We start from the raw sequence: 57,671 nt of genomic DNA, 5'->3' as shown, positions 1-57,671 counted from the left end.
TGACCAACTGAAGCACTTTGTCACCGATTCGATATTTTACATCACCGAAAGTAATTTCTTTACGCGAACCATCCGGGTTTGGATTAAAGATTTCCTGCAGTAAAACATTTAAGCGGTCAATCCCTGCGGGTCCGCGGTACATCGGTGCCAACACCTGGATATCCTTTGCCGAATATCCTTTGTTTTTTGCATTTAATGCGACTTTTTCCACAACCTGCGCAACCTGTGCGGTTGAACAGCGGATAAAAGAGCGATCAGGTTGTTTGACTGTTACATTAGCCGGTAATAACCCCTTTTTAATATCGTGGGCAAGTTCAATGATAGAAGACCCTTCTGCCTGACGATAGATATCGGTTAATCTAACCGTCGGAATTCTTTCTGAATTCAATAGATCTTTTAAAACCTGCCCTGGTCCGACAGATGGCAATTGATCTTCATCTCCGACTAAAATGACTTGTATATGCTCCGGAAGTGCCTTAAACAACTGATTTGCCAGCCAAATATCGAGCATGGACGTTTCATCTACGATAATAATTTTTCCTTCAAGCGGTGTTGTTTCATCACGGTCAAAACCTTCTGTTCCATTAAAACCAAGTAAACGGTGAATTGTAACGGCAGGAAGACCTGTCGACTCGCTCATCCTTTTCGCGGCTCTGCCCGTTGGTGCGGCAAGTAAAAAAGGAAAGGGTTCGTCTTTCTTTTGATAATCCTTTGGTTCTAAGGAGCAGCCATGAAGTTCGGCATAAAGCTCGACAATCCCTTTGATGACGGTCGTCTTACCAGTGCCGGGACCGCCTGTTAAAATTAGCATCGGGGACATTAAGGCCGTTTGGATTGCTTCTTTTTGCGAGGGAGCATATTCCACGCCGAGTCTTTCTTCAAGGCTTCCAAGTGCAAGTAAAAACTCTGATTCTGGAAATTGTTCTTTGTACTCGGATTGCTCTAAGATTCGATCAATATTGGTCACGAGGCCCTTTTCAGCAAAATATAATGAGGGAAGATAGACACGCTGCTCTTCGCCAATTATTTTCCCCTCTTCTTCAAGCTTAATTACTTCATTCGAGATATCCAAAAATTCAATTTGATCTCGTTTGTTTTCTTCGAGAAGGTTTTTTACTTTTTCTAATAAGTCTTTTGCAGGTATGTATACATGTCCTGTCTGCATGCTTTCATTTTCAAGCGTGTAAAGGCAAGCTGCTTTGATTCGGTCTGGATGATTTCCAGAAATGCCAAGCTGATATCCTAGCTCGTCTGCCCGGCCAAAGCCGATTCCTTCAATATCTTCGACCAGCTTATAAGGATTTTTTTGAATAATCCCGAGGGTTTCCTCCTTATAAGCTTGATATATTCTCATCGAAAGCTGCGGACCAAAGCCATATTGATTTAAGGCGACCATGACTTGTTCAAGTCCCTGATGTTCCATTAACGTATCATAAAGCATTTTCGCCTTATCAGGAGGCAGCTTTGGAATAGAGTCGAGCAATGACGGCTGATTAAGGATTTTTGAAATTGCATTTTCCCCTAATACTTTAACAATATTCTCCGCCGTCTTTTTGCCAATCCCTTTAAACATTTCACTTGATAAATAAGTAATAACACCTTGTTCAGTTTGAGGAATATCTTTTCGGAAATGATTGGTGTGAAATTGAAGACCAAATTTCGGATGTTCCTTAAATTCACCGTAAAAAATATACGTTTCCTGTTCGTGAATTTTCGGAAAATAACCCGTTACCACTGCCTCTTTGTCCTCATATTGGTCATTGGTTTCTTCCACTCGAATTCTCAGGACGGTGTATAGATTTTGCTCATTATGAAAAATCGTTACAAGATGCTTCCCCTTCACGAACTTTCCTTGTTCGGCAAATAAATCAAGTGAGTCCTGCTTTTCCATTACACTCCCTCCTTCCATGGCCTTGAGACATAAGGATTAATGCTTATTTTTCATTCTCTATTAGTTTTTTTCCGTAGCCGGCAAGCAAATGGTCCGGCTGAATTTCAAGTGCTTTATCAAACATTTCTGCTGCTTTTTCTGGATTTTCTTTAAAGCCATAGGCAACGCCTAAATTATAACAGGCATCTGCATGCTGGGGATCAAGCTCTAAACATTTTTCCAATTGGACGATTGACTCATCAATGAATTGTAATTGAGCGAGACACAATCCATATTGAAAGCGTGCCTCAGCATCTTCTTCATTTAATTCCACACTTCTTTGTAAATAAGGCAGGGCAAATTTCCCTTGATCGAGCTGAATAAGGGTAATTCCGAGCATAAATAAGTTATCACTAGATTCGAGCCCTTTTTTCAACGCCATTTCAAACATTTTTTTCGCCTGCTCAAAATGTTCCTTACTAAAATAGAGGTTTCCCGCACTATAATAAGCTGCTGCTGCATTCTCATCAAGCTCAATCGCCTTCTCATAAAACTTCAAAGCCTTCTCATCATCCCCAACAGCAGAAAGCACATTTCCAAAATTAATATAAGCAACCGGATCCTGCGGGCTCTCCGAAATTGCCTCATTAAAAGCCCTCGCCGCTTCCTCCCAATTACCTTCCTGCATATATTTAACACCCAATTGGTTCTTATCCAAACTAGTCAACTCCATTCTATTGAGAGTATACCATATTTTTTTCTGTGGTTAGTTCATTCGACAAAATTCGGGCGGCGCCAGGCACCGCCCGAATTTTGTCGAAAAAATCCCTGATTCCGCAGTGGAATCAGGGATTTTTTAGCCGACGTAGGTCAGGCGCTCGTTATTTTTGTAGACTTCGTCGATGGTTCCGCCGCCGAGGCATTCGTCGCCGTTGTAGAAGACGACGGCTTGTCCTGGGGTGACGGCACGGATTGGCTCTTTAAAGACAACTTTTGCTTTGTTGTCTTCGAGAAGATGGACGGTTACTTGATGGTCTTCCTGCCGGTAACGGAATTTTGCAGTGCATTCAAATTCGGCTGGTTTTTCTTGATTGGAAACCCAGCTGACGGCATCGGCAATAATGGAATCGGAATAAAGCATTTCATTATGAAAGCCTTGTCCAACATAAAGCACATTGCGCTTTAAATCTTTTCCAATCGCAAACCATGGTTCGCCTGCCCCGCCAATTCCGAGTCCATGACGCTGACCGATGGTGTGATACATAAGGCCCTCATGCCTTCCCATTACTTTGCCGTCGAAGGTTTCCATATTCCCCGGCTGGGCAGGCAAGTATTGACCTAGGAAATCCTTAAAATTCCTCTCCCCAATAAAGCAAATTCCAGTGCTATCCTTCTTCGTTGCAGTCGCAAGATTAGCTTCCTTGGCAATTTCCCTTACCCTTGATTTCTCAAGATTACCAATCGGGAACATGACCTTGCTAAGCTGATCCTGTGTCAATTGGTTTAAGAAGTAGGTTTGGTCCTTGTTTTCGTCCCGGCCACGGAGCATTTTATATTCTCCATCCCGGTACTCAACCTGTGCATAATGGCCTGTTGCCAGATAATCAGCACCGAGGTTCACCGCATGCTCAAGAAAAGCCTTAAACTTAATTTCTTTATTGCACATAACATCCGGATTCGGGGTTCGGCCTGCCTTATATTCTTCTAAAAAGTAGGTAAATACCTTATCCCAATATTGTTTTTCAAAATTAACGGCATAATATGGAATGCCAATCTGGTTACAAACACGGATTACATCATCATAGTCCTCTGTCGCTGTACACACGCCAAATTCATCCGTATCATCCCAGTTTTTCATAAAAATCCCGATAACATCATAACCTTGCTGTTTTAAAAGTAAAGCTGCAACCGACGAATCAACCCCGCCGGACATGCCCACAACCACTCGGATATCTTTTGGCTCTCTGATCTCCATTCATATTCACCTCTCTATCTATAAGAAATTATTCGTACATCTATTTTGTTAAGCGCGTCACAATTCTGGCTGTCTCTTCAGCCGCTCTCACTATTTGCCCTGTAGTCGTATCATAACCAAAGCTAAAGCGAATCGAATTAATTAACCGCTCAGATCCTTTTCCAAACATAGCAACCAGTACATGAGAAGGTTCAATCGAACCCGCTGTACATGCTGAACCGCTGGAGACCGCTATTCCCGCTAAATCGAGGTTCACAAGCATTTGCTCGACATTTGTCCCAGGAAAGCTTAAGTTTAATACATGTGGCAGCGAATGTTCAAGTGTTCCGTTTAGTGCAAAATCGATTCTGTGCTCTCGGAGTTTTTGAATAAACGTTTCCTTAAACCCCGTGTACCTATTCCTTTTATCAGACAGTTCTTCCGCTGAAATTAAAACAGCTTCATGAAAACCGACTATTGAGGCAACATTTTCGGTACCGGCTCGTCTTTTTCGCTCTTGCTCTCCGCCAAATTGACGCGGCGCTAGTTTAACATTTTCGCGTGCATATAAAAAGCCGATACCTTTCGGGCCATTGATTTTATGAGCTGTAACGGACAACAAGTCAATATTACATTTGTTCACATCTATTTTTTCAACACCGTAGGCTTGTACCGCATCAGTATGAAATTTGGCTTGATGGTCTTTCAGGACCTCCCCAATTTCAGCAATTGGCTGAAGCGTCCCTACCTCATTGTTCCCGTACATGATTGAGACGAGAATAGTATCTTCTCTTAATGCATTTTTTAATTCGGCCACAGACACCCTGCCAGTTTCATCCACAGGCAAATAGGTAACCTCATACCCCATCTTTTCTAATTTATGACAGGCGTGAAGGACTGCATGGTGCTCAATTTGTGAGGTTATAATATGCTTCCCATTCGCTTGATAACTTTCAGCAACCCCAAATAGGGCCATGTTATCTGCTTCAGTTCCGCCGCTTGTAAAAATAATCTCTACCTCTTTTGCACCGATACTTTTTGCCAAGTTTTCACGTGCGAGATCAATTTTGTGCCGAGCTTCTCTTCCAAAAGAATGGATACTCGAAGGATTCCCGAAGGTTTCATTCATGGCTTCAAGCATTTTCTCCATAACTCTTGGATGCATCGGTGTTGTAGCGGCATGGTCGAGATAGATTCGTTCCATAATTCCACCTTCATTCAAATGAAATCTATATAATTAATTTTGACATCAAATATAAAACATATAAGCTTCTGACTCACCATCATCGCTATGGTTCGCTAAATCTTCCAATGTTGTATTATCCAATACATCCTTAATCGCATCGCGAATACGAATCCAAAGCTCTCGTTTAGCCGGTTCTTCATCCTCGATACCCTCTACCGGTGTAATTGGTCCTTCAAGAACACGAATCACATCACCGGATGTGATTTTTGAAGGATCATCAGCTAGAATGTAACCACCATATGCTCCACGAATACTTTTTACCAATCCGGCATTGCGAAGCGGTGAAATTAATTGTTCTAAGTAATGTTCCGATAAATCATTTGCTTGGGCAATTGTTTTTAACGAAATCGGACCTTCACCGTATTTTTTAGCCAGTTCAATCATAATGGTCAGACCATATCTGCCCTTTGTCGATATTTTCATTTAAAGGCACCTCATTTCAACTTTTTCTATTTTAAAATTATTTTTTATAATGTCAATAGGAATCAAATCCTTAGTATCTTGATAGGCATTTATTCATTATACCATATTGTTCTTTAATATGCTTTTGATAGAAAAAATGATATCTTAATAAGAAAGAACTGTATTTATTTGGAGAGATGATTATGCAGCAAAAGCCTCTAGCATTTCGGATGCGTCCCAGAACCATTGAAGAGGTTGTCGGACAGCAGCATCTTGTTGCCGATGGAAAAATTATTGCCAGAATGGTAAAAGCTAAACAGCTGATGTCGATGATTTTATATGGACCGCCTGGAATTGGCAAAACCTCGATTGCAAGTGCGATTGCCGGAAGTACTAAATATGCTTTCCGAACCCTAAATGCTGTAACCAATAATAAAAAAGACATGGAGATTGTCGTTGCTGAAGCAAAAATGTCCGGAAAGGTAATTCTTCTATTGGATGAGGTCCATCGCCTCGATAAAGCGAAACAGGATTTTTTGCTACCTTATTTAGAAAATGGATTAATTACTTTAATAGGGGCAACGACGAGCAATCCCTACCACGCGATTAATCCGGCGATCCGCAGCCGCTGCCAAATTTTTGAGTTAAAGCCGCCTGAGCCGGAAGAAGTAAAAATAGCATTGACCAGAGCTTTAGAAGATGCGGAAAGAGGCTTTGGAAACGTAAAGGTTATCCTGACCGATGAAGCTTTAAATCATTTTGCAATCGGATCAAATGGGGATGTTAGAAGTTCCTTAAATGCTCTGGAATTAGCTGTTCTTTCGAGCGACAAGGACGAGGACGGCGCTATTCATATTGACTTGGCAACAGCAGAAGAATGCTTACAAAAGAAAAGCTTTGCTGCTGACAAGGATGGAGACGGCCATTATGATGTTCTTTCCGCCTTCCAAAAGTCAATTCGCGGCAGTGACGTAGATGCTGCACTTCATTATCTTGGCAGGTTAATTGAAGCAGGTGACCTAATCAGCATTAGCAGACGGTTGCTTGTTATCGCTTATGAAGATGTCGGTCTTGCCAGTCCCCAAGCAGGGGCACGGACCCTGGCTGCGATTGAAACAGCAGAACGAATCGGTTTCCCGGAAGCAAGAATTCCGCTTGCTAACGCTGTGATTGAATTATGTTTATCACCGAAATCCAATTCAGCAGTGCTGGCGATTCAATCCGCGCTTGAGGATATTCAAAAAGGCAATGTCGGCGAAGTTCCTGACCATCTGCGTGATGCCCATTATAAAGGAGCAAAAGAGCTGGGCAGGGGTATTGACTATAAATACCCGCACGACTTTGAAAATGGATGGGTTCCGCAGCAATATTTACCGAATCGCTTAAAAAATAAACAATACTATGTACCGAAAAAGACTGGTAAGTTTGAACAAGCATTGGCCACGGTCTATGCAAAACTATCAGGCAGAAAAAAATAGCCTCCGCGTTACGCGGAGGCTATTTTTTGTTGCGATATCAACACTTTTTAAATGGATATAGACACTTTTAGAATGGATATCAACACTTTTTGAGTTGATATCGACACTTTTGGAACGGATATCAACAATTTTTGGTGTGATATCAACACTTTTTAGCGGATATCAACAATTTTACGCCGCCACATCTCTCTTTTTAAAAGTAAAGAAGGCCAGAAATTGGAAAACAACGAAATAAACAATCAGCATGATGATGGAAAATGATAAGGTCATTCCTTCCACCATCGGAGATCCTTCAAAATATTGCATAAGATCCGTATTAGCAAACAAGATATATTTAGCCCAATCAAATTTCAATGCTAATAATTGAGTTAAGTTCCCTCCGGAAAACATTAGGAAGATGGAGATACCAATAGCAAGTGAACTGTTTCGAAACACAGACGAAATCATAAAGGCCATGGTTGTCAGCATAATCATTCCAATCGAGCTCAAACCATAATAACTCATTAAATGAACCACCATATTCTGCTCAGTCACAGTTCCATTATTGTAGTTCAAATATGGTACAGCCTGGTCAGGCATCCCAAATAAAATCGCACCAATGACAGTTGAATACACAAAAAGCACCGCCAGCAGGAATAATGCAAAAAGTAAAACTGTTAAATATTTAGAGAGTAAAATTTTCGTTCGATTAATCGGCCGGATTAACAACAACTTAATCGTGCCCCAATTAAATTCACTTGCAACAATCCCTGCGGAAACGATAATCGTAAACAGCCCTGCTAAGGAAATTAATTGCGAAGCATCCTTCACAAAGGTCCAAACATCATAGCTTTCCTGTGGAGCAATATGATGCTGAACCTGGTAATCATTGATGGCAATCTCTCTTTTAAGAAATTGTTTTTCCATCTTTGATCCGCTTCGGTCATACTGTTTCTTTAAAGCATCATTCTCCTGCTTTAGGTTTTGCTCCCATTTTTGGTCAACGCCTGCTTTACTTCCTGACTCCTGATATTTAAAAAAGCCCGCCACAATTGACGCCGCAACAAGTAGGATCGCAATCATGACAAACGTTCCTGGGCGCTTAAAAATTTTCATCCATTCATTTTTAATTAAATTCATCATACTCTAGCTTCCTCCTTTTCAGCTGTAACCTCAAGGAAGCGGTCCTCTAATGTTTTTGCCACTTCTTTAACCCCAAAGACCTGAACGTCACCTTCCACCAATAACTTTATTAAATTCGGAATTTCTTCTTTGGCCAGCTCCAATGATACGCCATTTCTCGAATGGGACACTCTCACATCTGAATAATGGTTTTGGATGATGGTGCGTGCCTGTTCACTTGGAATCACTTCAAGTTCATATGTGACTTCATTGCCTTGCACAAATTCTTGGACAAGCTGTACATCTATTAAACGGCCGTTTTGAATAATTCCGATGCGATCACACATCATTTCCATTTCTGAAAGTAAATGGCTTGATACAATGACAGCCATATTTTTTTCCCTTGCAAGGAGGCGCAAATAGTCGCGGATTTCCCGGATTCCAGCCGGGTCCAAACCGTTGGTGGGTTCATCGAGGATTAGTACCTCGGGGTCATGTAAAAGACATTGCGCCAAACCTAATCTTTGCCGCATTCCCAGTGAGTACGTTTTTACCTTGTCGTGGATTCTATCTGTTAGCCCGACCAGTTTGACCACTTCATCAATTTTCTCTTTCGTTATTCCTTTTGACATTCTTGCATAATGCACAAGGTTTTTATATCCGCTTAAAAATTTATACATCTCCGGATTTTCAACAATGGCACCAATATGGCGGACGGCATCCTCAAAATTACTTTTAATACTGGCTCCGCCAATGGTAATATCACCCGAAGTGATGCCCATTAAGCCCACAATCATCCGGATGGTCGTTGTTTTTCCGGCCCCGTTTGGCCCCAAAAAACCAAAGACCTCCCCTTTGTTTACTTGGAAGCTTATTTGATCTATGATCTTTCTCCCTTTTATTATTTTCGTCACATCTTTTAGTTCCACAATGGATTCCAATTCATCTTCTCCTCTCTCTATCTCTGCCCTAAAATTCACACCCTACCAGTTTAACGCAGATTTGGGAATATTTCCTGTTTTTAATACCTTACATTCCATTTTTATTATAAAGTGGTCTCTTTCTCGATTAAAACGGCTCGAGAATGAGTTTATTCTAAGACCTGCGACGTATGAAAAGATTTACGGTACTGTGTGGAAATGGAGACCTTGATGAATATAATAGGGTAAGATGGATGGAAAAATTCAAGCGGTTTTGGGGGTGAAGCGAATGAAACTATCAAACTTGTTCATGCTGTGTATCATTGTGATTTTAGGGGTGATTGCCTATAGTTTAGGTGTCAGGGTTCATGTGGATCTTAAACAGAAACCTAGTGTAACCGAACATGAAACCACTAAGCCTCCAAAAAGTGTTCCATCGAAGCCTTCAGGTGAAACAACAACACCCCCGGCCGATCCAAATAAGCCTTCTACCGGGACACAGAAACCACCAAAGGAGGCTGATCCAAAGGTATACCAAAACAATTCCTTTAAAAGCGTAGTCTTATCTGAAAAAGACGGTAAAATCATTGTAAAAGGGCAGGCAAGAGTATTTGAGGGTGTCTTTCAATATGCAGTAACTTCCGGTAATAAAACCATTCTGGAAGATCATTATCAAACCGAAGGAGCTCCCGCATGGGGAAATTTTGAGATTTCTCTTGATCAATCACTTGTTGAAAAAACAGGGGCAACTTTCGAACTATTTGTTTATTCGGCGAAAGATGGATCAAAAGTAGATGTTTTAACAATACCGTTAAAATAATTGATGAGTGTCCCAAAAAGAAGACACCACCACTTTTTAATAAATCTTATTAAAAATAAATAAAGGCCCTGAACAAAGTTTAGGGCCTTAAGCTTATTTCTCATCTGCTACACGTTGAATTTTGATATCTTTTAATAATTCTCTTACCACATAACTTGCCATAATTAAACCGCAGGCAGACGGAACAAAGGCATTGGAAGCTGGCGGCATCTTAGCCTTACGAATCTGTGCATTATCATTCCCGACAATCTGGCGGACATCCTCACGAATCACGATCGGGCTCTCATCTGAAAAAACAACTGGAATCCCCTTACGAATTCCTTCCTTACGAAGTTTAGTCCGGATCACTTTTGCAATCGGATCTGTATGGGTTTTGGAGATATCGGCAATTTGGAAACGGGTTGGATCCATTTTATTTGCTGCACCCATACTTGAAATGATTGGAATATTTCTCTTTAAACATTCCTTCGCTAAATGGATTTTATAAATAATCGTATCGGAGGCGTCTACAAAAAAATCGATATGATGGTTAAAAATTTCTTCATAGGTTTCTTCCGTATAGAACATTTTTAGTGAAATCACTTCACAATCCGGATTAATATCCTTAATCCTCTCCTCCATGATTTCCACCTTTGGTCTGCCAATTGTTGATAATAAAGCAATAAGCTGACGGTTGACATTGGTGATGTCTACATCGTCTTTGTCGATCAAAATAAGACGGCCGACACCGGAACGAGCAAGCGCCTCGGCGGCGAAAGAACCGACTCCCCCGATTCCTAAAACAGCAACCGTGCTGTTTTTCATAATATCCATTCCTTCTTTACCGACCGCTAGCTCATTACGAGAAAATTGATGCAGCATATATTTCACTCCAGTTATGTTAATTTCATTAGGTATCTTTTTCCCGAATAAAAATATATCATACCAACATTTAAAAACAAGTATTCAGATAAGATTTATTAAAAATAAGGGAAAATAAAAACCTCCCATATAGGAGGTTAATCAAGGTCAATTTGAAAAGAGTCCCAATCGTGCCGTCGCTCGTGGTCCTTCATATTGATCCCGCACTTAGCAGGTGGGTGTCCTGTTCTCTGTTTTGCAAGTCCCCTAATCCGCTATGGGCCGAGGCATTTGCGCTGCCGAAAAACTCTGGACTCCCGAAGGAATAATGTTCGGTCAATATTTCAGGTAATGCAACGAACACTTCAGGACTCTTTTGGATTGGTTTTATAATAGCATAAAATAATTCGGCATTCAAGGGTTCATGAAAGCGTTTTATTGTTATTTATTTACATTTAGTGTTAAATATAGCTCTTTTAATTGTGCCTTGGAAACTTCACCTGGTGCATCCGTTAACAAGTCACTTGCACTTGCTGTTTTCGGAAAGGCAATCGTGTCACGAAGGTTAGAGCTGCCTGCTAAGAGCATGACTAAACGGTCTAAGCCAAGGGCAATTCCACCGTGGGGCGGTGTCCCATATTCAAAGGCATTTAACAGGAACCCGAATTGCTCGTTCGCTTCTTCAGGTGTAAAGCCTAGCACCTTGAACATTTTTTCCTGAATGGACCGTTCAAAAATCCTTAAAGAACCTCCACCAAGTTCATAACCGTTAAGAACGATGTCATAGGCTTGTGCGCGAACCCTTCCTGGATCCGTATCTAAGTATTCAAGATCTTCCCTGAATGGCATTGTAAATGGATGATGGGCAGCAAAATAGCGGCCTTCCTCTTCGTCATACTCAAGTAATGGCCAATCAGTAACCCATAAGAAATTAAACTTGCTTTGGTCAATTAATTCCAATTCTTTACCAAGTTTAATTCTTAGTGCACCTAATGCATCAGCGACAACACTTTTTTTATCAGCAACAAATAGAATTAAATCACCAACACTAGCTTCAAGCGTCGCTTTCATCGCATTTACTTCTTCTTCAGAGAAGAATTTTGCGATTGGGCCATTTATCCCCTCAGCTTCAACCTTAAACCAGGCAAGTCCTTTTGCTCCGTATACAGCAACAAATTCTGTTAAGGCATCAATATCTTTACGAGAATATTTCTCCGCAGCAGCTTTTACATTAATTGCTTTTACTTGACCGCCATTTGCCACAGCAGCAGAAAAGACTTTGAATCCTGAATCCTTCACAATTTCAGAAAGATCGACAAGCTCTAAACCAAAACGGGTATCCGGTTTATCTGAACCAAAGCGGCTCATTGCTTCATCATACGTCATCCGCGGGAATGGAGCAGGTATCTCAATCCCTTTAACTTCTTTCATGACTTGAGTCATCATTTTTTCCATTAAGGCCATAATATCTTCTTGGCTTAAAAAGCTTGTTTCAATATCGACCTGAGTAAATTCAGGCTGACGGTCTGCACGAAGGTCTTCGTCACGGAAGCAGCGGGCGATTTGATAATATCGTTCAACTCCGCCAACCATTAACAATTGCTTAAACAACTGCGGTGATTGTGGCAGCGCATAAAACTCACCAGGATGAACGCGGCTTGGTACTAGATAATCACGAGCACCTTCAGGTGTGCTTTTTGTTAAAATCGGTGTTTCAATGTCTAAGAAACCTTCGGAATCTAAGAAGTCTCTAATTTGTTTTGTCACCTGATGGCGCATTTTTAAGGTTTCAAAAATAACCGGACGACGGAAATCTAAATAGCGATATTTCAAACGGACATCCTCTGAAACATCTGTTGTATCAGTAATCATAAATGGTGGTGTTTTCGCTTCATTGATAATGGTTACTTTTTCAGCCTGGACTTCAATTTTACCGGTTTTAATTTTTTCATTAATGGTCGAAGCCTCTCTGGCAACCACTGTTCCTTGAATATCTAGAACATATTCACTACGGATTTTTTCAGCAATTTCAAGTGCTTCCTGTGATAAATCCGGATTAAATACGACCTGTACAATCCCGGAACGGTCACGAAGATCGATAAAAATGACTCCGCCCAAATCGCGTCTGGTTTGCACCCATCCTTTTAATGTTACTTTTTCTCCTACTGCTGTTTCCGGAACCTCTCCGCAAAAATACGATCTGCCAAACATTGTTTTTCCCCCTTATGGTTGCAACCTTTGAAAGTGTTGAATAAATGAATCTAAATCTATTTCTACCTGTTCACCTGTCGCCATATTTTTCACATTGATTTTATTATTTTTTAACTCATCATCGCCAAGAATGGCTACAAAACGGGCATTTAATCGGTCAGCTGCTTTAAATTGGGCTTTAATTTTTCGATCCAAATAGTCTCTTTCAGCCGAAAAACCAGCCATTCTTAATTGCTGTAAAAGTCCTACCGTGTAATCCTTTGCCTCTTCGCCAAGTGCTGCCAGATAACAGTCAATGCCTTGATTGATTTCAAGGTCGACGCCTTCCGCATTTAAGGCAGCAATGAATCGTTCGATACTTAGGGCAAATCCAATTCCCGGTGTTTCAGGTCCGCCGATTTCCTCAGCCAAACCATTGTATCTTCCGCCGCCGCATAATGTGGTAATCGCGCCAAATCCCTCGGCATTACTCATGATTTCAAATGCAGTATGATTATAATAATCCAAGCCGCGGACCAGGTTCGCATCTACTTCAAAAGGAATATCCAATTGTGTAAGATATTGCTGCAGCTTTTCAAAATAAGCTTTTGAATAATCATTTAAATAATCAAGAATGGATGGAGCTGTTTTCATCAGCTCGTGATCGCGGTCTTGTTTACAATCAAGAATCCGTAGTGGATTTTTTTCAAGACGGTTTTGACAGTCATGGCAAAACTCGCCAATCCGTGGCTGGAAGTGATTCACTAATGCATTCCGATGTGCAATCCGGCTTTCTTTATCGCCAAGGCTGTTAATAATTAGTTTCAGCTTTTTTAAACCCATTTCTTTATACAAGTTCATTGCTAGAGAAATGACTTCTGCATCAATGGCGGGATCGTTACTTCCCAGTGCTTCAATACCAAACTGAACAAATTGGCGAAAACGTCCAGCCTGCGGGCGCTCATAGCGAAACATCGGGCCCATGTAATAAAGCTTTACGGGCTGATTCGCATAGCCAAACATTTTTTTCTCAACAAAAGACCTTACAACTGCAGCAGTTCCTTCTGGTCTAAGTGTGATGCTCCGTCCGCCCCGGTCTTCAAAGGTGTACATTTCTTTTTGAACAATATCGGTCGTATCACCCACACCTCTTGAAAAGAGATCGGTATGTTCAAAAATCGGTGTACGAATTTCATGGTATTGGTATTTCTCACAAAGTTCGCGCGCTTTTGCTTCAATCATTTGCCACTTTTCAATTTCACCGGGTAAAATATCCTGCGTTCCCCGTGGAATGCTAATCGACATTTCCATTTTCCTCCTAACCAATATGTAAAAAAATAAATAAAAAAACTCCCATCCCTTGTATAAATACAAGGGACGAGAGTTATAGTCCCGTGGTGCCACCCTAGTTGAAAAGCCCAGATTTGGTCTCTTCCGCTCGTACAGTTAACGCCTGTTAACGTTCTTCTCCTACTAGAGTATACCTTTTTCAGAGAGAAACCTACGGAGTGTTCCTTCATTAAGATTCATGCAGAAATGCTTTCAGCCTGGGGCATTTCCTCTCTTTTCATGCTTTATGCTTAACTACTGTGCTCCATCATTAGTTATAACTAAATATGACATTTTATTTATATAATAATACGGAGCATCAGGAAGATTGTCAAGTGAGTTTTAAGACCTTCCAAGATGTTTTTTTAACCTTCTGATATCTCTCATATTCAATCCAAATTCGGAAGCAAGTTCAATGGTACCCGCATGCTGCTCTTTTTGAATAAAATCATGAAAATCAACCCCAAAAATCCGGCCTTCCATCGACTGGACGTTCATTCCTTTTTCACTTGCTCTCATAAACCAATCACCTCGAATCCTTCGTCTATATTCTCTATTATTTCCAATCATCAGATAAAAATTGCAGGAATAAAGAAAGAATTATCAACTTCCATTGGTAGATTATTGGTCTTTTTTTACAAGAAAGGAATGATTTTCACTTCCCATTACGATAAAATAATAGAAAAATGCAAAATTAAGAGAGGAAACAGGATGGGCAAAAAATTAATTATTCTCGTATTTTGTTTTACTTTGATAGCGGGATTTCTACCGCAGGAGAATAGTATGGCTGCAAGCGGAACGATTACCATTTCCTCCGCGGTTGTAAACATCAGAGAAGGTACAGGTTTAAGCTATCCATTGGTGAAACAAGCAAGCAAAGGGGAAAAGTATTCAATCATTAGAGAACAAGGCGATTGGATTGAGGTAAAACTATCTGCCGGACAAACTGGGTGGGTAGCGAATTGGGTGGTTTCCAGGGCCAACAGTGATACTAGCGTTACATCCAACAAAACGAGTATCGGAGTTATTACGGTACCATCCCTAAACGTCCGTACCTCCCCGTCATCAGCAAGTACAGCGGTTGGAAAACTATCAAAGGGAATGACAGTCACGGTCTACGGCACCCAAAATAACTGGAACCAAATCCAGTTTAACGGGCAGGCAGCCTGGGTCAGCAGTCAATTTCTTGATATTCAGACGAATACTCAAAAGGGCAATGACACGACTTCAAGCACGTCGGGGGCGATTGGAATGGTAACAGCAGGCAGCCTTAGTGTTCGGAGCGGGGCATCGTTAAATGCAACGATAATTGGTTCAGTACATAAAGGTCAGAGCTTTTCTCTTTTAGGGGAGAAAAACGATTGGATAAAGATTGAATATGAGCCGAATCGGTATGGCTGGGTAGCCGGTTGGTATATAGATGTAACGACAGCTAATGTCAATTCCGAACCAGTTGCAAATGTTAGCAAGGTCACGATTGTCAATAATGGAACCAATATTCGCAAGGGGCCGAATGTCCAATCGGATGTTTTTCTCAGAGCGAATGAAGGGGATACATTTACCGTAATAAAAGAGGAAAACGATTGGTATGCGGTTAGGCTCGCTAACGGTTCGATCGGCTATGTAGCAGGCTGGCTGGTTTCCATCAACGGTACTTCTCCATCCATTAAGAGGAAAGGAGCAGGTTCTGATCTACGAAATAAGACGATTGTCCTTGACCCCGGCCACGGCGGAATAGACACTGGGACAACCGGTGCGAGCGGAACACTTGAAAAGAATCTAACCATTCGAACGGCAAGGCTTTTGTATGATAAATTAAGAGCCAGCGGTGCAAACGTGATCCTTACCCGAAATAGCGATACGTATATTTCCCTACCTGAAAGAGTCAGTATTGCTCGTGCCTATCAAGCCGATGCCTTCGTCAGCATACATTATGATGCAAATAGTAATAGAAGTGTCCGGGGCATGACCGGATATTACTATCATACCTATCAAAAATCGCTTGCTGAATATCTATATTCGTCTACAATTAATCAAACAAAGCTGAATTATCGAGGAGTTCGTTTTGGCGATTATCATGTTATCCGGGAAAATAGTCAAAACGGAGCTTTAATGGAGCTTGGATACCTAAGCAACCCTGAAGAAGAAATGACTTTAAACTCAAACCAATACCAAGAAAATGCCGCTACTGGCCTATATAATGGGCTGACCCGCTACTTTAAGGATAACTAAAAAACCTTGGCACTACTATAGTGCCAAGGTTTTTCTATGCCTTGCTATCTACAATTAACGTGACAGGACCATCGTTTGTCAGCTCTACTTCCATCATCGCTCCAAAACGGCCTGTCTCAACGTGGATTCCTTTATCGCGTAACAAGCGGTTAAAGGTTTCATATAGACCAACAGCTTGATCTGGGCGGGCCGCATTAATAAAGCTTGGCCTTCTCCCATTCCGGCAATCCCCATATAAAGTGAACTGTGAGACAGATAGAATTTCTCCGCCAACATCTAATAATGATAAATTCATTTTTTCAGCATCATCCTCAAAAATGCGCAGGTTTGCAACTTTGTCGGCTAAATAAACAGCATCTTCTTCGGTGTCATCATGCGTAACTCCGACGAGTAATACTAGTCCACTGTTAATTTGACCTGTGATCTCACCGTTAACCGTCACTTTTGCTTTTTTACTTCGTTGTACAACAACTCGCATACTTATACCCCTTTAATTCATCATTCTGCGAACAGAATAAATATCAGGAATTTGTTTAATTCGCTCAACGACCTTATGCAGATGATTCACATTGTGAATCGCAATTGACATATTAATCATTGCCATTTTATTGCGGTCAGACCTGCCTGAAACAGCTGAGATATTCGTTTTTGTTTCGTTCACTGCCTGCAATACCTCGTTTAGGAGGCCACGGCGGTCATAGCCGCTGATTTCAATATCAACATTATATTCTTTCCGGTCATTCAAGGAGGATTCCCATTCAACCGGAATCAATCTTGATTGGGCATCAGTTGAGTCTATGTTTGTACAGTCAGAACGATGAACAGAAACCCCGCGTCCTTTTGTGATAAATCCGACAATTTCATCGCCAGGAACAGGATTACAGCATCTTGATAAGCGAATTAAAAGATTATCAATTCCTTGAACGCGGACACCTGACTCGCGCTTTTTAGAGGAAGGAAAGGATTTTAAATCGGTAATGGCATTTGCGATGCTCGCCGACTGCTCCTGATCGCGTTTCTTCCGCCACTTTTCCGTTAAACGGTTGGCAACTTGAAGGGCAGTAACCCCATTATAGCCAACAGCTGCATACATATCATCTTCATTCATAAAATTGAACTTTTCAGCAACCTTTTTTAGGTTCTCAGGAGTTAAAATCTCCTTTGCATCAAATTCCATTGCACGAATTTCTTTTTCTACAAGTTCTTTTCCCTTGTCCACATTCTCATCTCGGCGCTGTTTCTTAAAGAATGCACGAATTTTATTTTTCGCCTGCGAGGTTTGGGCAAGCTTTAACCAATCCTGGCTAGGTCCGTAGGAATGCTTGGATGTTAAAATTTCGACAATATCGCCCGTCTTTAGTGTGTAGTCGAGGGTTACCATTTTGCCGTTCACTTTTGCACCAATCGTTTTATTACCGATTTCAGAATGAATTCGATAAGCAAAATCAATTGGAACGGAACCAGATGGCAGCTCAATCACATCACCTTTTGGCGTAAAGATAAACACCATGTCAGAGAACAAATCAATTTTTAATGACTCCATAAATTCTTCCGCATTAGCGGTGTCATTTTGGAACTCAAGAATTTCTCTGAACCAAGTTAATTTTTGTTCAAAGGAGGCACTGTCATTTAATGATTTGCCTTCTTTATATGCCCAGTGGGCAGCAATCCCGAATTCAGCAATTCGGTGCATTTCCGTTGTTCGAATTTGCACTTCGAGCGGATCCCCTTTTGGGCCGATTACCGTTGTATGAAGGGACTGATACATATTGGGTTTCGGCATGGCAATATAGTCCTTGAAACGGCCAGGCATTGGCTTCCAGCAGGTATGAATGATTCCAAGTACGGCATAACAGTCCTTAATGCTGTTTACAACAATCCGAACTGCCAGCAAATCATAAATTTCACTGAACTGTTTATTTTGCAACACCATTTTTCGATAGATGCTGTAAATATGCTTAGGCCTACCTGAAAGATCTGCCTTAATGGATACCTCACCCAAACGACCTTTGACTTCATCGATGACATCATCTAAGTATTGCTCACGTTCCGCACGCTTCTTTTTCATTAAGTTAACGATGCGGTAATATTGCTGCGGATTTAAATATCGTAAGGCGGTATCCTCAAGCTCCCATTTGATCTTGGAGATCCCAAGTCGATGAGCAAGAGGTGCAAAAATTTCTAATGTTTCATTTGAAATCCGGCGCTGCTTTTCAGCAGGAAGATGTTTTAACGTCCTCATATTATGCAAACGGTCTGCAAGCTTGATTAAAATAACCCGGATATCCTGAGCCATGGCCACAAACATTTTTCGATGATTTTCAGCCTGCTGCTCTTCGTGCGATTTATATTTAATTTTCCCCAACTTTGTTACACCATCGACAAGCATGGCCACTTCATCATTGAATTCCTGCTCCAAATCTTTTAACGTTACAGGAGTATCTTCAACAACATCGTGGAGAAAACCAGCAGCGACCGTTGCAGGGTCCATCTCGAGGTCAGCTAGAATGCCAGCTACCTGTATGGGATGAATAATATATGGTTCGCCAGATTTTCGATATTGGTCACGATGAGCATGTTTAGCATATTCATATGCCCTTTTGACTAAGTCAACATTCTCATCATTTAAATATGCCCTTGTTTTGTCGATGACTTGTTCGGCGGTTAACACTTGATCGTTCGCCATAAAATCACCTTTTTTTTCTTCTCATTTATTATAAAAATATCATTCATAAACTTGTTCCTAAATTAGAATGATTGTTACTATTATCGAAAAAAAACACGAAGATGTAAAGAGATTGACGTAATTTTTCCGTAAATGTCGAAACATTTTGGTAAATGTAGCCCTAAATCCCTATAAGAAGAGAGCACTCAATTGCTGAGTGCCCTCGATCCTATTTAATACTGAAGTAATGTTAATACATCGTATCCATCAAGCTTTTCACGGCCATCCAAATAAGTCAATTCGACTAAAAAGGCAATACCGGCTACAACACCGCCAAGCTCCTCCACTAGTTGAATGGTAGCATCAATGGTTCCGCCTGTCGCTAATAAATCATCCGTAATCAGGACGCGCTGTCCAGGTTTAATGGCGTCCTTATGGATGGTTAGAACATCTTTTCCATATTCCAAGCCATAGCTAACCTTAATGGTTTCCCTAGGGAGCTTTCCTTCCTTACGAACGGGTGCAAAGCCTATTCCTAGTGAATATGCCACCGGACAGCCGATAATAAACCCGCGTGCTTCCGGTCCAACAATCAAATCTATTTCTCTATCTTTGGCATAAGCTACAATTTGGTCAGTAGCATATTTATACGCTTCTCCATTATTCATTAATGGAGTAATATCCTTAAATTTAATTCCTGGTTTTGGGTAATCTTCGACGATACTAATAAATTGTTTTAAATCCATTCGTCTTTTCCTCCTCAGTTTCAACCGACTCATGAATGACCTGGTCGAACCAGTCCTTCAATTGCTGAAAAGATGAAAATAATAAATCCTTCTCAAGTAAAAGTTGTGCCTGTTTAGTTTGATAGGTAATTGAGTCAGTTAAATCACGCTTTTGCGCTTGTGTATTCAATGTGATAAATCCATTGGTTATTGTTACAAATTCCAAATCGGAAAATACCTTTGCCATGAAGGTGACTGTTTCCTGCGACCATCCACGGTGTTTCGCAATTTCATCACCATAACGTCTCAGATCAATCGGCCCTTTCTTTAACAAAAAGGCATAAAACCATTTAAAATGGTCCCGCGTTGGAATAGTGCTTAAAAAATCACTTGATTGTTTATAAAGATATGCATAAATCCTTGCAGGCTGCTTTCCTCTAAATAAATCAAAGAGGATTTCTTTTGAAGTTGGGAAATCAACTAAAACCGTATTCGTTTCAGTAAGATCCAAATCTTTTGCCGCTTCGGAATGATCAATAATCACAACATCGTCAATTAGTTCAGAATCTATTTTCTCATAAAGTTCCTTTTTAAACAAAATAAACTTTCTATTTTCCTTCGGCACGGAACCAGCAAGATGGCTTAAGCGTTTTCCGCCGCGATGGTCAAATAATTGCCATGAATTGACGGCAATATCTTGGACGAAAATTTGTGGTTTTCGGATATTGTTCCACTCATTGATGGATAATTCTCCGATTAATGAAATTTTAGAAGAAGGAGAAATATGATCCACCAAAGTCCCTAATCCAAATCCAACTCCATCAAGATTCGCACCATTTTCGTTCACGAGAACCTTTAGATGATTCTGATCACTGCCAATTTTTCTCATCGTTGAAATGGCAACTTCATTAATTAACACCTTTGGCTTTGGATTGTCCATCCCAAACGGTGATAATAAATTTAATTCATCTAAAGCCGAAAGGTTGATGTCCTCTAGCCTAACTTCATGGTCAAGATACGTAACCGGAATAAAGTCGGCATCAGAAAGCTGCTCCTTAGCCAGTGAATTCAGCCTTGAACGAAGCTCAGCCACATCATCAATCGTAAGTGTCATCCCTGCCGCCATTGGATGCCCGCCAAAATGAGGCAGTATTTCACGACAGGTTGAAAGATTTTTAAATAGGTCAAACCCCGATATGCTCCGTGCAGAGCCCTTAGCAAGTCCCTTTTCCTTGTCAAAACTCAAAACAATCGTCGGTCGATAATATTTCTCAACCAATCTGGATGCGACAATCCCGATTACACCGGCATTCCAGCCTTCCTTACCAATGACAAGAACATGATTTGAGTCAATCGGATAATTCTTTTCTACCTCTTCAATGGCTTCAGCTGTAATCGTATTAACAATGGACTGCCTTGATTTATTTAAAGAATCCATTTCCTCAGCCAAGCTTTTAGCCTCTTCAGGATCCTGTGAAAGAAGAAGCTCTACAGCTAAATCGGCATTTTCTAAGCGCCCAACTGCATTGATTCTCGGTGCCAGAGTAAATCCAATAGTTTCTTCATTAATCGACTTATTGTCAACTCCCGCTAATGTAAAAATCGCTTTTAAACCAATATTATTTGTCATTTTAAGGTTTTCTAAACCTTTTTTGGCAATAAGACGATTTTCATCCTTCAGGGATACTAAGTCAGCAATCGTTCCAATTACTGCAATTTCAAATAAATGTTCAGGGAGCCGGCCATAAAGGGCATGGGCCAGTTTGAAAGCAACGCCAACACCGGCGAGCTCACGGAAAGGATAAACGCTATCCGGCAGCTTTGGATGGATTATGGCAAGTGCCTCAGGCAGGATTGGACCCGGTTCATGGTGATCGGTAATGATGAGATCAAGCCCCAGTTCTTTTGCTATGTTTGCTTCATGTATCGCAGAAATTCCTGTATCAACCGTTATAATTAATCTAATTCCATTTTCAGCTGCATGTCGGAAGGCATTTTCATTCGGGCCATAGCCTTCTGTAAAACGATTTGGAATGTAAAATTGAACATTGGCCCCTAAATCACGAAGGGTGATCATTAAGACTGTCGTACTGCTTACACCATCCGCATCATAATCCCCAAAAATTAAGATCGGTTCTTGTTTTTCTATTGCCTCATTTATTCTTTTTACAGCAAGGTCCATACCTTTTAAAAGATAAGGGTCATGAAACTGTTCCTTGCCAAATAAAAAAAACCGTGCAGAATCGACGGTATCTAATCCGCGGTTAACAAGCAGCGATGCTACAAGAGGTGTAATTTTCAGTTCAGCTGCGATTTCTTTTGTTTTCGCTTGATCGGACTCTCGAACAATCCATCTTGTTTTTGACTTTAACATGCGTAAGCGTCACCTCTCAGACTTTAATATTATACAGGAGTAGCGAATAGCTTTCAATTAGAAAAGCAGACCATATCATTCAATAGGAAAAACCGCAGCGAACCTGCGGTTTTCCTGTTTAGACCTGAGGCTGGTCTGAATATTTCTTTTTCTCTTTAACCGTCTTAATGACGCCTTTCTTTTTAAGCTCTCTTGCTTTAAACACAACCCAAAGGCTTGCCGCGATAAAGATGGAAGAATATACCCCGACAACTAAACCTACAAATAAAGCAATCGAGAAGTTACGGATGGATTCACTTCCAAAAATCATCAAGGCTACGACCGTTATCAATACAGTAAATACCGTATTTAAGGAACGGGTTAACGTTTGACGAATACTTACGTTGACAACATCAGCAATGTCTTGGAATGTTTTAAGACGTTTTTTCTTATGCATGTTTTCACGCATCCGGTCAAAAGTAACAATGGTATCATTAATTGAATAACCGACAATCGTCAGTACCGCTGCGATAAATGTTAGATCGACTTCCAGCCGAGTAATACTGAAAAAGGCAACCATAAAGAATGCATCATGCAATAAAGAAGCAATCGCGGCAATCGCCATATACATTTCAAAACGAATAGTTACATAAATAATAATCCCAATGGAGGCAATTAACACAGCATAGAAAGCATTTTTAGCCAACTCTTTCCCAACTGTTGGTGAAACAGTGCTGACACTTGGCTCTTCACCAAATTCTTTCTTAAACTGGGTTTTTAAATTTGCAATCTGGTCCTTGGATAATACACCAATGAGACGAGCTGCACCGATTTGGTTCTTATTGCCAGAAATGACCACATCATCAGGTTCTAAATTCAGCTTACTAAAAGCATCCTCAACCTTTTGGGTTGTTAGTGGTGTACTGGATTGGACTTCAACCCGGGTTCCGCTTGAAAAATCAATTCCAAGATTGAGGCGGAACACAAGCAAAATGATTAAACCAGCTACAAGAAGCACACCGGATAGAACGAAAAATTTCTTGCGATTTTTAACGAAATCAAGTTTATCAAATCTGGTAGGAAGATCTAATGTATCATAGTTTTCCTTGATGTCCTTAATTGCAGATTTTTTAACCGCAAACCATGTTGGTTTGTTATTTAATAATTTACTGTGAACCCATAGTCCAAGCAATAGCCTTGAACCATATACGGCCGTTAAAAAGCTCATTAGGATACTGACAATTAACATGGTCGCAAACCCTTTAACAGAACTTGTCCCATAGAAGAATAGTACAGCAGCTGTTAAAATGGTCGTCAAGTTAGAGTCAAGAATCGAAGTAAAGGCATTCTTTTCACCTGCCTGGAAGGCAGCTTTAATCGATTTACCTACCTTAAGCTCTTCTCTTATCCGTTCATACGTAATGATGTTCGCATCCACGGCCATCCCGACCCCGAGTATGATCGCCGCTATTCCCGGGAGGGTAAGGACCCCGTTCATCCAATCAAAAATCAAGAGGACTAAATAAATATAAACGCTTAAAGACAGAATGGCGATAAAACCTGGGAAACGATAGTAAACAAGCATAAATAAGTAGATAATCGCAACGCCGATAATACCCGCAAGAATCGTATCGTGCAGCGCCTGCGCACCAAATTTAGCTCCTACTGATGTAGAATAAACTTCTTTCAATTTAACAGGCAAGGCACCGGCATTTAAAAGCTTTGCAAGTGTCTGTGCTTCCTCAACCTTAAAATCGCCAACAATCGATACAGTATCTTGATTAAATACCTGGCTGACTCTTGGAGCAGATAGGTATTTAGGATTTTTCTTCGTTACTTCCGTTTTAAAGGAGTCTTTTCCTTTTTGATAATCAAGCCAAATAACAAGAACATTGTTTGGTGCCATATCAAGAACTTCTTTTGTTACCTTTGCAAACTTGGAAGCGCTTTTTAATGTCAGAGAAACACTGGGCTTACCATTTTCGTCAAAGGTTTGTTTGGCACCGCCTTGCTTCAGGTCGGACCCATCCATCATCAAGCGGTCATTGGCATCACGGAAGGATAAATTCGCCTGTGTGGACAATATCTCACGAGCCTTATTTTGATCCGTAACACCAGCTAGCTGGACACGAATTCGATTATTTCCTTCGGTCTGAATACTCGGTTCACTGACTCCAAGAACATTGATCCGTCGGTCCAAAGCTTCAGCCGTATCTGCCAAAACCTTTTTGTCAATAATCTGTCCTTTCTTGGCAGGCTCAACCGTATACAAAACCTCAAAACCACCCTGAAGGTCCAATCCAAGCTTAATTTTGTGTAAAATATCTTTCGTAGTGATACCCATTGTGCTTCCCAACAGTACAATAATAAGCAGGAAAGCAACGATTCTACTGCGTTTTACCATTATGTATTTCTTCCTCCTTAGGGCATTGAACAAAGCACTATAACGTACAAGCCTAGTACAATAAATGAAAAATCCATTGCCTTCATTATGAAATAAGATGGAAAGGCTGTCAATTTACAAAAATATGAAGACATTGTAAAGATGGAGGTCTATTTGAACAGTTTCTTCCAATCATTTTCATCCTCTAGAGAGAACTCGGGTGATTTATAAGCCTCTATCGTTGCAAAACTCATGTAATCACTTACTTTTACCTTGAGAATATCCTGGATAATCTCATGTAAATAGATTTCATCCTTTACCTTTTTCCATTTTTTCTTTTGCAAAAATTCCCACAAGCTGCTTTCCGTAACCGAATCATAACCGAGAATCTGAAATTCCGTGAGTTTGCTTGCTAATGCCGGCTTTACCAGTGTACGAAAATGATCGTATGCGTGGCCATTCTCCATCCCAACTGCCTCCTCTATAAAGGTCATCCATTCCATTTGTTTTCTAAAAAACAATTCTGCTTGTCATGCTTTGTCCACCTTGGTGCATATAGTTAATTGTATATGAATTCTTCTTTTTTGAGAAGGTGGGAAGTTGAATGTCGAAGTTTTTAAAAGGGACTTTCATCCTATTAATAGCGGGCCTGATTACAAGAGTTTTGGGCTTTATTAATCGGATTGTAATAGCGAGAAGTATTGGAGAAGAGGGCGTTGGCCTCTATATGATGGCATTTCCGACTTTCATACTGGCAGTAACCATCACTCAGTTCGGGCTGCCTGTTGCCATATCGAAAAATATTGCTGAAGCAGAAGCACGGGGCGATCATAAGGAAATTAAAAAAATATTAGTTGTTTCACTTGCCACAACCCTATCCTTATCTCTTATATTTACTCCGGCATTAATATTGCTTGCACCGATTCTTTCAACAACTCTTTTCACTGATCCGAGAACCTACTATCCACTCGTTGCAATTGCACCGGTTGTTCCGGTTATCGCCGTATCTTCCGTTTTACGGGGATATTTTCAAGGGAGACAGAACATGCGTCCATCTGCTAACTCCCAAATATTAGAGCAGCTTGTGAGAATTACCTTGATTGCGGTTATGACAAAAGCGTTTATTCCTTATGGAATTGAATATGCCGCAGCAGCAGCAATGGTTTCGGCGGTAATCGGGGAACTGTTTTCCCTTGTCTATTTAATGACTGCATTTAAGCTCAAAAAACGATTTAGACTTCGAAGGAACTTTTTTAAATTTGTTTATTCCGGAAAAAAAACCTTCAAAGATTTAATGGAAATTGCCGTACCGACGATGGGCAGCAGGATGATTGGTTCGGTTGCCTGGTTTTTTGAACCGATTGTGGTGGCCAATAGCTTAGCACTGGCCGGTGTAGCGGCAGTAGAAGCAACTAAACAATATGGTGCCTTAACGGGATATGCGCTGCCTCTTTTAATGCTCCCTTCTTTTATTACGTTTTCATTAGCAACCTCATTAGTCCCAGCCATTAGTGAGGCTAATTCGCAAAACAATCATAAATTGATTGAATACCGGCTGCAGCAGGCATTAAAACTGGCGTTTTTATCCGGCGGTCTTGCGGTTGTGATCCTATATGTACTAGCTGACCCATTAATGACTATCATGTATGGTAAATCAAATGGTTCATACTTTATTCGATTAATGGCACCATTTTTTTTATTTTATTACTATCAGGGTCCGCTTCAAGCCGTTTTGCAGGCATTAAATTTAGCAAGAGCTGCGATGATTAACAGCCTAATCGGGGCAGTCGTCAAAACTGCCGTTATCTTTTTACTAGCCTCCCAGCCTTCTTTTGGCATAACCGGGGCAGCATTAGGAATAATCGTTGGTTTTGTCTTGGTAACGGTCCTGCATTTTGCCACCGTCTTAAAGAAAATTGCTTTTTCTTTTTATATTCGTGATTATGCAAAAGCGTTTATCGCCATGGGGATTTCCGGCTGGTGCGGTTATTGGCTGTTTGGACATTTCCTGATTAACCAATTTTTAGCCATTCGTGTGGTAATATCTACTTCAGGGATCTCTATTCTCTATATCCTCCTACTCTTGGCCCTAGGGTTGATAAAAAAAGAGGAACTGAAACGAATTCCTATCATTGGCAACTTAGTTTTTCGATAACGAATAAAAGCCACGGGTTTTACGTGGCTTTCCTCATTCATCCTGTAAATCAATAAAAAACTTTCCATTTTCATAGCTGCAAAAGGAAATTTTTTTTACGTCATGATGCCCCTTCTTTTTTAGCTCTTGCCTTAGCCAAAGATTGGTTTTATTAATTCTTTTTAAATTTTCTTCATCAATCTGACCATCCATAATTAATGGAATCGTAATATCCCCATTTTTATTCGGTTTATTAGGATCCTGCAGTTTTTCGATAACTGACAAATTCCCTGAAGCCTCTAAAATGGCAAATTCAACATCCGCGATGCTGCGGATATCCTTTTCTCTTAATTGAGCCATTAAATCATCGAAATTATACCGTTGTTTTTTCATTGCATGTTCATCGATTTTTCCCCGGTTTATAATGATGGTCGGCTGCCCATCAACTAAATTCCGAAATCGTTTGCTTTTTAAGGAAATCATAGCAAGGGTGATTTGAATTAACATTAATAAGACCATTGGTACCATCGTATAAAACAAGGGATCTTTCGTATTTTCAATTGAAATGACTGCCATCTCACCTATCATGATAAAAACCACTAAGTCCAAGATACTTAATTCGCCAATTTCCCGTTTGCCCATTAAGCGGAAAATCACAAGAATCACTACATATAAAGAAATAGTCCGAAACGCAATATTCAAATAAACTTCCACTGTTTGTCTCCCCTTTTTGTACATTCAAATCTATTATTTGCAAAGTAATGGGAATAACAAGTGGAATAATTACCCAAAAGGAGTGATTTAAAAAGATAAGCAGATTTTTTTGATTCTACTTTCCAACCATTATGAATAACTTGTACTAAGAAGGTTACTGTATAGCTTCCAAAGGAAGGAATTTATACAGGAATGATATAGACTGCCATAAGGCATTGAAGGGGGAGAGTTGAAATCGAATCAAAAAGCTTTGGTACATCCATTTTATACGGGCTCATTTTTATCTTCGCTTTTGCAGCAATTAGCAGCCTTATTGTTTCGTTAATTCTTAAATTTACCTCCACACGGGAAGTATCACTCCAATACCTTGTCACCGCCCTATCCTTTATCGCATTATTTGGCGGCGGATTTCTATCCGGAGGGAAAAGAAAGGAAAAAGGATGGTTAATCGGAGGAGTAACTGGCCTAATTTATTCTCTCGTTGTCTTCTTATTTCAATACTTAGGTTATGATAAACTATTCTCTTTCGACCAGATTATCTATCACTCCTGCTATACACTGATTGCAATGATGGGCGGCATTCTTGGAGTGAATATCGCGACAAACAATAATTCCAGAACAGCATGAAAATTTTTCAATGTAAAAAGGAAGCCTAGTATGGATCGGCTTCCTTTTTTCCGCAATTATTTTTCAAGGTTAACTTCTTTTGAAGCTTCTTTTGGAGCTTCTTTGCTCGCTTCCGTTACTTCACGAATCGCTGAGCGGTCATAGGTAAGACGGCTGCCGTCTCCACATTTAATGACTGCTTTATTGTCATCGATTGAATCAATGAAGCCATGAAGGCCGCCAATCGTGACAATCTTATCACCCTTTTTTAAACTGCTTTGCATATTCTGTACATTTTTCTGACGCTTTTGCTGCGGGCGAATTAATAAGAAATAAAACAACACAAACATTAAAATTAATGGTAAAAGTGTACCAATTCCTTGCATTTACATTTCCCTCCTTTCAAGTAACATCTATTAGAAATTTTTCGCGTCCGGTTTATTAAAACCATAACGTTCAAAAAATTCTTCTCGGAAATCACCAAGCCTGTCTTCCATGATGGCTTGTCTGACCTTCTCCATTAATCTTAACAGAAAATAGAGATTATGGTAAGAAGTTAATCGAATTCCAAACGTTTCTTCACAGCGAATTAAATGACGTATGTAGGCTCTCGAGTAATTTCGGCATGTATAGCAATCACAATCTGGATCGATCGGACCAAAATCTCTTGCATATTTGGCATTTTTCACTACCAATCTGCCTTCGCTTGTCATCAACGTTCCATTTCGTGCAATCCTAGTTGGCAGGACGCAATCAAACATATCAATTCCGCGAATGGCCCCATCAATTAATGAATCTGGTGAACCGACTCCCATTAAATAGCGCGGTTTATTCGTTGGTAATAACGGTGTCGTGAACTCTAACACCCGGTTCATTACATCTTTGGGTTCACCAACCGACAAACCGCCAACTGCATAACCCGGGAAATCAAGGGAAACAAGGTCTTTCGCACTTTGCTTCCTTAGTTCCTCATATTCTCCCCCTTGAACAATCCCAAACAAACCTTGATCTTCGGGACGTTGATGAGCATTTAAGCAGCGCTCGGCCCATCTTGAAGTTCTTTCCACTGATTTTTTCATGTATTCAAATGTCGCCGGAAATGGCGGGCATTCATCAAATGCCATCATAATATCAGAGCCAAGGGCATTTTGGATTTCCATTGCTTTTTCAGGTGACAGAAATAATTTGTCTCCATTTAAATGGTTGCGGAAATGAACCCCTTCTTCTTCAATTTTACGAAATTCACTTAAGCTGAATACCTGGAAACCGCCTGAGTCCGTTAAAATTGCCCGGTCCCAATTCATAAATTTATGAAGGCCGCCGGCTTCCTTGACAATCTCATGGCCCGGACGGAGCCATAAATGATAGGTATTACTTAAAATAATTCCTGCACCCATTTCTTTTAAATCTTCAGGCGACATCGTTTTTACAGTTGCGAGTGTACCAACAGGCATAAATGCAGGTGTATCAAAAGAACCATGGGGTGTATGGACGCGGCCAAGACGTGCCCCAGTTTGTTTACATGTTTTAATTAATTCGTAGCGAATCGCTGTCAAAATTTTTTCTCCTTCCTAATCCACTGACTAGATAATCAGCATCGCATCGCCAAAGCTAAAGAAACGATATTTCTCTTCGACGGCTGTATTGTAGGCATGCAATATATTTTCCCGCCCCGCCAAGGCACTAACAAGCATGATTAAGGTTGATTTTGGCAAATGGAAATTGGTAATCAAACCGTCAATCGCTTTATATTCATATCCCGGGTAAATAAAGATACTCGTCCAGCCGCTGCCTGCAACGAATTTCCCGTCATTTTGGGAGGCAATGGTTTCAAGTGTGCGGGTTGAAGTAGTTCCAACGGTAATAATTCTTCCCCCGTTCTTCCTCACTTCATTCAAAACCTTAGCCGTTCCTTCGCTTACCATATAGTACTCGGAATGCATATCATGCTCCAAAATATCATCTACACTTACCGGGCGAAAGGTACCAAGACCAACATGCAAGGTAATAAACGTGATATGAACCCCTTTGTTCTTGATTTCCTCTAATAATTTCTCGGTAAAATGAAGACCTGCTGTCGGGGCAGCCGCAGATCCTGGTTCGCGGGCATACACGGTTTGATAGCGGTCACGGTCTTCTAACTGCTCCTTAATATATGGAGGAAGCGGCATTTCACCCAGTTGATCCAACACTTCATAAAAAATCCCTTCATACTTGAAATCAAGCACCCGGCCGCCGTGCTCAGAAGTTTCTGTACAAACAGCGGTAAGCAGGCCGTCGCCAAAATCAAGTTCGGTTCCTTCCTTGACTCTTTTTGCAGGTTTCACAAGTGTTTCCCACTTGTTTCCTTCAAGCTGTTTTAACAGGAGCACTTCTATTTTTGCACCAGTGTCCTTTTTAATGCCAAAAAGGCGTGCAGGAAGTACCTTTGTATCATTTAATACAAGGCAATCCCCTTCACGCAAATATTCGGTAATATTTTTAAAAATCTCATGGTTTATTTCGCCTGTTTCTTTATTTAACACCATCAATCTGCTGTCTGTCCGATTTTGAAGCGGAACTTGAGCAATCAATTCTTCAGGCAAGTGAAAATCAAATAAATCTACTTTCATTGTTATTACATCCTTTTATCGAAATCTTCCTATGAAGTAAAAAATTAATGATAGGACAATACTTACTATAATCGATGACACAATCGGGAAAAAGAAGGTTGCATTTCCTTTTTTAATGACAATGTCCCCCGGAAGCTTACCCAAATGCAAATATGGCATAAGGAAACCAATAATAAAAATAATCGCACCGATAATCATTAGTGCTTTGGATAGACCGGTCACTTCTCAGGCACCTCCATGCCAAAATGATTATACACAGCCTGGGTCACAACTCTTCCTCTGGGGGTTCTTTGTAAAAAGCCAATTTGCAAAAGATAGGGCTCATACACATCTTCAATTGTTTCTGACTCTTCCCCTATCGATGCCGCAATTGTATCAAGACCAACAGGCCCGCCGCGGAATTTTTCAATAATCCCTTTCAGCAATTTATGGTCAATATGGTCAAGACCAAGCCGGTCGACCTGCAGTAGATCCAAGGCTTCCATTGCAAGTGTTAGATGAATCGTTCCGTTTCCTTTTACCTGAGCAAAGTCTCGAACCCTTCTGAGCAGGCGGTTGGCAATCCTCGGAGTCCCTCTTGCCCGCCTTGCAATTTCCATCGCCGATTGCTCGTCAATGTCAGTTTGAAACAACTCCGCAGTACGAAGAACAATGTTTTTTAATTGGTCTTCCTTATAATACTCGAGACGGCTTAAAACTCCAAATCGGTCCCGTAATGGCGCCGATAACGAACCGGCCCTTGTGGTCGCGCCGACAAGTGTAAAGGGCGGTAAATCGAGGCGGACAGAACGTGCACTTGGTCCTTTGCCAATGACAATATCAAGGCAAAAATCCTCCATTGCCGGATAAAGCACCTCTTCAATCGAGCGCGGAAGCCGGTGGATTTCATCTATAAAAAGCACATCCCCCGGTTCAAGAGCTGTGAGGATGGCTGCTAAATCCCCCGGACGCTCAATTGCTGGCCCTGAAGTAGTCCGGATATTAACGCCCATTTCATTGGCGATAATAACCGCAAGTGTAGTTTTCCCCAAACCAGGCGGTCCGTATAAGAGAACGTGATCAAGAGTTTCTTTCCGCAGTCTCGCTGCCTCAATAAAAACCTCCAGATTTTCTTTCACCTGGGTTTGACCGATATATTGCTTTAAGTTTTGCGGCCGGAGGCTTTGTTCCAAACTTATTTCGCTCTGATTCGCTTCACTAGAAATAATTCTTTCCTCCATGAATCATCACCTTATTTTAAAAGCCGCTGCAAGGCTTTTTTAATGTATTGGTCTGTTGAAAGTTTTTCTTTTTGTAATTCCGGCGAAATCTTTTTGATTTCTTTTTCAGAATAGCCGAGGGCTTTAAGGGCAAGGATTGCTTCTTCCAAGGCTGTGTTGGCAGCCGGTACTTGCTGTGCCGCAAATTGGTCAGCATTAAATAAATTCGGAAAGTAATCCGGAACAATATCCTGTAATTTCCCTTTTAAATCAAGAATCATCTGTCTCGCTGTTTTTTTGCCGACTCCAGGAAATTTAACAAGAAAGCCTTCGTCTTCATTTTCAACAGCGGAAACAACCTGCTGCACTTCACCGGAGGCAAGTATGGCAAGCGCTCCTTTAGGTCCAATCCCGGAAACATTTAATAATTTTGTAAAAAGTCTTTTTTCTTCCCTTGTAGTAAAGCCGTACAAGGCCATGATATCTTCACGGACGTAATGGTAAGTATATACTGTTACCATCGTTTCCATTTTGCCGGAGTAAATAAACGGGTTAGGGGTTGATATTTGATACCCGATTCCGCCATTTTCGATGACGATATATTCTGGCCCGACAAATTCAACGGTCCCTTTAATAAATTCAAACAATGATCTTCTCTCCCCAAGTTGGACTAAACTTCATTCTATCATAAAATTTCGGGGGTGTTGAAGAAAAAAACCTGTTTTCCTTAGCCGATTTAGGTTTCGCTGATTGAATGGTTCGTTTCGCTGATAGGAGACAATTTTTCGCTGATAGAAATCATTTAATATGACAAAATTTAATTTTTACGAAAAAAAACAGGCTGATTAATGACATCAGTCTGAATTTATGTTCGATTCATTAATTTTTTGAGGCTGCCTCTGTCGAGTAGTGCCTAAAGGTTTCTAAAACTTCTACGTAACGATCCTTTGTTTTGATAGGAATTCCCTGCAGAAGCTCTTCCTGCTTTTTGCTTTCGAGTTTCTTAATGTCTATTTGGAAAAAAGATTGGATAATTCTAGATTGGCCCGGTCTGCCGTTAAAGATGGTTAATACCCCTTCATTGGTAATGCCAAAATAACCGTTTGCCTTTAGCAATGGTGAAATATCGTCTACGTTTTTACGAAAAACCAAATTTTCTCCATCTCTTGTAATCAACTGCCATTGATCGTATTTCGCCCAAAAATTTTCAGGTGACCAGCTTATTTCCTTAACTACTTCCTCGCTTAGTTCGCCATCTAAATAAACCCTTTGTAAAGTAACCTTTAATTGCAGAGGCTCCGTCGTTTGCTGTTCAAGATGGCGATCTTGTTGTGCGGCGGATCCTGTCATGTCCATACCAGGGGCCATTCCCAAAATAATAGCAAGAAAACCAGCCATTACCATCCATTTGAACTTCATGCAAATCACCTCTTCTTTTTATTCATTCAGTCCTAGTTTAGCCTTTTTTTGCCTTTTTATCCTTAACAAAATAAAAAGGGTAAAGCCCGTAGCTTTACCCTTTTTCATTAAGGTATTTGTTTACCTTCAAGGAGTTCATTTGTCGTGTTACGATCGCGACTAATCGTTCCTTCATCGGTGATGACGGACACCTTTTTACCGTTCACATATGGTTTTACAGCTTTTTGAACCGCTTTTTTCGTTTCGGCTGCTCGGCTATGATCAACTAAATCAATCGCAATCATGACCGAATTACCATAGATCACGGAATGAACGTTTTGTACGTTGTTTACCGATTCTGCCTTTTGCTTGATCTGATTGGTGATTCTTCCAAGTGTTGCCGAATCATGGGCAGCATCATTGCCGGTGTACTTCACATTTAAGTGATTGTGGTAATTCACATCTCCCGTACTAAATCGATTGTCTTTCATGAAAAAATTATGATCATGGTTCGCAAGAGGTTTGGTTGGATTCGGAGGGTTCCCATTTTCATCCTTCGTCTGGAGCAGCTGTCTCCGTTGATCCCTTTGATAATTTCCCTCATCCCCAAGCGAATGATCCATCATTTCCGTCAGTGGTCCATCGTTATCGATAAGAAACCCATTGTTATTATTTGGATGTTTTTCATTTGAGTAATACCCCATCGGACGTGCTACGTTATTATCGTTGTTGTTATTTACACCAGCACGATCTGAATTTGCACAACCTGCCAGCCCCATGATACACAGAGCAGAAAGAGGAATCATCCACGGCTTCTTGTTCAAGCGAAAAACCCCCTCAAAGAACATCATGAGCATAGAAAATATGCTCATTCTTAGGTTGTTCTCAGAAGGAATTTTCATTCTGCCAGAAAGCGGAAGCATCTTATTTGACCATCTTTTTCAGCTCGTTGAAAAACTTTCTGCGTAAATGAAATTGGTTGATTGTCAATTCCATTACATACTTTGTCTTAGAAGGTTTTGTATGAGAATTTTCCCTGATTAAACGGTTCCATTCACGAAAAATATCGGATGGGTATGCCAACGCATATAAAAAGGCTTTTTCCTTTAAAAACTTTTGGAATGGATCAAACTCATGAAGTCGCTCGAATGACCAATTCAAGTAGGGCAAAATCCGGTTTGCATATTGTAAATAGTCTAGGACTTCAGGACCAACTTGAATTAAATCAAAATCAATTAAATTTAAAGCCCCGGAGGCATCGCGTAAGAAATTATGGTGCGCTACATCCCCATGAAGGATAACAAAAGGTTCTTTTTCAAAAAAGGTATTATTTGTAGTAATCCCATCCAATGACCATTTTGCCCATTCTAACATTTCAGTAAGATAGGTTTGGTTTATGAAATACTCTAAAATGGGAAGATTATTCATAAAAATAGCCGAACGCTCCTGAAATTTCCCAATCAGGTCGCCTTTTGAAATTAAAGTCCGGTAGCGTGTTTCAAAGGTTGCGGTGACCTCGTGAAATTCTTCTAACAGTTTTAAACCCTCGACAATGTTTTCTTTTGAATTGTACGAAAAAGCGGTTTTATGGGGTTCAATATACTCGATCACACCATAATGGGTCCCTTCATAATAAAGGGGTTCATTGACTGGCTGGACAAACAGATAGGTTTTGCTAAAGCCCTCATTTTTTAAAGTTGTTGCAAAGGTTTCCTGCAGCTTTAGTCTTCTATTTGAACGATAACCTTTGATGATATAGATATTTTTTTTCGTTTTTACGTAAAAAACTTTCTTTCGAATAGGAACAAATTGCTTAATTTTTTCATGGAACTTTGATTGGAAATAAGAGAGGAGACGATCCAAATAAGCATCGTCTCCCATTTTGTTAGTTCTCGCCATTGCTCTCATCATCAAATCGGGGCATCCCGTATGCTCCTGATCCTTCTGGTCCAATCCCATAAGGATTCATATACGGTGGCTGCGCGACATTGACAGGTCCAGTATAGGGTGCGCTATAAATAGGTGGAGTGGTTGGGACAAAATTTGGAACTGATTCCTTAGCCGGTCCGCCACATCCACAATCCCCTAAAGCTCCTGTTCCGACAGGAAATCCACCTGCCGCTCCTGTCATTTCCGGTGTTTCAAAAGCAGATCCCATTGGCGGGTAACCGTATGGGGTTTGCCCGTATGGCGATCCTGGGCCGTATGGTGTTCTTCCTGCAGCTGGGTTCACAGCACCCGGAGCTGTTGGATATTCTCCTTGAAAGCCCATCTGTGGCCCACCTGGGTATCCGGCTTGCATTCCCCCAGGGTAAGCCTCAGGATATCCGGCAGGTGCTCCTTGGTATCCTCCATGCATTCCTCCTGGGTAAGCCTCAGGATATCCTACAGGTGCTCCTTGGTATCCGCCAGGCATTCCTCCCGGGCCCTCATATCCTGCTGGTGCTCCTTGGTATCCGCCAGGCATTCCTCCCGGGTAACCCTCATATCCTGCTGGTGCTCCTTGGTATCCTCCATGCATTCCTCCCGGGTAGCCCTCATATCCTGCAGGTATGCCTCCCTGATATCCTGCCGGAGCAGCTGGGTAACCTGCTGGTGCAGCTGGATATCCTACTGCACCTGGATACCCTTCCGGATAACCCGTTGGCGCAGCTGGTCCTGCTGGCATTTGCGGGTAACCCCCTCCCGGATATGGGGCAGGATTTTGTGCCCCCATCACTGCTCCCGGATTAAAGCCCGGATTCATAACCGGCATTTGCGGCATAAAGGATGAGGATTCATCAGCAAAATGTGGTGCAAAGGGTGCTCCTGCAACAGTTGGTGCCATACCAGGTGCTGGGAATGCGCCCGGATAGGCTCCTGCTCCAGGTGCTACTGGATAAGCGCCTGGATTTCCTGGATAACCGCCTTGCATACCTGGATAGCCACCTTGCATACCCGGATAGCCGCCACCTTGTGGATATGGCATCATATATGGCTGTGGGTAGTATTCCAATGGCGGACAGAATCCTGGTCCTGGCATTACAGGTGTTATCGGAACACATGGCTCACATGGCTGCTCAACTGGTGCCTCCACAGGTGGAGGTACAGGTATTTCTTTTTTCGGTACTTCCTTTATTTCCGGTAAAATATTTGCCGGTTTTGGCGGCAGCTCCGGTTTTACCGTCATATTTGTCATGTTTGTCATATAATAATTATTAATATCGATTTCTGGGACAACTGGGAGAGGCATTTTTGGAGTATAAGGTACTTTTGGTGCTTCCTTAATAATTGGCTGTTCTTTTATTGGAACTTCCTTAATCGGCATTTCTTTCACTGGCATTTCTTTCACTGGCATTTCTTTCACTATAGGCTTTTCCTTGGCAAATGGGTGCTCGACAAGTGGCATTTCCTTCTTAGCTCCTAAATTGATGGCAGCTTCCGGTTTCCCTACAGGTGCTTCTTTCTTTACCATTCCCCCTGTTGTCGGGACTTTCACTTTCATACCGGGCATAATCATATCAGGGTTGCTGAGCTGGGAATTCATCTTTTTCAGCTCTTCAAAATTCACGCCGTACTTCTTGGCGATCTTCCAAAGAGTATCCCCTTTCTGTACGATATGGATCTTCACTCTGATTTCCCTCCTATGCATAAGTCCATATAGTCTATGTGGAAATGGGCAAAGTGCTATCATTCTTCACAAAAACATATGCTTTTTTTTGGAGAAATATGAGTTGGACCCTGATGAATTATTTTATAGCCGCTGAAAATGTTGGCGTATTCAATTCGCTGATAAAGTAAGAAAATCCGCTGATAAACCGCTTCGATTCGCTGATAAATATTAAAAATTCGCGGATAAAATCTTCTTCTATATGAAAAAAGAGATACATTTTAAAAATGCATCCCTTTTAACAGGTATTTATGAATTTGCTAGCATTCTTTCTAAAGCTAATTTCGCATTCTCCGCAGTTTCTGCATCAACCTTAATCAGATTATGGTTAGAGTTATCCTCTAAAGTGTCCAGGCTCCATACCAAGTGCGGCAAATCAATTCGATTCATTGTCATACATGAACACATGTGAGGGTTTAATGAAACAATGTTTTTATCTGAATTAGTTTGAATAATTCGATTTACAAGATTCATTTCCGTTCCAATGGCCCAAGATGATCCCGGCTCCGCATTTTCAATTGTTTTAATAATATAGCTGGTCGATCCAGCCATATCAGCCAATTTGACCACTTCATGACGGCATTCCGGATGGACAATTATTTTTCGATCAGGGAACTGACTCCTAGTATCTATTACATTTTGAACAGTGAAGCCCATATGAACAGAGCAATGCCCTTTCCAAAGAATGATTTTAACTTTTGAGACATCATCACCATCAAATTCTAAGTTATTTGTAATTGGATTCCATACAGCCATTTCATCCAAATCGATGCCTAGATCAACGGCAGTATTGCGGCCTAAATGCTGATCGGGTAAAAAGAGAATTCTTTCCTTCTGATTAAATGCCCATTTGAGCATCGTATGAGCATTAGAAGAAGTGACAATGGCACCGCCATTTTCCCCAACAAAGGATTTAATGGCAGCAGTTGAGTTGATATAAGTTAAAGGAAGAATGGTTTCTCCAAATATTTCTGTAAGCTTCTCCCAGGCTCTGTCAGTTTGCTGCTCATCGGCCATATCGGCCATCGAGCAACCTGCGCGCATATCCGGCAAAATTACCTTTTGTTCATCTCTAGTAAGAATATCGGCAGTTTCCGCCATAAAATGGACTCCGCAAAAAACGATAAACTCCGCTTCCTTATTCTCAGCCGAAATCTGGGCCAATTTTAAGGAATCGCCAGTGGCATCAGCAAACTGAATAACTTCATCCTTTTGATAATGATGACCTGGGATAAACAGCTTGGACCCTAGCTTATTTTTTACTTCCCGTACCCGTTCTTCCAATGCTTCTCTTGACATTTGTTTATAAATTTCCGGTATCATTCGATTTTTTTGTAAGGCTGCTAGCATGCTCATCTTGTTCCACCCCTTAGTTCCATTTCACTTTTACACTAATATCAAGTGCTTTATACGAATGGGTTAAAAAGCCCAAAGAGATATAATCCACACCAGTATCCTGATAGGATGCCAGGGTACTTAATTGAATTCCGCCGGAAGCTTCCGTGATAATTCCAGCAGGAACTAATTTAATTAATTCCTTAATTTCTTCAGGAGTACGGTTATCAAACATAATGACATCCGCCTTAGCGTTTACCGCTTCGATTACCTGTTCTTCCGTTTCTACTTCGACTTCGATTTTTACCATATGACCGGCATTTGCTCTTGCTGCTTCAACTGCCTTCGTAATGGAGCCTGCAAAGGAAATATGATTATCTTTAATCATGATTCCGTCGTATAAACCAAAGCGGTGATTGTAGCCGCCGCCACAGCGAACTGCATATTTTTCAAGCATTCTTAATCCTGGTGTTGTTTTTCTTGTGTCACATAGTTTGGTATGAGTGCTATTAAGCGTTGTTACAGCATTCTTCGTTAAAGTGGCGATTCCGCTCATCCGCTGCACCAAATTAAGCACAACTCGTTCCCCTTTTAATAGGTCTGCAATTTTTCCTGTGGCCGTTGCGAGCTGCTGCCCTTTTTCAATAGCCTCTCCATCCCTTACAAAAACCTGAGTCGTGACTTGCGGGTTTAAAACTTGAAAACCGGTTCTAATGATTTCTTCTCCGCTAAAAATTCCATTATCCTTTGATAAAAACACTATTTCCCCATCGGTATCGTCTGAGAAAATCAAATCAGTCGTTATATCCTGTTCCCCGATATCTTCAATAAAAAATTGTTCAAGTTGCGAGCGCAGTTTCAATGTGTTCATTTCTCTTCTCCACTTCCCGTTTTTGAATGATTGATTTCTTTAACCAATTTTTATCATCCTCATAAGGGTAATCACTTCGATAGTGACCGCCACGGCTTTCCGTTCTTTTTAATGCCGAGTCCGTGATGAGTTTTGCAATGGTCAGCATAAACATTTTGTTAATGTCTTCAACGCTGTTTGAATCTAATCGGTCAACGGTTTCCCACTGATTCAGCCAATCTTTTTGTTTTTTCAAATCAAGCTCATTGCGAACAATCCCGACTCGTTCCATCATCATTTCTTTTACGTGCTGAACGTCTGGCAGATTTACCTTTACTTGTGTTGATTGGTTTTGAAATTGAGCTGGTTCGATAAACTCGGTTTTTGCTGTGTTCAGCCATTCTGACAATTTTTCTCCTTGATACAAACCTTCCAGCAAGGAATTGCTGGCCAATCGGTTCGCCCCATGAAGACCGGTACAAGCCGCCTCGCCAATGGCATAGAGACCTTCAATCGAGGTACGTCCAATGAGATCGGTTTTGATACCTCCCATTAAAAAATGACTTCCCGGTGCTACTGGGATTCTACCTTCAGAAATGGCAATTCCATGTTTCTCACAATTCGAAGTAATGGTTGGAAATCTTTTTATGAAATTGCTAATTCTACTTATATCTAAATAAATTTTCATTCCCTGTTTAAGATAGCTATAAATGGTTTGCGAAACAACATGCCTAGGTGCCAGGTCTTTTAATGGATGGATTCCTTCCATGATGGGACTTCCATCTTCTGTAACCAAGATGGCACCTTCACCACGTACGGCTTCAGATATTAACCCTCTTGTTTCACCATTAATATATAAAAGCGTAGGATGAAACTGGATAAATTCCATATCTACAATTTCGGCACCCGCTAAATACGCCATAGCAATCCCATCGCCGCTGACGGTTTCAGCATTCGAAGTGTACGGATAAAGCTGACCGCAGCCTCCTGTTGCCAGAATTACATGACTGGCGTAATAGTGCTCAATGTATCCATTTAATTTTTTCGCTTTGACACCTATACACCGTTTATTTTTTAAAATTAATTCAAATGCGAAGCTATTTTCTTCAATTTGGACATTTTCTTTTACCTTGCTGATGAGATGCTCCATCACGTTCTTTCCGGTTGCATCCCCGCCACCGTGAACAATTCTTTTTTCACAGTGGGCCCCTTCCATTCCTAGAAGTAACTCACCATTTTGATCCCTGTCAAATACATCACTTTGATTTGAAAGGTTTTTAATCAGCGTGGGAGCAGCGTTGATGATTTCTTTCACCGTTTCCGGATGATTGTGATATCTTCCAGCTTCAAGCGTGTCCATAAAATGCTTGTCAGGGTGGTCGTTGTCACCTAGTGCCGCAGCAATCCCCCCTTGGGCCAAGTAAGAATTCGCCGTCCTTATTTTTGACTTTGTGATAATTCTCACATTTAATTCCTGATTTAAACGGACTGCCAGCTGTAAAGCTGCTACTCCGCTTCCAATAATTAACACATCAGTACATTTCATGTTTTGACCCTCCTGGTTTTACAGGTGTCTTGACATATATATTTACACAGATTTACACTAATATCAAGTATTTTTTAAGGTTAGGAGAATCCGAGAATGATTTATTTTGATTATGCAGCGACAACGCCTTTAGATCCTGAAGCAGCCAAGGTTTACCTGCAAGCAGCTACGGAGTTTTATGGGAATTCAAGCAGTCTCCATGACATTGGCGGTAATGCTTCTGCGTTACTTGAAAATTGTCGGGAAGAGTTAGCCAAACTAGTAAATGTAGATAAAAGCGGGTTATTTTTTACAAGCGGCGGTTCGGAAAGTAATTTTATAGCGATTGAAGCCTTATTGTCTGCTCCTAAAAAACAAGGAAATCATATTATTTCAGGTGTGGCAGAACATTCATCCATCCACGGTACTTTAAATCGACTCAAAAGAATGGGGTATGAAATCACACTTCTACCTTTAAATTCGTCCGGATTAATCGATATCGGGGAGCTTGAGGATGCAATTAGACCTGAAACAGTGTTAATTACAATCCAGCATGTAAATTCTGAAATTGGTACGATCCAGCCGATTGAAAAAATTGCACATATTTGCAAGGAAAATAACATTCACTTTCATAGCGATTTTGTTCAGTCTTTTGGAAAAATCAATCTTTCTATGGTGGCTCCGCTGCTCAGCAGCTTTTCATTTTCCGGGCATAAAATCTATGGTCCCAAAGGTGTCGGCGGCGTTTATATTGATCCAAGCATTTCTTGGCGCCCTTTTTTCCCGGGAGGTTCTCATGAGAAAGGGCTAAGACCGGGGACAGTTAACGGACCAGGAATTGCAGCCATGACAGTTGCTGCTCAACAAATATTCCCCTCTATTTCAGAAACTTTTTATCATTATGCGGAGCTCCGGAAGGCATTTCTAGAAGCACTTCGTCCGATTAAAGAATGGGTTCAAGTTTTTGAGGCGGAAGGTGCTCAGCTGCCTTCGATTATCGGTCTCCGGGTGGCAGGGATTGAGGGTCAATGGGTGATGTTAGAATGTAATCGTCTCGGATTTGCGATTTCTACCGGAAGTGCCTGCCAAGTGGGGATGCAGTCCCCATCGAAGGTAATGAAGGCTTTGGGAGTTAGCGATGAGCAGGCAAAGGAATTTATTCGGATATCATTTGGGCGGTTAACAAGCATAGAGGATGTTTTGGAGCTTGGGAAAGCGCTCGTTGGGATTGTTAAGGAATATAAAGGCACGGTAGTTATTTAAAAAGAGTAAATTATGTTATGCTAAAAACAATCGATATGAGGTTGACGGGGTTACTATTTAAGGGTTTAAGGACTAGTAACCCTAAATAGTAAACCCTTTGAAATTTCTAGGAGGTCTTGTATGGAACAAAAGAAAATCTTAGGGGAGGAACGGCGAACCCTGATCCTTCAACTGCTGAAAGAAAGTACAGTGCCGCTGACTGGCAGTGATTTAGCAAACCGGACAAACGTCAGCAGGCAGGTCATCGTTGGAGATATTACCCTTCTTAAGGCAAAAAATGAACCAATTATCGCCACAAGCCAAGGCTACCTATATTTACATCAAAATGCCGGAAACCCTGCATTTGAAAGAACAATTCCCTCTTTTCATAAACCGGAAGATACGGAAAAGGAGCTCAACCTGTTGGTGGACCTTGGTGTATTGGTCAAGGATGTTAAAATCGAACATGCGATATACGGGGATTTAACGGCATCCGTAATGGTTTCAAACCGCAAGGAAGTTAAACAATTTATCGAAAACCTAAAATCGACCAAAGCAGCATTACTGTCGGAATTAACCGGCGGCATCCATCTTCATACCATTTCAGCTCCAAGTGAAAAGACACTTGACGAAGCAGAAGCAGCCTTAAAACGAGAAGGCTTTTTAATGGAATTTTAAAAGATCCGGAAACATGTTTCCGGATCTTTTTTTAAAAACTCTGAAAGTTCACAAGATACCTAATCCAACTCCACCATCAACGAAGGATAGCTTCCTAAAACCTTTACTCCGCAGCCGAGCGCCTCTAATTCAGCCATCGCCCCGGGAATCAACACCTCATCAAGCTTCATTTCGATATCAATAATGAAAAAGTAATTGCCTATACCGGTCTTCATCGGTCTCGATTCAATTTTCGAAAGGTTTAATTTCCTCCAGGCAAAAGCAGATAACACCTGATGGAGCGCTCCGGCATGGTCGGCTGGAAGAGTCACCATGATTGTCGTTTTGTCGGTAGCATTCGCAGCTTCCATTAACGGTAAATCCACTTTTTTATTAGAAAGAATAAAAAAGCTCGTTTGATTAAAGTTAAAATCATGGATGTTTCTTTGAACAATCTTTAGCCCGTATTCCTTCGCAGCTAACTCATTGGCAATCGCTGCTGCCTGCCATTCAGGATGATCCATAACCATTTTTGCCGCCGCAGCCGTTGATGTTACACTTTCAAAAGGAACACCCTTAAACTGCGTATGTAAAAACTTATGACACTGGGCAATGGCATGGGAATGGCTGTAAATATGCTTTACATCCTGCCAAAGCTCCTGATTCGAAGGATGCACCATCAAATGCTGTTTAATCGGAATGGTAATTTCTCCAACAATCGGGATATCCACTACCCTGGTTAAATAATCCAAAGTAATATTTACAGAACCCTCGAGGGCATTTTCAATTGGAACAACCGCTAACTCTACTCTTTCATCAGCAACCGCATCCATGCATTCCGGAATCGTCCGGAACGGTTCAAGCTCATCTTCTGAAAAAACACTCATCACCGCAATTTCGGTGAACGTTGCCTTTGGTCCTAAGAAACCTACCTTCACTTTTTCTCCACTCCCTCGTTCTCATTTCTAATAAAAGAAAGCTAGGAGCAGCTTTCACAAGGAACAATCCTGCCCCTTATGCACCTGTTCCCAGCACTTCCACATTCTCTACAAATTCGAGCTTTTTTAATTCAGTTAATAACTCATCAATTTCCATGGTCATGTTCCCCGTATTCATGGAAAGCGTCACATTCGCCCGGCCCTGGAGCGGGATGGTTTGGTGAATCGTTAACAAGTTACAGCCTGACGAAGCAACAACACTTAGCAATTTCGAAAGGGTACCGGAACGATCTTCTAAATGAAAAAAGAGCGAGACCAATTTTTCTTTTTTAATCGACGAAAAAGGAAAAACAGTATCCCTATATTTATAAAACGCGCTTCGGCTTAAATCGGTTTGCTGGACAGCTTCCTGGACGGATTCCACCTTACCTCGTTCAAGCAATTCCTTCGCATCAATCGTTTTTTTCATTGCCTCCGGAAGAACATCCTCACGTACTAAATAGAATTTTTTCTCTGCTCTATTCTTTTTCATCTCTATACCTCCAACCACCAAGGAAGGCTACTCTATAAATTCAAATTCAAACTCCAGCAATTTTACGATATCCCCATCTTTTGCTCCTCTTTGCCTTAAGGCATCATCCACCCCAAGACCTCGAAGCTGCCGCGAAAAACGGCGGACAGATTCTTCACGAGAAAAGTCTGTCATCTTAAACAGCCTTTCCACCTTTTCACCGGAAACTACAAATGAACCATCTGGCTCTCTCGTAATTTTAAAGTGATCAGGATCCTTCTCGTGTTTATATAGGACACGATGTACACCTGTTTGTTCCTCTTCATGCTCAAGAGGGAATTCCGGTGTCTCCTCCAATTTATCGGCAATCGCAAATAACAAATCGCGCAGCCCTTTTCTCGTTAAAGCAGAAATTGCAAAAATTGGATAATCATCTTCCAAGCGCTCTTTAAACTTTTGCAGATTTTCTTCCGCATCCGGCATGTCTATCTTATTCGCAACAATAATTTGCGGACGCTCGGTCAGCCTTAGATTATATTCTTTTAATTCCTTATTAATTGTCAAATAATCCTCGTACGGATCTCTGCCTTCTGTCGCTGCCATATCAATGACATGGACAATGACACGGGTCCTTTCGATATGCCGTAAAAATTGATGGCCAAGGCCTACACCTTCATGGGCCCCTTCAATCAATCCAGGTAAATCAGCCATGACGAAACTTCGGTTATCTTCCGTTTCCACCATGCCAAGGTTAGGAACAATCGTCGTAAAATGATATTCGGCAATTTTCGGTCGAGCCGCTGAAACAACCGATAATAAAGTGGATTTCCCCACACTTGGGAACCCAACAAGCCCAACATCAGCGAGCAATTTTAATTCAAGGATTACATCGCGCTCCTGGCCCGGCTCACCGTTCTCAGCAATTTCCGGAGCCGGATTGGCCGGTGTGGCGAAACGGTTATTTCCCCTGCCGCCACGGCCGCCTTTAGCAATAACAGCACGTTGTCCATGTTCAACAAGGTCAGCAATGACTTCCTTTGTTTCTGCATCGGTCACAACCGTTCCCGGCGGTACCTTGACAACCATATCCTTTGCATTTCTTCCATGCATGCTTTTTGACATGCCATGCTCCCCGCGCGGTGCCTTAAAATGACGCTGGTAGCGGAAATCCATTAAGGTGCGCAAACCTTCTTCAACGACAAATACGACGTTTGCACCCTTTCCGCCGTCCCCGCCTGCAGGACCGCCATTTGGAACATATTTTTCACGGCGGAATGCGACCATACCATTGCCGCCATCTCCACCCTTAACATATACTTTCACTTGATCGACAAACATTTTGTTGTAGACCTCCCGTCTGCATTTAACAAACTGATCTACCGACGAGAATCGCGAAGCCTATCCTCTTTTTAAAAAAGGCATAAAGACTTCTAATGCGAGTTCGTTTTCAGAGAATTCCTTTACCTCATAAACCAGTTCAGGTCCTTGGGATTCAGAAAGGAATTGTTCAATCAGTTCACTTTTTATTATTATCCCGCTAAAATCGAAAAAGAAACGAGCACCATCAATTTGCGGGTCAATGGTAATCGATAAATGGTTTTCACCAAAAACTTCAATTGCTTGATTTAAATGTAAAAATAAGGACTTTGTCCAATTTGTTAATAATAAATCATCTGTTTTTATAAAATCCCCATCGGAAAGAACCTCGAATTCTAGCTGAAAATGGTGTTGATCCCAATTGGATTTTAAAAGCAATGAAGCAAACATCGGCATCTGTAAATTGGAGAGCTTTGATTCCTGCTGCGTGTCAATGACAATCTCATCGATGATTTCTTTAGCCCGATCAATTTTATTTAAATCTAAATTTCCTTTTATCAATTGCAGCCGATTTAACCAATCGTGCCGCGAATGCCGAAGCACTTCAACAATATCTAGATCCTTCATTCCCTGCACTCCCACATTAATTGTCCGATAACCGTTTTCTGATAGTATATCAAAAAAGCAACCATGAGTAAGCGTTTTTTTGCGAATTATGTCCAAATGAGGAAAAAAAGCGGCTTTTATGAAGAAGTACTTATGGAGTTTCGGATGATTTCCCATCATTCCAATTGGCAATTTTTTTCTCATACCTGCAAAAATAAAACTCTAACCAACCGGTTAGAGTTTTATTAAAAGCTTAAGCTTCTTGAGCTACTGGATAAACGCTCACTTTCTTGCGGTCACGACCTAAACGTTCGAATTTTACAACGCCGTCGATTTTTGCAAAAAGAGTGTCGTCTCCGCCGCGGCCTACGTTTTCACCTGGGTAAATCTTTGTACCGCGTTGACGGTAAAGGATTGAACCACCAGTTACGAATTGACCGTCTGCACGCTTAGCACCAAGGCGCTTTGCGATAGAGTCACGTCCGTTCTTTGTAGAACCTACTCCCTTTTTAGATGCAAACAACTGAAGATCTAATTTTAATAACATTTATTCCACCTCCTGCTTTTTGAAGGTAATTTTTATGTGCGTTCCGTACTCTTCTTCAATCGTTCGTAATGAAACGACCATACCTTCGAGAAGAATCTGGATTTTCTCATGTATGTCAGCTGATAAATGATCAGGAATGACACAGCGGAGAAAACCATCTCCCTGTTCAATCATTGGTGTCACACCTGTAATGGCATGAACAGCATTGATTGCTCCAACCGAAACGGCAGATGCGCCTGCACAGACGATATCCTTGCCGCGGTCGGCAAAAAAAGCATGTCCGCTTATTTCGAAGGATTGAATTTCACCGGAATGATTACGATCAATCGTAATTCCAATCATCTATATTTCAACACCTTACGCGTTGATTTTCTCGATGACTACTTTAGTGTATGGTTGACGATGACCTTGCTTCTTACGGTTGTTTTTCTTCGCTTTGTACTTGAAAACGATGATTTTCTTCGCACGGCCTTGTTTTTCAACTTTAGCTGTAACAGTAGCGCCTGCAACAACAGGGCTTCCTACTTTTACATTTTCACCGCCAACGAAAAGAACCTTGTCAAAAGTAACTGTTTCGCCTGCTTCTGCATCTAATTTCTCAATGTAGATCGCTTGGCCTTCTTCAACTTTCAATTGCTTACCGCCAGTTTCAATAATTGCGTACATGAACTGCACCTCCTTATAAACTCAGACTCGCCATACACAGGCGTTTATGCTTGGCATAAAACTTACTACCTGTTCTGTGCGGTTGTAGCACGGGTGCTACAAACATAACATTAAGATACTAACATATTTTAAACGAAAGTGTCAATAGAAATCGCCAGCTTTTTGGGCTATCTCACTTTCTTCACCAAATTGTTTTAAAAGATAATAATGGCTTGGATTTGGCTTCACGGAAAAATAAACCTTAAAGTGAAGAGATTCTTCTAAAAATTCAAGATGACCGGTCATTACCTCTTTTACCTCTTTTGTCGTTTCAACCAGCACGGCTTCAAAATCCCCGTTCCTGTGCTCGACTAACTCCCTCTCGAGCCGAAAGGCTACCGTTTCCGGGCTTAAAATCCTGCCCGTTCCCTCACAAACGGGACATTTAACCGTTAACGCTTCTGACAAGGAAACCTTTGTTTTCTTTCGTGTCAGCTGCAAAATGCCTAGTGGCGTATAGCCAATCAATTTAATACGGTTCTCATCTTTATTTTGTTCAAAAACCTCCAGTACCGACTGCTTGTCCTGCTCTCGATGCATATCAATAAAATCAATCAGGACAATGCCGCCAATGTCACGAAGGCGCAGCTGCCGGCAAATTTCCTTTGCTGCCAAAAGGTTTGTTTTTAAGACGGTTTCCTGATAGTCGCTTTTTCCGGAGAACTTGCCGGTATTCACATCAATAATCGTTAATGCTTCCGTTTCATCGAAAATAAGATAGGAACCATTTTCGAGCCAAACGACCCGTTTGAGCGCTTTATCGATTTCATGCTCAACTCGGTTCACCGCGAAAATATTTTCCTTCCCGCCGTAATAGCTCACCGTGGTGGATTGTTTGTGTTCTTCTAATATTCTTTTTAATAGCAGATCATCTACGATGACTTCGCCGTTATCCATACTTGCCATCATTTCAATTAGCATTTCAACGAACGTATCTTTTTGAAAAATTAACCCGGGCTTTTTTAAGGTTTCAGCCTGCTTTATTAGTTCAAGATGTTGAACTCTTAGTTGTTCAAGTTCTTGATGTATTTCCTCTTCTGGTGCAAATACACTTGAGGTGCGATAAATAATTCCCTCGTCCGCTGTTTTTAGCTGATGGCCAATCCTGCGGAGTCTAGCTTTCTCGTGATCATCAGCAATTTTTTTCGATACCGCCACATAGCGGCCTTGCGGCATGTAGATGAGATGATTTCTCTGGATTTCGATAATCCCTGTTACCCGCATCCCTTTTGTTCCTGTCGCATCTTTGTTCACCTGTACTAGCAGCTTTTCGCCTTGATGAACAAATGTGGAGATGCCCTTTTTTTCTTTTATTTTATCTAATGATAAAACATAGGAGGGCAGCAGGTCCCTGTGCAAATAGGCGTGTTTTTCTTCGCCAATGTCGACAAATACTGCATTCATTCCGGGGAGTACCTTTGAAACGGTCCCATAATAAATATTACCGACCAAAGAACGCTGCTCTGGCCGGTCAAAAACCATTTTTTCAACCTTATGATTTCGGATGAAAGCAAATCTTTTTTCTCTTGACTGATAATTGATGACTAATTGATCCAATCGGGCGGCCCCACTTTATATATGATGCATTTATTATACCTTTTTTGGAGGAGGAGAGCCAACTGACGGATAAGTTTCTCTTACTATCGTATAGACTACGCCAACTGGCGGATAAGCTGCTTTTACTGTCGGATGGACTACGCTTATTGGCGCAGTCTGATCTAACTGGCGCTAAACCGCATTTTACTAGCGGAATGGCCCCATACCCGCTTCTCAAAACATAAACAACAAATCACTGACTTTGTCGGTTAAGCGTTTTTCTGTGAAATAAGCATGCAATAGCTCATTTTCATCTAACATTCCTTTTTCCATACCGTTCCCCTCAACAATAATCGGATGCTTGCACCCGCGTTGAAATTTTTCAAGGACATGAATTAACAAATCATGTTCGTTCGCTTGAATCGGTTTTAATGAGTGCAGATCACTTTTCTTGCCATAATAGCGTTCAAGCAGAAAGCGCATGAAAATAAAACGCCGCTGCTTCCACTCGTGGTAAAGCGAGAAATACAGAAACGCGATAACCACCCAGACATTGAGATGATACGGAGCGGTAAAAAGAATCAGCAACGAGAAAATGGTGAGACTGAAAAAGGAAATCTGCAATGTCATTCGGTGTGCGAATGGAAACGACTTTTTGAGTGACATCAATAAAAAGACTAACTTACCGCCATCAAGCGGCCATACCGGAAAAAGATTAAAGATGAAAATCATTAAATTGTATTGAAAAAATAAATAAAATAAATCCGCAGGGACCAAGGAAAAGGAATAAAGCAAAAAGCCAAGGCCGACCATCCAAACATGCTGCAAAGGGCCTGCAAGGACGACAATGGCCTCTTCCCTTAACGGACGATTGCCATGTTCATCCATTTCAGCGACTCCGCCAAACGGCAGGAGAGTTATTTTTTTTATTCTCCATGAAAAAAATGAAGCTGCAGCCGCATGCCCCATTTCATGTATAAAAATAATTCCTAACAAGAGACAAACCTCTCGAAAATGTGCTGTTGCAATAGAAAGTGCAACGACAATCCATAACAGCGGATGAATATAAACCTGTTGAAGTAAATCTCTCACTCTACTCAAAGCGGATCACCTGGACCGGGTCGATAAAATCATCCCCCTTTTTAATGGCAAAATAGTACTTACCCTTGGATTTCTCTTCACTCGATGAAACCGTTCCGACCACTTTTCTTTTTTCCACATAATCATAAAGTTTGACTTGAATATCCGCTAAGTTACCATACCAGGTTTCTGTTCCATCAGAGTGCTGGATAATGACGGTCTTTCCGATACCATCCTTTACACCTGAAAATGTAACAGTTCCCCCGTTCATCGCTCTGACCGAAGCTCCGTTTGCCGTTTCAATCATAATTCCCTGGCCGTTTTTCTCAAAGTTTTCTAGAACTTTACCGGTTGCAGGCATAGCAGGCTTTTCTGCTGTTTCTGTTTCCGTTTGCTTTTCTTTTTTCGGTTCATTGAAAGGCAGCAAGGCAAGTGGTTTGCCAAACTTTTCTTCATACCACTGGGATACTACAGCAAATTTAAACTCCTTGTCCATCGTAGTTCGGACTACATCCCGGGCTTGGTTAAATGTTGCAGTCTGGTTTCGAAATAAAATTGCTACTACTAAAAAAAGACACACTGAAGCGAGTATTTTAAAAATAAATACTTCCATGCGAAACAACGGGTGCCCTTCGTCATCAGGTCCACTTCCATAGGAAGATACATGATTGAACCCGTACTTTTCTTCTTCCCCAGGCCAAGCCAGCTGGCGGTCTGGATTTTTTTCTTGCATGCCTAGTTCTTTTTTCCGTTTATTGATTCTTTTGCGTATTTCATCCGGTGTCGACCGCGCCATATCCATCAACCCTTTTCCCACTTTTTGTACAAGTTTATGAAAGAGATTTAAGGAGTATGACTCTTCAAAAAAATCCTTGGTTTGATATCTGGACATGTGGATGGTGGTGGAAAGTATTTCCGCAAATTTGGAAAGTATTTTACCTAAACTGGAAAGTAATTTAATAAAAGTGGAAAGTAAATCTTGAGATATCATTTAAAATAGGACCCTAGACATAGAATTCCTGAAAAATCGGTCATATTTTTCTAGATTAGTGATAAAAGTTACCTCATTTAGGGGTCTTTAGCTAACTTGCAGAGTTTAAAAAAGGTTGTGGAAAGTATTTTACCTAAACTAGAAAGTAATTTAATAAAAGCGGAAAGTAAACACCCACATTAAAAAAGCCTGTCCACGCCCTGTGAACAGACTTACAAATCTATAAATTATCTCACACCGAAAAACCTTTTAAGCTTTGTAAACATACCTTTATTCGGTTCTTCTAAGGACTGGAGAGGAATGGATTCGCCAAGAATTCTTCTGGCAATATTCCGATAAGCAAGCGATGCTTTACTGTTTGGATCCATCGCAATCGGCTCCCCGTGATTACTCGCACGAATAACTTCCTCATCATCCGCCACAATCCCAAAAAGCTCAATCGACAAATGCTGGGTGATTTCATCTACATCCAGCATATCGCCGTTTTTCATCATTTGGTTACGAATCCGGTTAATCACTAATTTCGGCGGCTCCATATGTTGTTCTTTTTCAAGAAGACCTATCACTCGGTCCGCATCGCGAATAGCAGAAGCCTCTGGGGTAGTAATCACAATCGCTTTATCAGCCCCGGCAACAGCATTCTGAAAACCCTGCTCAATACCAGCCGGGCAATCGATAATAATATAATCATAGTCTTGTTTTAGTTGGGTAATTAACTCTTTCATTTGCTCCGGTTTCACCGCAGTTTTATCAACAGTCTGAGCGGCAGGCAACAAATACAATAAATCATCAAAGCGTTTGTCCTTAACCAATGCTTGATGAATTTTACATCTTTTCTCAATGACATCAACAAGGTCATAGATAATACGATTCTCAAGTCCCATTACAACATCCAAATTACGAAGACCAATATCTGTATCCACTAAGCAAACCTTTTTTCCTTGAAGGGCCAGAGACGTCCCAATATTAGCAGAAGTCGTTGTTTTGCCGACGCCACCCTTACCAGATGTAATTACTATAGCTTCTCCCACTTTATTGTCCCCCTTCTAATCTAGTTAAATTAGGTCTTAAATGTATTAAAGCTTGTAATCTATCTACGCTGATTTTTCGGTCCTCATCTATGTAGGCACATTCCATTTCATGTTTTTCTTTTTCTTGGACGATGTCGGGTGCTCGATTTAAGCAATCGCTAATCCTTAACTGTGTTGGCTTCATATTGGATGCCGCAATAATCGCTTCGTCGTTTCCTGTACAGCCTGCATGGGCAATTCCTTTTAATGTTCCCATGATAAAAATATTACCACCGGCCATAACCGTTCCTCCAGGGTTTACGTCACCGATCAACAATAAATCCCCCGGAACCTCTAATACTTGGCCTGAACGGATGATTCTTGAAACCGTTACGACTTCATCTACAGACTTTAACCGTTTGGCTTCCTCTTTCGTGATTACATTTGATTCAATATCATCAACAACCAAATTCTTTTTCTGCCGAATTAGGTTTTTAAGTTCTTCCCTTTGATCATCACTTAAAAATCGGTTTCCTACATTCACCTTTACCGCAAGGAAATGGCTGTCTTCCTCGGTTCTTAGGTTAGTAGAAAGCTTTTCATCCAATTCTTTTTTTAGTTCCTCATAGGAACAGCAGTCATCCAGTTGAAGGACCAAGCCTTCCTTTGTTCCTTTTATCGTTACATTTTGACGTTTTTTCATGGAGAATTTTCACCTCAAGTTTAAAGAAAAGGGCTGCGCCGTCGATCAAACACAAACCCCACAGGATTCAAAAAATGCATGAAAATCATGCATTTAAATGAGTCAGAGTACACGCAATATATAAATTCGACACGCCCTGTCTATTCTCCTCTTTTTTAATTCATTATTCGTCCCGCAATACTTCAGAATATTTTTCAAAATATTTTCTGAAGGGATAGCCGGCCAGAAGTATAAAGATTGCATTAAAAAGTAAGGTTGGGTAAATACGCATTTCGACAAAGCTCATAAAACTAAGCTGTGTCACATGAATTAAGGAATCCATTTCGTACACACCAATCTCTAATAGGCCAATTCCGAAAAGAGAAACGATAAATGCAACAATAATATTGTTTTGCAATACATGCATAATTTTTGCAACGATATAGGCTACAAAAGGATATAGAAAAAGATTTATTCCCAGGATTTCCGTATAAACAATATCAAATAACAGCCCAAAAACAGCACCGTAAATAATGCCGTACTTTCTGCCGCCATAAATAGTTAGAAAAAGAACGGCAGAAAATAAAAAATGCGGAACCCACATTTTATGGGAGCCAAAAAGATCTGCAGGAACCAATTGCACAAAAAGACTTTCTAATATAAATAAAAACAAAAATAAAAGAGGAAGAAGGAATTTTTTCACAATCCCAACCCCTTACTATCAACCAGTCCTACATCAGGCGAAGTCATCGTTCTCGTGATAACCAAAACATTTTGAATATCATAAAAATCCGCGCCAGGTTTTACTAATGCTGTTTGATTCAGACCATATTGGTCCGGTTTCACTTCCACTACCTTCCCAATTGGCAAATCTTTTGGGAACACACCGCCAAGACCTGAGGTGACAACGGTTTGTCCTTTCTTAATTTTCGCCCCTGAGGGAATGGTTTTTACTTGAAGTAATTTTTTCTCGCTGTCAAAGCCTTCAACAAATCCAAACGAATTTTTTTGCCCTTGGACGACAGCTGATATCCGGTTCTTCGGATCCATTGCACTTAATAATTGAACAGTCGAACTAAATTGATTGACGTTTTTTACTTTTCCAATTAGTCCGTTTGCGGTAACAACCGCCATATTTTGCTTGATTCCATTGATTTTACCTTTGTCGATGATAATCATTTCATGCCAGCGATCAGGGTTTCTGCCAATAACGGTAGCTGGCAGCGGTTTAAAATCTCTCAGAGTTTTTTTCTCACCAAGAACGTTTCGTAAATCTTCGTTGTCTTTTTTCAAATCTTGAACCTGTGATTCAAGACTGACAATCTCTTCGACACGTGATTTTAATTCCTTATTTTCTTGATATGTATTTTCTAAATCCTTGAGATTTTCAAAAAAGCCTGCAACAGCATACGCAGGCTTTGAAACCAGGGATTGAACCCAGCCGACCGAGTCTTTAACAAACTGCTCCGGCCAGGTAAGTTTACTCCTCTCCCTCAAAGAAAACCCAATCAATGCCACGAGAATAATAATGCTGAGAAGCAAAACAATCAGTCGTTTATTCAAAAAGAACTGTGGCATGATTTATACACCTCTATATTTTAATAGATAAAAAAGTTTTTGTTTATGAACTTGACAACTATCTAGCTCCAGCGCCTAGGGGCTCTAGGTCATAAGCCAATCCGTCAAGAAGGTCAAAAAACAACCTTCTCGCCGGCTTGTCTTATGCTTGTCGCCCCTGAGCAAGGCGCCTCCGCTTTTATCGTGAGTCTTTCGCTTTATTTTTAAATATGTGAATTTGATCTAATGCTTTACCCGTTCCGATTGCCACACAGTCAAGCGGGTTTTCAGCGATAAGAACCGGCATTTTTGTTTCTTCACTAATCACCTTGTCCAAATTTCGAAGCAGTGCACCACCGCCTGTTAACACGATGCCGCGATCCATAATATCTGCCGCAAGTTCCGGCGGAGTTTTTTCAAGCGTATTTTTCACCGCGTCAACGATGGCATATACGGTGTCTTTTAAGGCAACCGCAATTTCTTTGGCGGTTATTTCAATGGTTTTTGGAAGTCCAGTTAATAAGTCACGGCCGCGGATTTCCATATTTTCAATTCCATCCAGATCACCAGCGGAACCAATTTCCATTTTGATGGTTTCGGCAGTACGATCCCCAATCATTAGATTGTAATTCTTACGAATAAACGAAATAATCGAGTCGTCCATATCATTGCCGGCAGTACGGATGGATTGACTCGTTACGATACCACCAAGGGAAATAATTGCGACCTCTGTAGTTCCGCCGCCAATATCAACTACCATGCTTCCTGTTGGTTCCCAAACCGGGAGATTTGCCCCAATCGCAGCTGCAAATGGTTCTTCAATCGTATAGGCATCTTTCGCCCCAGCTTGACGTGTTGCATCAATTACCGCTCTTTCTTCAACCGCAGTAATTCCCGATGGTACACAAACCATGACATACGGCTTACCTGCAAAAACACCCTTGTTCTTCTGTGCCTGGCTGATATAATGCTTCATCATCTTGGCAGTCGTTTCAAAATCGGCAATGACGCCGTCTTTCATCGGCCTTAAGGCAACAACATTCCCCGGTGTACGGCCAATCATATTCTTCGCATCATTTCCGACAGCAATAATCGATTTTGTATCGGTTTGTAAAGCCACTACGGATGGCTCCCGTAAAACAATTCCTTTTCCTTTTACAAATACAAGTGTATTTGCAGTACCTAAATCAATTCCTAGGTCTCTTGAACCAATTCCAAACATACGTTGTATCTCCCTTTCTGATACGAAAATGCAAATATTCTTAAAGGTAATGTCTTTACCATTTAATCGAACTTTATTGTTTGTAAAAAAAACGTAAAATTCCAAAACAGTCCTAAAAAATCATAACTAATATTATAGCCTAGAGTCAAATAAAAACCTATTGTTATAAATAACCTTTTTCCTTGAGTGAGACAAATTTGTTTTCACCAATGATCAGATGATCTAGGACCTCGATTCCAATCATTTTTCCACACTCAACTAAACGCTTCGTCACCTCAATATCCTCACGGCTCGGAGACGGATCTCCAGAGGGGTGGTTATGCAAAGCGATAATAGAAGCTGCCGAACGTTTTAATGCCTCGCGGAATACTTCCCTAGGATGGACAATCGATGCATTCAAACTACCAATAAAAATGGTTTGTTTATGAAGCACCTGATTTTTCGTATTTAAATACAGGCAGACAAAATGCTCCTGTGACAAAAAGCGCATGTCATTCATAACAAAATTAGCCCCGTCCTCTGGGGAGCGAATAACATAGCGATCATTGTAATTTAGATTGGCAATCCTTCTGCCAATTTCAACAGCAGCAAGAATTTGAATCGCCTTTGCCGAACCAATCCCTTTTATTTCAGTAATTTCTTCCAAGGTGGCCGCTTTCAGCAAACGTAATCCTTCAAAATGGGTTAAAAGGCGATTCGATAATTGCAGGACGGACTCATCCTTTGTACCCGTTCTTAATAAAATGGCAATGAGCTCATGATTGGATAAGCTTTGTGGACCATGTTGAATAAACCGTTCTCTTGGACGTTCATCCTGAGGGAAATCCCGAATCATTAATGAATTAGTGGACACTTTTTTTCCTCCCTTTTATATAGGGAGTTAATGAACACTTAATACGGCAATGGATAGCCTAGCCGTTTTAATTCCCGAACCGTTCGTGCAACCGGCAGGCCGACAACCGCAAAATAATCTCCGTGTATTTTTTTGACAAGCATGCTCCCTAGTCCTTGGATGCCATATGCACCTGCTTTATCAAGCGGTTCCCCACTTTGCGCATAAAAGTTAATTTCCTCATCCGTTAACTCCCAAAACCAAACTTCCGTTTTTTCATAAAATTGGGTTGAGCTTTCTGAAGAAATGATGGCAACACCTGTGTATACTTCATGCTGTGTTCCTGAAAGTTTCCTTAACATACTGCTAGCTTCTGCTTCATTCGCTGGCTTTCCTAAGATTTGTCCATTCGCAACCACGATGGTATCAGCCCCAATCACAAATGCTTCAGGGTTCTCTTGAAAAACGACCCGGGCTTTGCGGCTGGCAAGCTCCATTACCACTTCCTCTGGTGAAAGATGCGGTTCAAAGCTTTCATCAACATCGCTACTTGAAATTGCGAAAGATAGGCGGAGGTTTTCTAGAAGTTCTTTTCGCCGTGGAGAAGAAGAGGCTAAAATGAGGTTCTGCATTTCATCACCTTACCTTTTTGCTTTTTTCATCATAGGGAGATACAAATCAATCGTATCAGATTATGCCTGTGCAAACAATTTATATATCGTTAAAATTTGAAGAAAATTGTCAAATTATACAATTAAATTTATGTTCATGATGAAAAGCCTGTCCATTTTTGAACAGGCCTTTTTACTGTTTTCATTTCCCGGAAAATAGCGATTTGTGTTAGCAATGTCGAAATTTGATTACAGCGAATAATATAAGGAAAGAAAATTTAGTAGATTTTGTTGGGCTTCTACAAGATTATTCTGATCCTTGTTTTTCTGGTAGTTCGCTACTTTTTCAGCAGCTGTAGCCAGAAAATTTTGCAGGCTTTTTACCTTTGTATTTTTCAGTGCCGTACTATCCGTTTTTCCGATTAAGGTTGAAACGGTTTTGAAAGAATCCTCGGGAATACTTTCAGTCAGCATAGCAATTGTTGTTACTTCGGAAAGGTCCTGGTAGATGGCACCTGCTGTTTCCAGGAATGTTTTATCAGCAGCATTTACTCCATTGATATCCTTTTGATCAACTGAGAGCGATTTAGCCCATACATCCGCTATTCCAGCATCTTTATATTTACTCCCAAGCTTTTTAGCATCATCAATCGTACTTGCCACTCCTAAAAATAAATACTGTTTGCCGTCAATTTCAACTGACTGTGCAGGTACTTCTTTTTCCGCTAACTGATCGGCAGTTGCTTGAGCCCCATCCTTTGAAGAAAAAACACCGCCTTGAATAACAAAGGTGGTCAGGGGTTTCACGGAAGCTGTTGCACCTGTTGCTGGAGGTGTTGCCGCTTTTTCTGTTCCTTGCTCCTCTGTTAGGACTTGCTCAGTCGCTTGTTTATTGCTATGTTCAGTAAGGACAAGTTTAAGCATAAGAAAACCAAAACCGGTACCAAGGATGATGGCGAATACGGCTGAAATAATGATGGATTGGAATCCCTTTCCATCTTTATTTTTGGTGTTGGTAGTAAAGGATGCAATCTTAGGTAATGTGCTTTTCTTGTTTTTTTGGTGATTAACAATTTTGTATTCCTCAATTTCATGCT

57 protein-coding genes, 1 other RNA gene and 2 other annotated features (2 of these 60 only partly in view) are annotated in these 57,671 nt (G+C 41.0%); of the genes, 7 read left to right on the top strand and 51 right to left on the bottom strand.

Going from position 1 to position 57,671, the window contains the following annotated elements; genetic code table 11:
- From recD2 to cymR, 5 genes are all read right to left on the bottom strand, one after another.
- On the bottom strand, nucleotides 1-1,891 hold the 5' portion of the coding sequence (gene recD2 / locus ACFQZ9_RS17600; RefSeq protein ID WP_498944766.1) for an SF1B family DNA helicase RecD2. Its footprint begins 524 nt before the window's first position; 1,891 of the gene's 2,415 nt are visible here — the first part of the coding sequence; the start codon lies at nucleotides 1,889-1,891; its stop codon lies beyond the left edge, outside the window.
- Nucleotides 1,892-1,934: 43 nt separating this feature from the next.
- Nucleotides 1,935-2,588 carry a tetratricopeptide repeat protein gene (locus tag ACFQZ9_RS17595; protein WP_498944765.1) on the bottom strand — a complete coding sequence of 218 codons (654 nt, stop codon included), beginning with the start codon at nucleotides 2,586-2,588 and terminating at the stop codon, nucleotides 1,935-1,937.
- A 138-nt stretch (nucleotides 2,589-2,726) separates the two neighbouring features.
- Nucleotides 2,727-3,845, bottom strand: coding sequence for a tRNA 2-thiouridine(34) synthase MnmA (gene mnmA, locus ACFQZ9_RS17590; RefSeq protein ID WP_498944764.1), 1,119 nt, complete (start codon nucleotides 3,843-3,845; stop codon nucleotides 2,727-2,729).
- A 40-nt stretch (nucleotides 3,846-3,885) separates the two neighbouring features.
- Nucleotides 3,886-5,028 (bottom strand): cysteine desulfurase family protein, encoded by a 1,143-nt coding sequence (locus ACFQZ9_RS17585; RefSeq protein WP_498944763.1) that lies wholly within the window; start codon nucleotides 5,026-5,028, stop codon nucleotides 3,886-3,888.
- A gap of 45 nt (nucleotides 5,029-5,073) precedes the next feature.
- A complete protein-coding gene (gene cymR, locus ACFQZ9_RS17580) occupies nucleotides 5,074-5,493 on the bottom strand; it encodes a cysteine metabolism transcriptional regulator CymR (protein ID WP_198309282.1) in 420 nt (139 codons plus the stop codon).
- 182 nt (nucleotides 5,494-5,675) lie between these two features.
- Between cymR and ACFQZ9_RS17575 the strand changes: the two genes are divergently transcribed.
- On the top strand, nucleotides 5,676-6,950 hold the full coding sequence (locus ACFQZ9_RS17575) for a replication-associated recombination protein A (protein ID WP_498944762.1): 1,275 nt from the start codon (nucleotides 5,676-5,678) through the stop codon (nucleotides 6,948-6,950).
- 171 nt (nucleotides 6,951-7,121) lie between these two features.
- Here ACFQZ9_RS17575 and ACFQZ9_RS17570 read toward each other — a convergent pair whose 3' ends face one another.
- Together ACFQZ9_RS17570 and ACFQZ9_RS17565 are read right to left on the bottom strand one after the other, a co-directional pair.
- Nucleotides 7,122-8,072 (bottom strand): ABC transporter permease, encoded by a 951-nt coding sequence (locus ACFQZ9_RS17570; RefSeq protein ID WP_498944761.1) that lies wholly within the window; start codon nucleotides 8,070-8,072, stop codon nucleotides 7,122-7,124.
- Nucleotides 8,069-8,992 carry an ABC transporter ATP-binding protein gene (locus tag ACFQZ9_RS17565; protein ID WP_198309285.1) on the bottom strand — a complete coding sequence of 308 codons (924 nt, stop codon included), beginning with the start codon at nucleotides 8,990-8,992 and terminating at the stop codon, nucleotides 8,069-8,071. Before ACFQZ9_RS17565 ends, ACFQZ9_RS17570 begins: the two co-directional genes overlap by 4 nt.
- A 268-nt stretch (nucleotides 8,993-9,260) precedes the next feature.
- Here ACFQZ9_RS17565 and ACFQZ9_RS17560 point away from each other — a divergent pair, with 268 nt between their 5' ends.
- Nucleotides 9,261-9,791 (top strand): Gmad2 immunoglobulin-like domain-containing protein, encoded by a 531-nt coding sequence (locus tag ACFQZ9_RS17560; protein ID WP_498944760.1) that lies wholly within the window; start codon nucleotides 9,261-9,263, stop codon nucleotides 9,789-9,791.
- A gap of 93 nt (nucleotides 9,792-9,884) precedes the next feature.
- Here ACFQZ9_RS17560 and ACFQZ9_RS17555 read toward each other — a convergent pair whose 3' ends face one another.
- The 5 genes from ACFQZ9_RS17555 to ACFQZ9_RS17535 all read right to left on the bottom strand — a co-directional run bounded on the left by ACFQZ9_RS17555 (nucleotide 9,885) and on the right by ACFQZ9_RS17535 (nucleotide 14,669).
- Complete coding sequence (locus tag ACFQZ9_RS17555) at nucleotides 9,885-10,652, bottom strand: tRNA threonylcarbamoyladenosine dehydratase (RefSeq protein WP_498944759.1); 768 nt, start codon at nucleotides 10,650-10,652, stop codon at nucleotides 9,885-9,887.
- A gap of 157 nt (nucleotides 10,653-10,809) precedes the next feature.
- Nucleotides 10,810-11,006, bottom strand: a non-coding RNA gene (gene ssrS / locus ACFQZ9_RS17550) — 6S RNA.
- Nucleotides 11,007-11,072: 66 nt separating this feature from the next.
- A complete protein-coding gene (gene aspS, locus ACFQZ9_RS17545; RefSeq protein ID WP_498944758.1) occupies nucleotides 11,073-12,842 on the bottom strand; it encodes an aspartate--tRNA ligase family protein in 1,770 nt (589 codons plus the stop codon).
- Nucleotides 12,843-12,854: 12 nt separating this feature from the next.
- The gene (hisS, locus tag ACFQZ9_RS17540; protein WP_133334452.1) at nucleotides 12,855-14,126 is read right to left on the bottom strand and encodes a histidine--tRNA ligase; all 1,272 of its coding nucleotides are present in this window, start codon (nucleotides 14,124-14,126) and stop codon (nucleotides 12,855-12,857) included.
- 65 nt (nucleotides 14,127-14,191) lie between these two features.
- Nucleotides 14,192-14,431, bottom strand: a binding site (T-box leader).
- 61 nt (nucleotides 14,432-14,492) lie between these two features.
- Nucleotides 14,493-14,669 (bottom strand): hypothetical protein, encoded by a 177-nt coding sequence (locus tag ACFQZ9_RS17535; protein ID WP_198309290.1) that lies wholly within the window; start codon nucleotides 14,667-14,669, stop codon nucleotides 14,493-14,495.
- 192 nt (nucleotides 14,670-14,861) lie between these two features.
- Here ACFQZ9_RS17535 and ACFQZ9_RS17530 point away from each other — a divergent pair, with 192 nt between their 5' ends.
- Nucleotides 14,862-16,382 carry an N-acetylmuramoyl-L-alanine amidase family protein gene (locus ACFQZ9_RS17530; protein ID WP_498944757.1) on the top strand — a complete coding sequence of 507 codons (1,521 nt, stop codon included), beginning with the start codon at nucleotides 14,862-14,864 and terminating at the stop codon, nucleotides 16,380-16,382.
- Nucleotides 16,383-16,416: 34 nt separating this feature from the next.
- Here the strand turns inward: ACFQZ9_RS17530 and dtd are convergent, their stop codons facing one another.
- The 6 genes from dtd to ACFQZ9_RS17500 all read right to left on the bottom strand — a co-directional run bounded on the left by dtd (nucleotide 16,417) and on the right by ACFQZ9_RS17500 (nucleotide 24,975).
- Nucleotides 16,417-16,860 (bottom strand): D-aminoacyl-tRNA deacylase, encoded by a 444-nt coding sequence (dtd, locus tag ACFQZ9_RS17525; protein ID WP_198309292.1) that lies wholly within the window; start codon nucleotides 16,858-16,860, stop codon nucleotides 16,417-16,419.
- 12 nt (nucleotides 16,861-16,872) lie between these two features.
- The gene (locus tag ACFQZ9_RS17520; protein WP_498944756.1) at nucleotides 16,873-19,068 is read right to left on the bottom strand and encodes a RelA/SpoT family protein; all 2,196 of its coding nucleotides are present in this window, start codon (nucleotides 19,066-19,068) and stop codon (nucleotides 16,873-16,875) included.
- Between the two features lie 212 nt (nucleotides 19,069-19,280).
- Entirely contained in the window at nucleotides 19,281-19,793 is a 513-nt protein-coding gene (locus ACFQZ9_RS17515; RefSeq protein WP_198309294.1) for an adenine phosphoribosyltransferase, read from the bottom strand.
- Nucleotides 19,771-22,146, bottom strand: a complete 2,376-nt coding sequence (gene recJ, locus ACFQZ9_RS17510) for a single-stranded-DNA-specific exonuclease RecJ (RefSeq protein WP_498944755.1) — start codon at nucleotides 22,144-22,146, stop codon at nucleotides 19,771-19,773. Before recJ ends, ACFQZ9_RS17515 begins: the two co-directional genes overlap by 23 nt.
- A 118-nt stretch (nucleotides 22,147-22,264) precedes the next feature.
- The gene (gene secDF / locus ACFQZ9_RS17505) at nucleotides 22,265-24,529 is read right to left on the bottom strand and encodes a protein translocase subunit SecDF (protein ID WP_498944754.1); all 2,265 of its coding nucleotides are present in this window, start codon (nucleotides 24,527-24,529) and stop codon (nucleotides 22,265-22,267) included.
- A gap of 149 nt (nucleotides 24,530-24,678) precedes the next feature.
- Nucleotides 24,679-24,975, bottom strand: coding sequence for a post-transcriptional regulator (locus tag ACFQZ9_RS17500; RefSeq protein WP_198309571.1), 297 nt, complete (start codon nucleotides 24,973-24,975; stop codon nucleotides 24,679-24,681).
- A 137-nt stretch (nucleotides 24,976-25,112) separates the two neighbouring features.
- Here ACFQZ9_RS17500 and spoVB point away from each other — a divergent pair, with 137 nt between their 5' ends.
- Complete coding sequence (spoVB, locus tag ACFQZ9_RS17495) at nucleotides 25,113-26,663, top strand: stage V sporulation protein B (RefSeq protein WP_498944753.1); 1,551 nt, start codon at nucleotides 25,113-25,115, stop codon at nucleotides 26,661-26,663.
- 33 nt (nucleotides 26,664-26,696) lie between these two features.
- Here the strand turns inward: spoVB and ACFQZ9_RS17490 are convergent, their stop codons facing one another.
- Together ACFQZ9_RS17490 and ACFQZ9_RS17485 are read right to left on the bottom strand one after the other, a co-directional pair.
- Nucleotides 26,697-27,356: a DUF421 domain-containing protein gene (locus ACFQZ9_RS17490; protein ID WP_327834689.1), complete on the bottom strand. Its 660-nt coding sequence runs from the start codon at nucleotides 27,354-27,356 to the stop codon at nucleotides 26,697-26,699.
- Nucleotides 27,357-27,538: 182 nt separating this feature from the next.
- Nucleotides 27,539-27,700: a hypothetical protein gene (locus ACFQZ9_RS17485; protein WP_498944752.1), complete on the bottom strand. Its 162-nt coding sequence runs from the start codon at nucleotides 27,698-27,700 to the stop codon at nucleotides 27,539-27,541.
- Between ACFQZ9_RS17485 and ACFQZ9_RS17480 the strand changes: the two genes are divergently transcribed.
- A complete protein-coding gene (locus tag ACFQZ9_RS17480) occupies nucleotides 27,633-27,983 on the top strand; it encodes a TIGR04086 family membrane protein (RefSeq protein ID WP_498945183.1) in 351 nt (116 codons plus the stop codon). The genes ACFQZ9_RS17485 and ACFQZ9_RS17480 overlap by 68 nt on opposite strands.
- Nucleotides 27,984-28,039: 56 nt before the next feature.
- Here ACFQZ9_RS17480 and yajC read toward each other — a convergent pair whose 3' ends face one another.
- From yajC to nadB, 13 genes are all read right to left on the bottom strand, one after another.
- A complete protein-coding gene (gene yajC, locus ACFQZ9_RS17475) occupies nucleotides 28,040-28,348 on the bottom strand; it encodes a preprotein translocase subunit YajC (protein WP_327834691.1) in 309 nt (102 codons plus the stop codon).
- Between the two features lie 30 nt (nucleotides 28,349-28,378).
- Complete coding sequence (gene tgt / locus ACFQZ9_RS17470) at nucleotides 28,379-29,518, bottom strand: tRNA guanosine(34) transglycosylase Tgt (RefSeq protein WP_133334440.1); 1,140 nt, start codon at nucleotides 29,516-29,518, stop codon at nucleotides 28,379-28,381.
- A gap of 27 nt (nucleotides 29,519-29,545) precedes the next feature.
- Nucleotides 29,546-30,574 carry a tRNA preQ1(34) S-adenosylmethionine ribosyltransferase-isomerase QueA gene (gene queA, locus ACFQZ9_RS17465; RefSeq protein WP_498944751.1) on the bottom strand — a complete coding sequence of 343 codons (1,029 nt, stop codon included), beginning with the start codon at nucleotides 30,572-30,574 and terminating at the stop codon, nucleotides 29,546-29,548.
- Nucleotides 30,575-30,589: 15 nt separating this feature from the next.
- Nucleotides 30,590-30,796, bottom strand: a complete 207-nt coding sequence (locus tag ACFQZ9_RS17460; RefSeq protein ID WP_071353998.1) for a DUF2905 family protein — start codon at nucleotides 30,794-30,796, stop codon at nucleotides 30,590-30,592.
- On the bottom strand, nucleotides 30,793-31,794 hold the full coding sequence (ruvB, locus tag ACFQZ9_RS17455) for a Holliday junction branch migration DNA helicase RuvB (protein WP_498944750.1): 1,002 nt from the start codon (nucleotides 31,792-31,794) through the stop codon (nucleotides 30,793-30,795). The genes ACFQZ9_RS17460 and ruvB overlap by 4 nt, the downstream gene beginning before the upstream one ends.
- 11 nt (nucleotides 31,795-31,805) lie before the next feature.
- Nucleotides 31,806-32,420, bottom strand: a complete 615-nt coding sequence (ruvA, locus tag ACFQZ9_RS17450) for a Holliday junction branch migration protein RuvA (protein ID WP_026572325.1) — start codon at nucleotides 32,418-32,420, stop codon at nucleotides 31,806-31,808.
- A 232-nt stretch (nucleotides 32,421-32,652) separates the two neighbouring features.
- Nucleotides 32,653-33,192 (bottom strand): BofC C-terminal domain-containing protein, encoded by a 540-nt coding sequence (locus ACFQZ9_RS17445; RefSeq protein ID WP_198309302.1) that lies wholly within the window; start codon nucleotides 33,190-33,192, stop codon nucleotides 32,653-32,655.
- A gap of 107 nt (nucleotides 33,193-33,299) precedes the next feature.
- Nucleotides 33,300-33,995: a YhcN/YlaJ family sporulation lipoprotein gene (locus ACFQZ9_RS17440; protein ID WP_498944749.1), complete on the bottom strand. Its 696-nt coding sequence runs from the start codon at nucleotides 33,993-33,995 to the stop codon at nucleotides 33,300-33,302.
- Between the two features lie 100 nt (nucleotides 33,996-34,095).
- Nucleotides 34,096-35,070, bottom strand: coding sequence for a phosphotransferase (locus ACFQZ9_RS17435; RefSeq protein WP_498944748.1), 975 nt, complete (start codon nucleotides 35,068-35,070; stop codon nucleotides 34,096-34,098).
- Nucleotides 35,057-36,781: a SafA/ExsA family spore coat assembly protein gene (safA, locus tag ACFQZ9_RS17430; RefSeq protein ID WP_498944747.1), complete on the bottom strand. Its 1,725-nt coding sequence runs from the start codon at nucleotides 36,779-36,781 to the stop codon at nucleotides 35,057-35,059. The genes ACFQZ9_RS17435 and safA overlap by 14 nt, the downstream gene beginning before the upstream one ends.
- A 288-nt stretch (nucleotides 36,782-37,069) precedes the next feature.
- The gene (gene nadA / locus ACFQZ9_RS17425; RefSeq protein ID WP_498944746.1) at nucleotides 37,070-38,176 is read right to left on the bottom strand and encodes a quinolinate synthase; all 1,107 of its coding nucleotides are present in this window, start codon (nucleotides 38,174-38,176) and stop codon (nucleotides 37,070-37,072) included.
- Nucleotides 38,177-38,189: 13 nt separating this feature from the next.
- Nucleotides 38,190-39,026: a nicotinate-nucleotide diphosphorylase gene (gene nadC, locus ACFQZ9_RS17420; protein WP_498944745.1), complete on the bottom strand. Its 837-nt coding sequence runs from the start codon at nucleotides 39,024-39,026 to the stop codon at nucleotides 38,190-38,192.
- Nucleotides 38,995-40,551: an L-aspartate oxidase gene (gene nadB, locus ACFQZ9_RS17415; protein ID WP_498944744.1), complete on the bottom strand. Its 1,557-nt coding sequence runs from the start codon at nucleotides 40,549-40,551 to the stop codon at nucleotides 38,995-38,997. The genes nadC and nadB overlap by 32 nt, the downstream gene beginning before the upstream one ends.
- A gap of 96 nt (nucleotides 40,552-40,647) precedes the next feature.
- On the opposite strand from nadB, the gene ACFQZ9_RS17410 reads away from it, so the two are divergent.
- Both ACFQZ9_RS17410 and ACFQZ9_RS17405 read left to right on the top strand, forming a co-directional pair.
- Entirely contained in the window at nucleotides 40,648-41,793 is a 1,146-nt protein-coding gene (locus ACFQZ9_RS17410; RefSeq protein ID WP_498944743.1) for an IscS subfamily cysteine desulfurase, read from the top strand.
- 120 nt (nucleotides 41,794-41,913) lie between these two features.
- Nucleotides 41,914-42,450 (top strand): transcription repressor NadR, encoded by a 537-nt coding sequence (locus ACFQZ9_RS17405; RefSeq protein ID WP_198309308.1) that lies wholly within the window; start codon nucleotides 41,914-41,916, stop codon nucleotides 42,448-42,450.
- A gap of 59 nt (nucleotides 42,451-42,509) precedes the next feature.
- Here the strand turns inward: ACFQZ9_RS17405 and pheA are convergent, their stop codons facing one another.
- From pheA to ACFQZ9_RS17315, 18 genes are all read right to left on the bottom strand, one after another.
- Nucleotides 42,510-43,367 (bottom strand): prephenate dehydratase, encoded by an 858-nt coding sequence (gene pheA / locus ACFQZ9_RS17400; protein WP_498944742.1) that lies wholly within the window; start codon nucleotides 43,365-43,367, stop codon nucleotides 42,510-42,512.
- A gap of 76 nt (nucleotides 43,368-43,443) precedes the next feature.
- The gene (gene thrR, locus ACFQZ9_RS17395) at nucleotides 43,444-43,899 is read right to left on the bottom strand and encodes a transcriptional regulator ThrR (RefSeq protein WP_198309310.1); all 456 of its coding nucleotides are present in this window, start codon (nucleotides 43,897-43,899) and stop codon (nucleotides 43,444-43,446) included.
- Between the two features lie 27 nt (nucleotides 43,900-43,926).
- Nucleotides 43,927-45,216, bottom strand: coding sequence for a GTPase ObgE (obgE, locus tag ACFQZ9_RS17390; RefSeq protein ID WP_198309311.1), 1,290 nt, complete (start codon nucleotides 45,214-45,216; stop codon nucleotides 43,927-43,929).
- 60 nt (nucleotides 45,217-45,276) lie between these two features.
- Nucleotides 45,277-45,822, bottom strand: coding sequence for a Spo0B C-terminal domain-containing protein (locus ACFQZ9_RS17385; RefSeq protein WP_498944741.1), 546 nt, complete (start codon nucleotides 45,820-45,822; stop codon nucleotides 45,277-45,279).
- Nucleotides 45,823-46,054: 232 nt separating this feature from the next.
- Complete coding sequence (gene rpmA, locus ACFQZ9_RS17380; protein WP_026572313.1) at nucleotides 46,055-46,348, bottom strand: 50S ribosomal protein L27; 294 nt, start codon at nucleotides 46,346-46,348, stop codon at nucleotides 46,055-46,057.
- Nucleotides 46,349-46,690 carry a ribosomal-processing cysteine protease Prp gene (locus tag ACFQZ9_RS17375; protein ID WP_026572312.1) on the bottom strand — a complete coding sequence of 114 codons (342 nt, stop codon included), beginning with the start codon at nucleotides 46,688-46,690 and terminating at the stop codon, nucleotides 46,349-46,351. It abuts the gene before it with no gap.
- 15 nt (nucleotides 46,691-46,705) lie between these two features.
- A complete protein-coding gene (rplU, locus tag ACFQZ9_RS17370) occupies nucleotides 46,706-47,014 on the bottom strand; it encodes a 50S ribosomal protein L21 (protein ID WP_198309314.1) in 309 nt (102 codons plus the stop codon).
- A gap of 13 nt (nucleotides 47,015-47,027) precedes the next feature.
- Nucleotides 47,028-47,108, bottom strand: a sequence feature (ribosomal protein L21 leader region).
- A 47-nt stretch (nucleotides 47,109-47,155) separates the two neighbouring features.
- The gene (locus tag ACFQZ9_RS17365; RefSeq protein WP_498944740.1) at nucleotides 47,156-48,610 is read right to left on the bottom strand and encodes an Rne/Rng family ribonuclease; all 1,455 of its coding nucleotides are present in this window, start codon (nucleotides 48,608-48,610) and stop codon (nucleotides 47,156-47,158) included.
- 213 nt (nucleotides 48,611-48,823) lie between these two features.
- Nucleotides 48,824-49,690 (bottom strand): M50 family metallopeptidase, encoded by an 867-nt coding sequence (locus tag ACFQZ9_RS17360; RefSeq protein WP_498944739.1) that lies wholly within the window; start codon nucleotides 49,688-49,690, stop codon nucleotides 48,824-48,826.
- On the bottom strand, nucleotides 49,683-50,465 hold the full coding sequence (locus tag ACFQZ9_RS17355) for a M23 family metallopeptidase (protein ID WP_198309317.1): 783 nt from the start codon (nucleotides 50,463-50,465) through the stop codon (nucleotides 49,683-49,685). Before ACFQZ9_RS17355 ends, ACFQZ9_RS17360 begins: the two co-directional genes overlap by 8 nt.
- A 422-nt stretch (nucleotides 50,466-50,887) precedes the next feature.
- Nucleotides 50,888-51,691, bottom strand: coding sequence for a septum site-determining protein MinD (minD, locus tag ACFQZ9_RS17350; protein WP_198309318.1), 804 nt, complete (start codon nucleotides 51,689-51,691; stop codon nucleotides 50,888-50,890).
- A gap of 1 nt (nucleotide 51,692) precedes the next feature.
- Entirely contained in the window at nucleotides 51,693-52,373 is a 681-nt protein-coding gene (gene minC / locus ACFQZ9_RS17345) for a septum site-determining protein MinC (RefSeq protein WP_198309319.1), read from the bottom strand.
- A 163-nt stretch (nucleotides 52,374-52,536) separates the two neighbouring features.
- On the bottom strand, nucleotides 52,537-53,055 hold the full coding sequence (gene mreD, locus ACFQZ9_RS17340; RefSeq protein ID WP_498944738.1) for a rod shape-determining protein MreD: 519 nt from the start codon (nucleotides 53,053-53,055) through the stop codon (nucleotides 52,537-52,539).
- Nucleotides 53,052-53,930 (bottom strand): rod shape-determining protein MreC, encoded by an 879-nt coding sequence (gene mreC / locus ACFQZ9_RS17335; protein ID WP_198309321.1) that lies wholly within the window; start codon nucleotides 53,928-53,930, stop codon nucleotides 53,052-53,054. The genes mreD and mreC overlap by 4 nt, the downstream gene beginning before the upstream one ends.
- 178 nt (nucleotides 53,931-54,108) lie before the next feature.
- Nucleotides 54,109-55,131, bottom strand: a complete 1,023-nt coding sequence (locus ACFQZ9_RS17330; RefSeq protein ID WP_498944737.1) for a rod shape-determining protein — start codon at nucleotides 55,129-55,131, stop codon at nucleotides 54,109-54,111.
- Between the two features lie 163 nt (nucleotides 55,132-55,294).
- Complete coding sequence (radC, locus tag ACFQZ9_RS17325; protein WP_498945182.1) at nucleotides 55,295-55,966, bottom strand: RadC family protein; 672 nt, start codon at nucleotides 55,964-55,966, stop codon at nucleotides 55,295-55,297.
- Between the two features lie 56 nt (nucleotides 55,967-56,022).
- On the bottom strand, nucleotides 56,023-56,595 hold the full coding sequence (locus ACFQZ9_RS17320; protein WP_498944736.1) for a Maf family protein: 573 nt from the start codon (nucleotides 56,593-56,595) through the stop codon (nucleotides 56,023-56,025).
- 228 nt (nucleotides 56,596-56,823) lie between these two features.
- Nucleotides 56,824-57,671, bottom strand: the 3' portion of a protein-coding gene (locus tag ACFQZ9_RS17315; RefSeq protein ID WP_498944735.1) for an SPOR domain-containing protein. The gene runs 229 nt beyond the window's last position; the window shows 848 of its 1,077 coding nt (coding positions 230-1,077); its start codon lies beyond the right edge, outside the window; its stop codon occupies nucleotides 56,824-56,826.

This window comes from Neobacillus sp. GCM10027624, assembly GCF_042675345.1.
In the GTDB taxonomy this organism is placed as follows: Bacteria; Bacillota; Bacilli; order Bacillales; family Cytobacillaceae; genus Neobacillus; species Neobacillus cucumis_D.
This window is presented reverse-complemented; position numbering and strand designations above follow the sequence as displayed.

Bases quoted from the DNA above. Each gene is read 5' to 3' on its own strand.
- mnmA (WP_498944764.1), bottom strand. From the start codon at position 3,845: ATGGAGATCAGAGAGCCAAAAGATATCCGAGTGGTTGTGGGCATGTCC.
- ACFQZ9_RS17585 (WP_498944763.1), bottom strand. From the start codon at position 5,028: ATGGAACGAATCTATCTCGACCATGCCGCTACAACACCGATGCATCCA.
- cymR (WP_198309282.1), bottom strand. From the start codon at position 5,493: ATGAAAATATCGACAAAGGGCAGATATGGTCTGACCATTATGATTGAA.
- ACFQZ9_RS17575 (WP_498944762.1), top strand. From the start codon at position 5,676: ATGCAGCAAAAGCCTCTAGCATTTCGGATGCGTCCCAGAACCATTGAA.
- ACFQZ9_RS17570 (WP_498944761.1), bottom strand. From the start codon at position 8,072: ATGATGAATTTAATTAAAAATGAATGGATGAAAATTTTTAAGCGCCCA.
- ACFQZ9_RS17560 (WP_498944760.1), top strand. From the start codon at position 9,261: ATGAAACTATCAAACTTGTTCATGCTGTGTATCATTGTGATTTTAGGG.
- ACFQZ9_RS17555 (WP_498944759.1), bottom strand. From the start codon at position 10,652: ATGCTGCATCAATTTTCTCGTAATGAGCTAGCGGTCGGTAAAGAAGGA.
- aspS (WP_498944758.1), bottom strand. From the start codon at position 12,842: ATGTTTGGCAGATCGTATTTTTGCGGAGAGGTTCCGGAAACAGCAGTA.
- hisS (WP_133334452.1), bottom strand. From the start codon at position 14,126: ATGTCGATTAGCATTCCACGGGGAACGCAGGATATTTTACCCGGTGAA.
- ACFQZ9_RS17535 (WP_198309290.1), bottom strand. From the start codon at position 14,669: ATGAGAGCAAGTGAAAAAGGAATGAACGTCCAGTCGATGGAAGGCCGG.
- ACFQZ9_RS17530 (WP_498944757.1), top strand. From the start codon at position 14,862: ATGGGCAAAAAATTAATTATTCTCGTATTTTGTTTTACTTTGATAGCG.
- dtd (WP_198309292.1), bottom strand. From the start codon at position 16,860: ATGCGAGTTGTTGTACAACGAAGTAAAAAAGCAAAAGTGACGGTTAAC.
- ACFQZ9_RS17520 (WP_498944756.1), bottom strand. From the start codon at position 19,068: ATGGCGAACGATCAAGTGTTAACCGCCGAACAAGTCATCGACAAAACA.
- ACFQZ9_RS17515 (WP_198309294.1), bottom strand. From the start codon at position 19,793: ATGGATTTAAAACAATTTATTAGTATCGTCGAAGATTACCCAAAACCA.
- recJ (WP_498944755.1), bottom strand. From the start codon at position 22,146: ATGTTAAAGTCAAAAACAAGATGGATTGTTCGAGAGTCCGATCAAGCG.
- secDF (WP_498944754.1), bottom strand. From the start codon at position 24,529: ATGGTAAAACGCAGTAGAATCGTTGCTTTCCTGCTTATTATTGTACTG.
- ACFQZ9_RS17500 (WP_198309571.1), bottom strand. From the start codon at position 24,975: ATGGAGAATGGCCACGCATACGATCATTTTCGTACACTGGTAAAGCCG.
- spoVB (WP_498944753.1), top strand. From the start codon at position 25,113: ATGTCGAAGTTTTTAAAAGGGACTTTCATCCTATTAATAGCGGGCCTG.
- yajC (WP_327834691.1), bottom strand. From the start codon at position 28,348: ATGCAAGGAATTGGTACACTTTTACCATTAATTTTAATGTTTGTGTTG.
- queA (WP_498944751.1), bottom strand. From the start codon at position 30,574: ATGAAAGTAGATTTATTTGATTTTCACTTGCCTGAAGAATTGATTGCT.
- ruvB (WP_498944750.1), bottom strand. From the start codon at position 31,794: ATGGAGGAAAGAATTATTTCTAGTGAAGCGAATCAGAGCGAAATAAGT.
- ACFQZ9_RS17445 (WP_198309302.1), bottom strand. From the start codon at position 33,192: ATGAAGTTCAAATGGATGGTAATGGCTGGTTTTCTTGCTATTATTTTG.
- ACFQZ9_RS17435 (WP_498944748.1), bottom strand. From the start codon at position 35,070: ATGGCGAGAACTAACAAAATGGGAGACGATGCTTATTTGGATCGTCTC.
- nadA (WP_498944746.1), bottom strand. From the start codon at position 38,176: ATGAGCATGCTAGCAGCCTTACAAAAAAATCGAATGATACCGGAAATT.
- nadC (WP_498944745.1), bottom strand. From the start codon at position 39,026: ATGAACACATTGAAACTGCGCTCGCAACTTGAACAATTTTTTATTGAA.
- nadB (WP_498944744.1), bottom strand. From the start codon at position 40,551: ATGAAATGTACTGATGTGTTAATTATTGGAAGCGGAGTAGCAGCTTTA.
- ACFQZ9_RS17410 (WP_498944743.1), top strand. From the start codon at position 40,648: ATGATTTATTTTGATTATGCAGCGACAACGCCTTTAGATCCTGAAGCA.
- ACFQZ9_RS17405 (WP_198309308.1), top strand. From the start codon at position 41,914: ATGGAACAAAAGAAAATCTTAGGGGAGGAACGGCGAACCCTGATCCTT.
- thrR (WP_198309310.1), bottom strand. From the start codon at position 43,899: ATGAAAAAGAATAGAGCAGAGAAAAAATTCTATTTAGTACGTGAGGAT.
- obgE (WP_198309311.1), bottom strand. From the start codon at position 45,216: ATGTTTGTCGATCAAGTGAAAGTATATGTTAAGGGTGGAGATGGCGGC.
- ACFQZ9_RS17385 (WP_498944741.1), bottom strand. From the start codon at position 45,822: ATGAAGGATCTAGATATTGTTGAAGTGCTTCGGCATTCGCGGCACGAT.
- rpmA (WP_026572313.1), bottom strand. From the start codon at position 46,348: ATGTTATTAAAATTAGATCTTCAGTTGTTTGCATCTAAAAAGGGAGTA.
- ACFQZ9_RS17375 (WP_026572312.1), bottom strand. From the start codon at position 46,690: ATGATTGGAATTACGATTGATCGTAATCATTCCGGTGAAATTCAATCC.
- rplU (WP_198309314.1), bottom strand. From the start codon at position 47,014: ATGTACGCAATTATTGAAACTGGCGGTAAGCAATTGAAAGTTGAAGAA.
- ACFQZ9_RS17355 (WP_198309317.1), bottom strand. From the start codon at position 50,465: ATGGCGCGGTCGACACCGGATGAAATACGCAAAAGAATCAATAAACGG.
- minC (WP_198309319.1), bottom strand. From the start codon at position 52,373: ATGAAAAAACGTCAAAATGTAACGATAAAAGGAACAAAGGAAGGCTTG.
- mreC (WP_198309321.1), bottom strand. From the start codon at position 53,930: ATGCCACAGTTCTTTTTGAATAAACGACTGATTGTTTTGCTTCTCAGC.
- ACFQZ9_RS17330 (WP_498944737.1), bottom strand. From the start codon at position 55,131: ATGTTTGGAATTGGTTCAAGAGACCTAGGAATTGATTTAGGTACTGCA.
- radC (WP_498945182.1), bottom strand. From the start codon at position 55,966: ATGATTCGGGATTTCCCTCAGGATGAACGTCCAAGAGAACGGTTTATT.
- ACFQZ9_RS17320 (WP_498944736.1), bottom strand. From the start codon at position 56,595: ATGCAGAACCTCATTTTAGCCTCTTCTTCTCCACGGCGAAAAGAACTT.